Source organism: Vibrio sp. ECSMB14106 (assembly GCF_000972265.1).
Lineage (GTDB): Bacteria > Pseudomonadota > Gammaproteobacteria > Enterobacterales > Vibrionaceae > Vibrio > Vibrio kanaloae.
This window is the reverse complement of the sequence record NZ_LAUM01000024.1, coordinates 1-57,178: the sequence shown is the minus strand read 5'-3', so window position 1 is coordinate 57,178 and position 57,178 is coordinate 1. Positions and strand designations below refer to the sequence as shown.

Sequence of the window (57,178 nt, the reverse complement as noted above, 5' to 3'; positions counted from 1 at the left end):
TCTAGCTTCTAGCTTCTAGCTTCTAGCTTCTAGCTTCTAGCTTCTAGCTTAAGCGATAGTACCAAGCTCTAACAGTACCTCTTCAGCCCACACTATCCATGCTTCACGAAGAAGTAGGTTACGACGAAGAGTTAGACGTTCTAGGCGAGCTTGCTTGTCTAGCGTTGATGGTGTTGCGTAGTAAGCCGCTTCGATTTCTTTGTAATGAGAAACCAGTTTGCGAGACTCTTCTACCAACTCAGCAAGTTGTACACGGTATGCGTCACAAGGTTGTACAGCACAAGCCATTAGTTTAGCTGAGAACTCGTCACGAACGGTTGGGTGTGCAGTTGGTTGTTCAAACCATTCACCTAGGGCGCTACGTCCAGCGTCAGTGATAGAGTAAACCTTACGATCGGGTTTGCCTTCTTGAGGTTCAAGCACACAAGTGACCTGGTCGTTTTGAGCCATTTTATTTAGCTCGCGGTAAACTTGTTGGTGGCTAGCTTTCCAGAAGTAACCAATGCTTGCTGAGAATTCTTTTGTGATATCGTAACCAGTAGCATCGCGTGTACTTAAAACGGTTAGAATTACGTGTGGTAATGACATGTCTGAGATCCAAATGGTAAACAGTAAACAAAATACCTAAACATCAAGTGTGCTTCTTGTGGCACGTTATATTGGTTATGTTTAAGTAGCACCAACTTAGTCGTTGGTTATGTCACCTTATAAAGCCGTTTATCACCTAGGTCGACCAGTATATTGGCCAAGCTGCTACAGATTATTATGTTGGAGTATTTCTGCAGCGGAGCAGTAGTATATCTAAATAATAAGCATAAAGTAGAATACATGGACAAAATAACCCAAAAAAATTACAAAAAACTAAAATAATTGGATTTATTAAAATAAAAAGGCCACTTGTAGTGACCTTTTGTTCCTTTTTTGGTTTTAATGACTGGTTATCCAGTGTTCCGCATACCTGCCGCGATGCCTGCAATCGTCACCATGAGCGCTTCTTCTAGCTCTTCTGGTGGTGTTTCACTCTTACGAGTACGGTAAAGTAGTTCAGCTTGAAGCATGTTCAATGGCTCAACGTAGATGTTACGTAGACGTATAGATTCAAGTCCCCAAGGGTCGCTCTGCATCAAGTTTTCGTTGTTTTCTACATTCAGCACTGCTTTGATGTCTTTTTGCAGCTGTTCACGCAGTAATTCACCTAACGGTAATAGCTCTTCGTCAACAAGGCGTTGGTCGTAGTACTTAGCGATTTCCATGTTGCACTTCGAGTACACCATTTCCAACATACCCAAGCGGGTTGAGAAGAATGGCCATTCGCGACACATCTCTTCAAGTAGCGCTTGATGGCCTTGGTCTACTGAGTACTGAATCGCTTCACCAGCGCCTAACCATGCAGGAAGTACCAAACGGTTTTGGCTCCAAGAGAAAATCCATGGAATCGCACGTAGGCTTTCTACGCCGCCGTTCGGATTACGTTTCGCAGGGCGAGAGCCAAGTGGCAGTTTGCCTAGCTCTAGTTCAGGTGTCGCTTGACGGAAGTAAGGGACAAACTTCTCTTCGCCACGAACCACCTTACGGTAAGCCTCACAAGACACTTGAGACAGCACTTCCATTAGGTCGCGCCATTCTTGTTTAGGCTCTGGTGGCGGTAGAAGGTTCGCTTCTAGAATCGCACTTGCGTAAAGGTTGAAGCTGTTTACCGCAACATCTGGCAAGCCCAGCTTAAAGCGGATCATCTCGCCTTGCTCAGTTACACGTAAACCGCCTTTTAAGCTCTTGGGTGGCTGAGAAAGAAGCGCAGCATGTGCTGGCGCACCACCACGACCGACTGTACCGCCACGACCGTGAAAGAGGGTCAGTTCAATGCCTTCTTCATCACAAACCTTAACCAGTTTGTCCATCGCATCATACTGAGCCCAGCCTGCAGACATTACGCCAGCATCCTTGGCTGAGTCAGAGTATCCAATCATCACCATTTGGTGGTTCTGGATAAAGCCACGGTACAAATCGATGCTCATTAGCTGCTTCATTACGGCTTCTGAGTTGTTCAAGTCGTCTAGCGTTTCGAACAACGGACATACATCCATGCGATATGGGCAACCACATTCTTGTAGTAACAAGTGAACAGCCAGTACATCTGACGCAGTACGAGCCATAGAAATCACGTAAGCGCCGAAGGCTTCACGAGGTTGAGCGGCAATGACCTTACAGGTGTCTAAAACTTCTTTAACCTGTTCAGATGGCTCCCAATCGCGTGGTAGCAGTGGGCGTTTTGAGCTTAATTCATTGGTTAAGAAAGCAATCTTGTCTTGCTCACTCCACTGGTCATAATCACCAATGCCTAGGTAGCGAGTCAGTTCAGATAGTACATCCGAGTGACGAGTACTTTCTTGACGAACATCGAGACGAACCAAATGCACACCGAATGCTTTTAGGCGACGCAGGGTATCGAGTAGAGAACCGTCTGCGATTACGCCCATGCCACATTCGTGCAGTGATTGGTAACACGCATAAAGCGGCGTCCATAGTTGGTCGATGTTCTGTAGTGTTTCTTTCTTGGGGACTTCTACATCTTTGATTTCAGCATCTAAGACTTCTAGTGTGTTTCCAAGCAGGGTGCGTAGGCTTTTTAGGATCGCGCGGTAAGCTTCGTGTTCATCACCCGCTAGCTCACGCACCTGATCATTACACTTAGTCATCGACAGTTCAGTAATCAGCTCGTTTACGTCAGCTAGATAAAGGTCAGCGGCTTTCCAGCGAGAAAGTCGTAGTACTTCTTTAGTTATGGTGTGCGTGACGAATGGGTTACCATCGCGGTCACCACCCATCCAAGATGAGAAATGCACTGGGCGTGCATCAATTGGCAGGCCTTCACCCAGGTAGCCTTTTAGTCGACCGTCCATTTCACGTAGGAAGTCAGGTACTGCTTCCCATAGCGAGTTTTCAACAACTGCAAAGCCCCACTTAGCTTCATCAAGTGGTGTTGGGCGTTGCTGACGAATCACATCAGAGTGCCAACCTTGAGCGATAAGTTGCTCTAGGCGACGCTCGGTTTTCACGCGCTCTTTGTGTGATAGGTCGCTTAACTCTAATTTAGACAGACACTCGTTGATCTTAACCAGTTTGTTGATCATGGTGCGACGAGTGATTTCAGTTGGGTGCGCAGTCAGAACGAGTTCAATGTTCAGGTCGCGAACGGCTTGAGCCGCGTCTAGCTTACTGATGTTATTTTGGCTTAATTTGGAAAATAGAGATTGCAGCACGTCTGGCTCACAAACATGCTCCTCACAGTGACGAGAGATGGTGTGGTACTGCTCTGCCATGTTGGTGAGGTTGAGAAATTGGTTAAATGCACGAGCAACAGGAGTGAGTTGTTCGTTCGGCAGGTTTTTGATCTCTTCAACTAGGCTGTCACGGTCAGCTTTGTTGCCTGCGCGGGCGGATTTGGAAAGTTTACGGATAGTTTCCACTTTCTCTAAGATAACGTCACCATGTGCATCTTGGATTGTGTTACCTAGCAAGCGTCCCAGCATGCTTACGTTACTCTTGAGAGCGGCGTATTTCTCGTTCATTGTCATCCTGCCTCGTAAAAAAATTACATCCATTGTTCCTTGTTAAGTACACAATCTAGCGAAAACTGCTGTATCTAGTCAAATAAAGCATTCTAAGTTTGCAATTATTAGCTTTCGAAATGCGGGAGAAGTAAATTTTCTAATACTTCGGAATAAAGTGAAATTTAATTACAAGATTGAATCCAAATCAGGGGTAACAGAATAAAAGCCACGTTTTAAGGTGGCTTTTATTGGAAAATATCGAATGGGTAGTAATAGCTAGAAGCAATATTTACGGATCGATTTACTCAGAACATCAATCGTTGGATCGATAAAATCGAAGCTCAAGAACTCATCCGGTTGGTGAGCTTGGTCAATCGAACCTGGGCCCAATACCAAGGTTGGACACAGCTCTTGTAGGAAAGGCGCCTCGGTACAGTAGTTCACAGTTTGCGATTCAGTTTCGCAAACTGATTCCATACCGCCGATAAATGGATGGTCGTGTTGGCACTCGTAACCCGGAATTGGCTCATGCAGAGGCGTGATCTCAATTCTGCCCGGCCATTTTGCTTCCACTTCTTTGAGTGCGCTACGCAGCATGTTATCCAAACCATCTAAGCTGATTCCCGGTAAAGGACGAACATCGTAGTGCAGCTCACAACAACCACAGATACGGTTAGCACTGTCGCCACCGTGAATATGGCCAAGGTTTAGCGTGGGACTTGGAATCGCAAAACCTGGGTGGTGATACTCTTTGACTAATTTGTCACGCAACTGCATTAAAGCAAACAACACTTCATGCATGATCTCGATAGCATTGATGCCTAAGGCAGGATCAGAAGAGTGACCTGATTTACCCGTTACTCGCACAGCATTAGCAACATGGCCTTTATGACCACGAATCGGCACAAGGCTGGTTGGCTCACCAATAATGCAGTAATCCGGTTTAAACGGTGCATTTTCAGTGAAATGGCGCGCACCCAACATGGTGGTCTCTTCGTCACAGGTTGCCAATACATATAGCGGCTTGGTCTGTTTGCTCCAATCCATCTTCTTTGCCGCTTCATAAACGAAAGCGAAAAAGCCTTTCATATCGGCCGTGCCTAATCCATAGAAGCGATTGTTGTGTTCTGTTAGTGCGTGAGGGTCGAAGTTCCAACGTCCTTCATCGAATGGCACTGTGTCGCTGTGTCCTGCGAGTAGCAAGCCACCTTCGCCCGATCCCATCTTAGCGACCATATTATGCTTGCCGGGCTCGACTTCCACGACTTCAACTCTAAAGCCTAAGTCTTTAAACCATTGAGCCATTTTTTCGATTACTTTCTCGTTGCCATGATCCCAGCTTGGATCGGTTGAGCTAATGGAGTCGGTGGAAATTAGGCCTTTGTAGACCTCAAGAAAACTCGGTAATTGCATAATAACTTCACTTCTACTATTGACAGGAAAACCATAAGTCGGTAAAACACATATTAAATCATATTTAATGCATAAGAAATCAAATAAAGCTAAAAATTAAGTATGAATAGTCAAATTTGAAATGTAACTTACCTCTGGAATGGATGTGTTGAGATGTTGAAAACCACGATCATTGGCGCAAGCGGCTACACAGGAGCAGAACTGGCTCTAATGATAAACAGACACCCTGATCTCACGCTATCAGGTTTATATGTCTCCGCCAATAGTGTAGACGCTGGTAAACCTATTGCGGCACTACACGGTAAGTTAACTGGCTTGATTGATATGCCAGTACAGCCATTAACAAATCCGGAAGAAGTAGCTAAACAGTCGGATGTGATTTTCTTAGCGACCGCACACGAGGTCAGTCACGACCTAGCACCAATCTTTCTTGAGAACCATTGCCAAGTGTTTGACCTATCCGGTGCCTTTAGAGTTAAGGGCGAAAACTTTTACCAAGAGTTTTACGGTTTTGAACATCAACACGAACAATGGCTTGATAAAGCCGCTTATGGTTTAGCTGAGTGGAATGAGCAAGACATTAAAAAAGCTCAACTGGTCGCAGTTGCGGGTTGTTACCCAACCGCTTCTCAATTGGCGATTAAGCCTTTAGTTGAAAGTAAGTTATTAGATGAAACCCAATGGCCAGTGATCAACGCAACCAGTGGTGTGACTGGTGCCGGTCGCAAAGCAAGCATGGTTAACAGCTTCTGTGAAGTGAGTCTGCAGGCTTATGGCGTGTTCAGTCACCGCCACCAACCTGAAATGGTTGCTCATCTCGGACGTGACGTAATTTTTACACCGCACCTCGGCAATTTTAAGCGTGGCATTTTAGCGACCATCACCATGAAACTGGCTGAAGGTGTAACGGAGCAACAGATACAAGATGCCTTCAAGCAAGCTTATCAAGGTAAACCTGCGGTGAGGTTACTCGAAGAGACATTGCCAAGAATTCAAGATGTAGAACAGACACCTTTCTGCGATTTAGGTTGGAAGGTTCAGGGACAGCATATCATCGTTGTTTCAGCGATCGATAACTTATTAAAGGGTGCATCTAGCCAAGCGATGCAGTGTTTAAATTTACGTTATGGTTTTGCGCCATTGACTGCATTAGTGTAAAGGAATCTAGATATGAGCCTTAATAATCAACCATTAATCATAAAGTTAGGTGGCGCAGCGCTATCTTGTGGTGAAACACTTAGCAAGTTATTTGGTGCTATCTCTAACTACCAACAACAGGCACAGCGACCAATCGTGATTGTTCACGGCGGTGGTTACCTGGTTGATGACTTGATGAATAATCTGAATCTCGAAACTGTAAAGAAAGAGGGGCTACGTGTTACTTCTTATGATCAGATCCCTGTGATTGCTGGTGCACTAGCGGGTACGGCGAATAAATTACTTCAAGGACAGGCGATTAAAGACGGTATCAATGCCGTTGGTTTGAGTCTAGCAGATGGTGGTTTATGCAAAGTGAGCGAACTGAACCCTGAACTAGGTGCAGTAGGAAAAGCGGAACCGGGCGACTCAACCGTCCTGCAAGCTATTCTTAATGTTGGCGCACTGCCAATCATTAGCTCGATTGGTCTGACTGACCAAGGTCAACTAATGAACGTCAATGCCGACCAAGCTGCGGTTGCCGTTGCTGGCGCACTTGATGCTGAACTGGTGCTGCTTTCTGATGTAAGTGGTGTGTTGGATGGCAAAGGTCACCTCATTCCAAGCCTTAATCAACAACAAGCCGATGACCTTATTGCAGGAAAAGTGATTACTGACGGCATGATCGTTAAGGTTCAAGCCGCACTAGAAGCCGCTAACGAGCTCGGACGACCAATCGAAGTTGCGACTTGGCGATATCCAGAAAAGCTAACACAACTGTTTTCAGGTAAAAGCATAGGAACACAGTTTTTACCTCAGTAGGGCTCACGACGAGTGACTACTTAAAGAATTTAGACAAATTAAATAAACATATAATTATGAAGTTATTTCCAACGCTGACCGCCATGTGCAGTATGGAAACTAGGAGAAAGAAAATGAGCAAAGTTAACGTAAAGAAAGTTGTTGTAGCCTACTCTGGCGGTCTAGACACATCAGTAATCATCCCATGGTTAAAAGAGAACTATGACTGTGAAGTGGTTGCGTTTGTCGCGGATGTTGGTCAAGGCGACGAAGAGTTGATTGGTATCGAAGAGAAAGCGAAAGCTTCTGGTGCTTCTGAGTGTTATATCGCTGACCTTAAAGAAGAGATGGTGGCAGATTACATCTACCCAACGCTAAAAACAGGCGCTTACTACGAAGGCAAATACCTACTAGGAACTTCTATGGCTCGTCCAATCATTGCGAAAGCACAGGTTGAAGTAGCACGTAAAGTAGGGGCAGACGCACTGTGTCACGGCTGTACAGGTAAAGGAAATGACCAAGTTCGTTTTGAAGGCGCATTCGCAGCACTAGCACCAGACCTACACGTCATTGCACCATGGCGTGAGTGGGATCTAGTTAGCCGTGAAGAATGTCTAGATTACCTAGCTGAGCGTAACATCCCTTGTACGGCTTCTCTCACTAAGATTTACTCGCGTGATGCAAACGCATGGCACATCTCTACAGAAGGTGGCGTTCTTGAAGATACATGGAACGCACCAGATGAAGATTGCTGGGCTTGGACGGTAGATCCAGAGCAGGCGCCAAACGAATCTGAAACCGTCACGCTTAAAGTTGAAAAAGGTGAAGTGGTAGCGGTAGATGGCGAAGCAATGACACCATACAACGCGCTGGTTTACCTAAACAAGAAGGGGGCGAAGCACGGTGTTGGTCGTATCGATATCGTAGAAAACCGTCTTGTTGGTATGAAGTCTCGTGGTTGTTACGAAACCCCAGGTGGCACGATCATGATGGAAGCACTGCGTGCAGTAGAGCAACTGGTTCTTGATAAAGCAGCATTCGAATTCCGTGAAGAACTGGGCGTTAAAGCTTCTCATCTTGTATATGATGGTCGTTGGTTCACGCCGTTATGTAAGTCAATTCTTGCGGCGACAGAAGAACTAGCACAAGACGTGAATGGTGAAGTGGTGATCAAACTTTACAAAGGCCATGCAACAGTGACTCAGAAGCGTTCTGAGAACAGCTTATATTCAGAAGAGTTTGCAACCTTTGGTGAAGATGAAGTGTACGACCAAAGCCACGCTGAAGGCTTCATCCGCCTTTACTCGCTATCAAGCCGTATCCGTGCGCTGAATAGCCAAAAATAACCCTAATACTGAGTTAGCGAGCTAACCTTTGATGAAAGATTAAAGGTCAGTAAACAGGCATTATTATGCAAAGCCCATTCACTATTGATTAGTGAATGGGCTTTTTGCTTTCAATTCGCCTAATAATTCAGCTTCGGTTTTTACTATTGAATGGCATATAATTCTCTCTCCACGCGAAAATAATCAATGGCTTGAATTTTTTGTGAATAAATATGTTGAAATAATGAATTAATACTTTATTTTCATTTTAAATTGCCGTAAGTTTAAACCATCAGAAAAATACTGAATCTTAATCAGAATTATCATTTGCAAAAACAGTGAGCACTGTGCAATTAGGAGATACACAATGGCATTATGGGGCGGTAGATTTACCCAAGCAGCAGACACCCGGTTCAAAGGTTTTAACGATTCTCTTCGTTTTGATTACCGATTGGCTGAGCAAGACATTGTGGGCTCAATTGCCTGGTCTAAAGCTCTACTGTCGGTCAACGTATTAACCGAAGAAGAGCAACAGAAGCTTGAGTTAGCGCTGAATGAGCTAAAACTTGAGGTGATGGAAGATCCTGAACAGATTCTACGCTCTGATGCAGAAGATATTCACAGCTGGGTTGAGCAACAACTTATCAGCAAGGTTGGTGATTTGGGTAAAAAGCTTCACACGGGCCGCTCTCGTAATGACCAAGTGGCGACAGACCTGAAACTATGGTGTCGTCAGCAAGGCAACCAGTTGCTACTGGCACTGGATCGCCTGCAAAGCCAAATGGTCAACGTTGCTTCTCAGCATCAAGAAACCGTGCTTCCTGGCTACACTCACTTGCAACGTGCTCAGCCGGTAACTTTTGCTCACTGGTGCTTGGCTTACGTTGAAATGCTTGAGCGTGACTATTCTCGTTTGAATGATGCGATTAAGCGTCTAGATACATGTCCGCTGGGTTCTGGTGCCCTTGCAGGAACAGCTTACCCGATGGACCGTGAAGAGTTAGCTCACAACTTAGGTTTCCGTCGTGCAACGCGTAACTCTCTAGATTCAGTCTCTGACCGTGACCATGTGATGGAGCTGATGTCGATTGCTTCTATCTCTATGCTTCACCTTTCGCGTCTTGCAGAAGATATGATTTTCTACAACTCTGGTGAATCAAACTTCATCGAGTTAGCGGATACCGTGACGTCAGGTTCATCTCTGATGCCGCAAAAGAAAAACCCTGATGCGCTAGAGCTTATCCGTGGCAAAACGGGCCGTGTTTACGGTTCATTAGCAGCAATGATGATGACAGTGAAAGCACTGCCTTTGGCGTACAACAAAGATATGCAAGAAGATAAAGAAGGTCTGTTCGACGCTTTAGACACTTGGAATGATTGTATGGAAATGGCCGCACTCTGTTTTGACGGCATCAAAGTGAACGGCGAACGTACGCTTGAAGCGGCGAAACAAGGCTACGCTAACTCCACTGAACTGGCTGATTACCTAGTAGCGAAAGGCATTCCTTTCCGTGAAGCTCACCATATTGTCGGTGTGACGGTCGTGGCGGCGATTGCTAAAGGCTGCGCATTAGAAGACTTAACCATCGCAGAGATGAAAGAGTTCTCTGAGGTGATTGAAGAGGATGTGTATGACATACTGACCATTGAATCATGTCTTGAAAAACGTAGCGCGTTAGGCGGTGTATCACCACAGCAAGTGGCTTACGCGGTTGACCAAGCTGAGAAGCGTTTATCACAGCGTGACACTTCCATCGTCAAGGTTCGTCCTGCTCGTCTGACCGATATTGAAGCATTGGAAGGCATGGTGGCCTATTGGGCCAATATGGGGGAAAACCTGCCTCGTTCTCGTAATGAACTGGTGCGTGATATTGGCTCGTTTGCAGTCGCAGAGCATCATGGTGAAGTGACGGGCTGTGCATCACTCTATGTCTATGATTCAGGCTTAGCTGAAATTCGCTCACTCGGTGTTGAAGCGGGTTGGCAAGGTCAAGGGCAGGGTACGGCAATTGTGCAACATTTGGTTGATAAAGCACGACAAATGGCCATTAAGAAGGTGTTTGTACTGACTCGTACGCCTGAGTTCTTTATGAAGCACGCTTTCTTACCAACATCGAAATCTTTGCTACCTGAGAAGGTGCTAAAAGATTGCGATCAGTGTCCTCGCCAACATGCGTGCGATGAAGTGGCGTTGGAAGTGAACTTGGTAGAACAGATTATTGCCAAGGTAAATGTTGCATAAGGCATTGATTTTATAGGTCCTAAAAAAAGATCAAAAATCTGGTCTTCTTTGGGGAACAAACTAAGAAAAGCCCGGTCTATTAAAGTACCACTGCTTTTTCTTAGAATTTTCTAAGAAAGCCCTAGAGTCGATTGATTCTGGGGCTTTTTTCTATCTGCTGTTTGGGAAATGATGATGGGGCGCTAAATAGAAGCTCTACCGGGTCATTGAATCGATATTTGACCGTTATCACTTATCCCTCCAAAGACATTAGTTAACGCTTTTTTTCCTTAAAGGCAGCACCACAAACTTCATGAACCAATGCAGCGACAACAAACCGCTGAATGCGCAAGCAGCCATCATCAAGGCGATGGCATTGATGGTTTTCGGGTCTTCTCTGAAAAATACCCACCATGTTCCCCAGCTTATTATCGACAACACCATCAATTGATTCATACAACGTTGGCAGCGACCGAGTTTGTTGAAGATTTTTTCATTTTTATTGCAATGAACACATGTCATCTTAGGCTTAATTCGCGTTATGCTTGTTGCCTTGATAATACCACGTCACAAGATATTGGATCACGGTGACATAGAGAGAGAAGATCGATGATTGAGCGCCAAGAAACCAAGCAACGCATGAGCCGTATTGTTAAACACAATGGTACTATCTACCTATGTGGCCAAGTTTGCGCTGATGCAACCAAAGACATCACAGAACAAACACAAACGATGTTGGATAAAGTGGAAGCCCTACTTGAGCAAGCAGGCAGCGACAAAGAGCACATGCTGTCAGCAACGATTTACTTGAAAGACATGAAAGACTTCCAAGAAATGAACGCAGTTTGGGATGCATGGGTTCCAGAAGGTCACGCTCCAGCTCGCGCATGTGTGACTGGCGATATGGCTCGCGAAGCGCTACTTGTTGAAATCTCTGTGATTGCTGCTGAGAAGTAATAGCTAAGTATTTAGCGACAGGCAATGGCTTCAAGAGATTCCAGATACCTCGTCCCTCGGTTCTGGAATGACGAGTTTAGTTTTGGTTTAGTTACATAAATAAATCAACGTCATTCCCGGTAGCGACGAAGGAGCGTAATCGGGAATCTGTTATTTGCTCGTTGCCAAAAGACAAGAAGGAAAGCCAATGGCTTTCCTTTTTAGTATCTAATCTATGCGTTCTGTTTCAATCCACCGAGATTAACAACCAGGCCCACAATCTAGACAGTGCTTCACCATCTGAGGACCTAGGTGTAGTTTCGCATTGAGGTCACGTAGAGCGGTTCGTACACCCTCTTCGATAACGGGGTGGTAGAAAGGCATGTCTAGCATTTCCGAAACCGTCATCTTGTTTTGATGCGCCCAAGCTAATAGATGCGCCAAGTGTTCTGCGTTTGGCCCCATCATCTCAGCACCAAGGAAACGGCCTGTACCTTGCTCGCCGTAGACGTGCAGAATACCTTTGTTGCGTAGCATCACTCGTGAACGACCTTGGTTCTCGAAAGACACTTCTCCTGTTGCGAAACAACCACAAGTGCCTAAGCGTGTTGTGATCTCTTTGTATGTTTCACCAACCATTGCAATTTGTGGATCAGAGAATACCGCTGAGATTTTAGAACGACGTAGACCTGCACGAATCTCAGGGAAGCGACCTGCGTTGTCACCGGCAATACGTGCTTGGTCGGCTGCTTCATGCAGGAGAGGCAGTTGGTTACTTGCATCACCAGCGATAAATACCGATGGTAGTGATGTTTGTAGCGTGTAATGGTCTGCGATTGGCACACCACGTTCATCAAGCTCAAGAGAGGTGTTCTCTAGGCCAAGCTTGTCTGTATTAGGACGACGGCCTGTTGCTGCCAGTACATACTCGACGACGTTAGTTTCTAGTTCACCTTGTTTATTGATGAACTGGATTTCAACGCGATCTTCATCAGATTCAGTAGTAATACGCTTCATGCTTTCGATTTTTACGTCGGCATCCAGGTAGAACTCTTCATTGAAGGCTTTGTCTGCATAAGCCATGATCTCTGGGTCGGTTACTGGGCCAACTTGACCACCTAAACCGAACAGTTTTGTTTTTACACCCAAGCGGTGCAGTGACTGACCAAGCTCAAGACCAATAACACCAGGACCAAATACGGCTACTGATTTTGGTAAATCATCCCAGTTGAACACGTCATCATTAATGATTAGACGGTCGCCCAGGTCGTTCCAAGCTGCAGGGTATGCAGGGCGAGAACCCGTCGCGATGACAATACGCTTAGCCGTCACAACTGTGTGGTCATCAATTTGTAGCGTGTTGTCATCTAAGAATTTTGCGTAGCCAGAGATCTTGTCTTGCTCTGGGATTTCATCAACACCTTCTAAAACAAAACCAACAAAACGGTCACGCTCAAACTTCACTCGGTCCATGACTTCACGGCCGTTAACTACGATACCACCTTGTGGGTGAACGCCAAAAGCCGGCGCTTTCTCGATGTGGTGTACGCTTTCTGCAGCTGCAATAAGCAGTTTAGATGGCATACAACCAACACGGGCACAGGTTGTGCCGTAAGGGCCGCCTTCAATCATCACAACACTGTCAGTGTGTGCTTTTGCAGCGCGGTAAGAACCTAGACCTGCCGTACCGCCCCCGATAACTGCTACATCTACATTGACTTGTTTCATAATAATCTTCTCGCAATGGCTAAATTTAGTTTGAACGACCCCCTCCAACTCAAGTGATTTTTGAAGTGAGTCAGCGTAGTGGGTTAGTTTTGTGATTTTGTTTCTTAGGTTTAGCGTGACTCTTAAGTCAATGAGTCGAAGCTATATGCTTTGTCCAGCCTAACTTTCTAAATGCTTTTTTGAAACTTTAGAAGTGGAGCTTGTAAGTAGCTAACCTACAAAGGGTAGGTTAGCCAGTGCCTCCAATATTGCTAAGTTCTCGCTAGAAAAATTAAGCTAGGAAAGCTTCCAGCTCTTCGCTGCCACCGATGTGTTTGCCACCGATGAATACTTGAGGAACCGTAGTGCGACCAGAGATTGCACGTAGGCTTACGGTTGTTGCGTCTTTACCTAGCACGACTTCTTCGTAGTTTAGACCTTTGTCGATAAGGTTCTGCTTTGCTTTCATACAGAAAGGGCAGCCTGGTTTAGTGAATACTGTGATTGACTCTTGCTCTTTGTGCTCAGGAGCAATGTAGTTAAGCATAGTATCTGCATCAGAAACCTTGAACGGGTCGCCTGGTACGTCTTCTTCGATGAACATTTTTTCTACCACGCCGTTTTTAACCAGCATGCTGTAGCGCCATGAACGTTTGCCGAAGCCGATGTCGTTTTTCTCAACTAGCATGCCCATGCCGTCTGTGAAATCACCGTTACCATCTGGGATGAATGTGATGTTTTCCGCTTCTTGGTCTGCTTTCCAAGCATTCATTACGAATGTGTCGTTTACTGAAACACATAGAATGTCATCAACACCGTTCTCTTTGAATACAGAGTGTAGCTCGTTGTAACGAGGAAGGTGGCTTGAAGAGCACGTTGGCGTAAACGCACCTGGTAGGCTGAATACGATAACCGTCTTGTCTTTGAATAGCTCTTCAGTCGTTACGTTAACCCATGCATCACCTTGACGAGTTGGGAATGTTACTTGAGGGATTGATTGACCTTCTTTAGATGTAAACATATTGATTTCCTTAAATAGTATTTTTAATTTGTTCTATCAGAGCTTAACGTTTTTCTTTGCTCTGTTTCGTTTCGTTGAGCCCATTATTAGATAATTTCTTTGATAGCTCTAATCGTTTGATGTTATGGTTTTGATAGGTAAATTCTATCAAGAACATTTATTTTAAATATTTCTATTAAAACCTTTGTTCTTATTAAAACTTGAGGTGAGAGACTGCTCATGAACATTCGTGACTTTGAATACTTGGTAGCGCTTGCAGAGCATAAACACTTCCGAAAAGCGGCAGAAGCGTGCTTTGTAAGTCAGCCCACACTCAGCGGCCAAATACGTAAACTGGAAGATGAAATTGGCCTTCAGTTAACCGAGCGTAGCCCAAGAAAGGTGATATTTACAGAATCAGGCTTACAACTTGTTGAGCAAGCGAAGTCTATTCTCAATGAGGTGAAGACCTTTAAAGATATGGCGAGTGGACACGGTGAAGCAATGACGGGGCCAATGCATATTGGCTTTATTCCGACTGTGGGCCCGTACATTTTGCCCAAAATAATTCCTCATCTGAAAGAGAGCTTCCCCGACCTTGAGCTTTACCTGCACGAAGCGCAGACTCATCAATTGGTGAGCCAGTTGGAAGATGGCAAGCTCGATTGCTTGGTATTGGCTGCGGTTGATGAAACGGCGATGTTCAAAGAGATTGATGTTTATGATGAGCCGCTGAGTCTTGCTGTGCCTTGTGGCCATGAATGGGCTCAGCAAGACAGTGTGGATATGCTTCAACTTAATGGCAGAACCGTACTTGCGCTGGGCGATGGCCACTGTTTACGAGATCAAGCTTTGGGCTTCTGTTTTGCGGCGGGAGCAAAAGACGATGAACGTTTCAAAGCGACTAGCTTAGAAACGCTGCGTAACATGGTCGCAGCAGGGGCGGGTATTACTTTACTACCTCAGTTATCGGTACCAAAGGAAAAGCAGAAAGATGGTGTGTGCTATGTTCCTGCGGTGAATCCGACCCCTTCGCGCAGAATTGTCGTGGCGTACCGGCCAGGATCTCCGTTAAAGGGACGCTTTGAGCAACTGGCTGAAACTATCCGAACGCAACTTGAGAAACAGTAAGATTTAATGCCTCAAGAGGCGGTTTTCAGGCATAAAAAGGGCAGGTACGAATTATCGTATCTGCCCTTTTACTTGGTGTTTTTTTTATCAACTCTACTGCTAAAAGAGCGCTTCTACGGCTTCGCCAGACGACGTTGAGTAGATATCATCATTGAAACCTTCGGTGGTGTACTCGGTTGGCTCTGTGCCTTTTTCGAAGTACTCGAAGATTGATGAGCTATCGAACTTGTTAGTTAGTAAGCCTGTTTCACGGTCAATACGAACTCGGATTATGTTTTTCGGAAGTTCTTTGCGTTGTGCTGGTACGCCCGAGAGTGCCGTTCCCATAAATTTAACCCATGCTGGCTCTGCGGTTTTCGCTCCAGCTTCGGCACCTGTAATCGGGTTTTTTTCAAGGTTTGAGTTCGCTCTGGTACGACCTAGAGCACGGTTGTGGTTATCAAAACCGACCCATACGGTCGCAACCATGCCTGGTCCGTAGCCGCTATACCAGGCATCCTTCGAGTCATTGGTTGTACCTGTTTTACCGCCAATGTCACGACGTTTTAAAGGTTGAGCACGCCAACCAGTACCATTCCAACCTGTGCCTTGACTCCAGTCGCCGCCACCCCAAATATTGCTGTACATCATTTCACGTACTAGGAATGCGTTCTGCTCAGAGATAACTTGAGGTGCGTATTCTACTTCAGTGTCGACATCTTGCTCAGCAAACTCATCGGCCATAGTATTGCTCGTTATCTGTTGTTGACAATCTTCCTTACAAACCACTTTCGGTGTCGCTTCAAATTCAGTCTCACCAAATGGTGTCTCAATGCGGCTGATGTAGAAAGGTTCAACGTAATAGCCGCCATTAGCGAATACTGAGTAACCTTGTGCAACCTTCATTGGCGTTAAGCTGCCTGCACCCAAAGCGATGGTTTCAGAGCGAGGCACTTTATCAATATCAAAACCGAAGCGTGTTAGATAGTTACGCGTATCATCCAAGCCTACTTCACGCAGCACACGTACGGCCATCACGTTTTTAGATTGAGCTAGGCCAATGCGTAAACGGGTTGGGCCGACATAGGTAGGCGGTGAGTTTTTTGGTCGCCATGCGGTACCTTGGCTCTTATCCCATTGGTTGATAGGGGCATCGTTGATCAGTGATGCCAACGTTAAGCCTTTATTAATCGCTGCTGAATAGATAAATGGTTTGATACCAGACCCAACCTGACGAATAGATTGCGTTGCTCGGTTAAATTTGTTGTGCACGAAGTTAAAGCCACCCACCATCGACAAAACCGCGCCGTTGTTAGGGTTCATTGCAACAAAAGCAGTGTTCGCATTAGGTACTTGGCTTAGTCGCCATACTACAGGCGTTTCTGATTTCGCCTCTGCTGACTCTTCTCTAGGTTCTTCAGATACTTCATCACCTGTTATGGCTTCATGTCGAACCCAAATTTGTTCACCAACAGCAAGTATCTCTTTCGCTTGAGAAGGTGCTGGACCTTGGCGATTGTCTGTTAGGAACTTACGTGCCCAGTTCATACCTTGCCACTCGATCGATCCTTCCCCTTGGTTCTTAACCCAAACCTGTGCACTTTTCGCATCAACGCTCATCACTACCGCTGGGACTAAGTCACCATAGGTTGGTTGAGACTTAAGGTGTTGAACTATTTGTTCATGATCCCAAGCCGATTGCTCGGTTTGCCACAGCACCTTTTCAGCACCACGGTAACCGTGACGCTCATCGTAGTTGAGTAGGTTTTTAATCGCGGCTTGGTTGGCTGCCCTTTGCAGTTTTGAATCAACCGTCGTGTAAACTTTCATACCTGATGTATAAGCCTCTTCGCCGTAGCGTTCGACCATCCAAGCGCGCGCTACTTCCGCGACATACGGAGCGCTGACTTCTATTTCTGCACCATGATATTTAGAGAGAAGCTCTTCGTTGCTAGCTTCATCGTACTCTTCTTGAGTGATGTATTGCTCATCCAACATGCGGCGTAATACAACATTACGACGGTTGGTCGCACGTTCAACGGAGTAGATAGGGTTCATGGTTGATGGTGCCTTTGGCATACCAGCAAGTGTAGCCAGTTCACTCAAGGTGAGATCTGGAAGGTCTTTACCAAAGTAAACACGAGCGGCTGCACCAAAACCATATGAACGGTGACCAAGGAATATCTTGTTCACGTAAAGCTCCATGATTTCTTCTTTGCTAAGCAGTTGCTCAATGTGGATCGCAATGAATATCTCTTTGATCTTACGCATGATCTTCTTCTCATTAGATAAGAAAAAGTTACGCGCAAGCTGTTGAGTAATGGTACTCGCCCCTTGCTTTGCAGAGCCCGACATGGCGACCACGATGGCGGCACGGGTAATACCGATAGGGTCAATACCTGGGTGATCGTAGAAACGACTATCTTCGGTGGCAATCAGAGCCTCAACTAAGTGGCGAGGGATCTCGTCGTAAGTGACTGGATTCCGACGTTTTTCACCAAATTGAGATATCAACTTACCATCTTGACTGAAGACTTGCATTGGTGTTTGGAGTTCTACGTCGCGCAGAGTGGCAACATCAGGTAGCTCAGGTTTTACGTAATAATAAAACCCAAAAATTGTACTGACTCCAAGAATCATGCAAGTCAATGTAAATATGAATAATCTCTTTATGAACTTCACCGGATAATCCCTGATTAGTTAAGGCTGACAAGCAGCAAACCCTTGTACTCTAGGTTAAAAACTTAGCTTTCGTTTATTAACGCTTATTTAACTAATAATCACAACCCCTAGATAATCAACGAAATGCTCAGCACTTCAGGAGCTAGGTCAAATGGGTTCATCATTAATTACAGGTATAGATATAAATCATCACAGTATCAAAGCTGTGGTACTAAAACCCGTTGGGGAGTTGTATGCCATCGTGGGATACAAAGAGCTGCCGATTTCGGACGACATTTTTACAGCTAACCATACTTTGGAGTATCAGAAAACTGTTAAGAAACTCAAAGAACTTAAGAAAGGACTGCCTTTTGGAAGTCGTAACGTCGCTATTTCAGTACCAGATAACACGGTGATCAGCAAAGTACTGCAAATAGAGAGTGAGTTAGAAGATAGAGAGAAAGAGTTTTCTATCTATCAAACCTTTGCTCATCAATCTCCCTTTCCTATCGAAGAGCTGAGTTTAGATTTTGTAAAGCTCGAAGACAAACGGTTTGGTAAAGGATCGACAAGTAGTTATCAGGTGTACGCGACTCGCAAGGAAGTTGTGGATAGTCGAGCCAATGCATTAAGCAAAGCCGGGTTTAAACCTATCGTCGTTGATACCCAAGCACATGGACTTCTCAATATTTGGCAATTGGCTTCGTATTTGTCCCCAGAAAAGAAGAATTGGCTGCTGGTGGACGTTGGAATCGATCAAACCTCGTTAGGGGTTATCCCGCAGAATTCTGCGCCTTTTTATAAAGACATCGCCTTTGGTACTCAAGAGCTGTTAGGCACAGGCAGTCCAAGTGATATGGAAGGCGTGTTCGGCACCACTCAGGATACACATCGGTTTATTGTTAATCTTATTGAAAAGCTCAAGCGTCAACTGCAACTCTATTCGTCGGTAAATGCGCTTCAACCTATCTCAGGGATTTGGCTAATGGGCGAAGGAGCGAGCATACCAATGGTCGTTGAGGAATTAGAACGTCATTTTCAGATGAGTTGTGAGTCACTGAACCCTATGTCTTTGTTTGAGAATAAGGTGGCCCAGAAACGCCGATCGTCACTGAATTGTCAGCATTTTGGTATTGCGGCGGGGATGGCAATGCGTGGTCTCAAGTGGCAGGGAGAAAAGCATGTTGCATCAAATTAACTTGCTGCCTTGGCGCGATGAAATTCGATCTCAGTATAAGAAGCGTTTTATTCATCTAGTCATTCTTGGCGTCATCATTGCGCTTGGTGGGCAATGGGCGGTCGGTAACTACTTTCACGACCAACAAGCCAAGCAACAAGCGCGCCTCAACTATCTCAATCAATATATCGCTCAACTCGACCAGAAAATTCAGTCGTTAAAAGTGGCAGAACAGGAGCACAAAGCCATTCTTACTAGACTTGGCGTGGTCGAATCCTTACAGCTCGGTCGCAATAAGACAACTGATTTTATGAACCTGATGCCGGAGCTCATCCCTGAAGGCGTGTATGTCGATAAGATAAAAATGAATGGTCAGGAAATTGAAATGGAGGGGATCAGTGACAGTACTTCTCGTTTGGCAACGATGTTGGATAACTTAGAACGCTCCCGTTCCCTTAAAGGGGTTGAGATGCACTCTATCATTCATAATCGCAAACGCTTCAATAAGGACTTTCAGACCTTCAACGTCTCTTTTGTGTTTATCCCTGTGTCATTAGATAGTCCAGCCGAGAATGTAAAAGAGAAGGGGGCGAATCATGGTTAGTTTTCAAAATCGGGTGAGCTTGCAAGATCTCGATGTCGATGAGATCACCGAATGGCCTTTATTGCCTCAGCTATTGGTCATTTTTGCCTTGATGATACTTATCCAAGGTGTGGGTACTTGGTTGTATATTGCTCCTTTGGACGATGAACTTCAGCAGATGAAACAGCAAGAGCAGACGCTTAAAACAACTTTGCGGATTAAAGCCAATAAGGCGGCGGTTTTGCCTAAGCTCCAGAGTCAGTTGGATGATTTAACCAGTCGTTATGATTATCTATTAGAGCAGCTACCAGTACAAAAAGAGTTGGCAAGTATGTTGGCCTCAGTGAATGAGCTTGGGTTGGATAATAAGTTGACGTTTACGCGTATTGATTGGGGACAGAAGCAAAACAAGGGGTTTCTCTATCGTTTACCGCTCAATATAGAACTAACAGGGGACTATCACGCGATTGGAGACTTCTCTGCAGCCATCGCCAAACTCCCACGAATCATTAGTTTTAATGATGTGAGTTGGCAGCGCGTCAGCCAAGAAAGTAGCACGCTCCATTTCAGGGTGCGAGCGTATACCTACCAATTTAAGCCGGAGTTGAGTGATGAAACCCAATAGAGTGTTCTGTTCAACCTTACTACTGCTTTTGCTTGCGGGCTGTAAAGCGAATGAAGATTCGTTAGAAGATTTTGTGGTGCAAGTTGAAGCCAAAGCTAGGAAAGAGGTGGAACAGCTTGTTCCTGCCGCTGAGTTTACGGCTGCTACTTATCAACGTCGAGCTTTTCGTCCTCCGTTTGAACTTCCTAAGGAAGCCATTGTGCAGAATCAGCCTCTAATTAAGAAAAATTGTTGGCAACCTAGTGCTCGATCTCGGAATGGCAAGCTAGAGAAATACCCGCTGAGTAAGCTTCGTTTAAGAGGCGTGATGGGAAGTGGCTCAAGCGTGTTTGGATTAGTGCAAACACCCAAAGGGAATGTAGTAAACGTGAAAAAAGGCCAGTTTATCGGTTTAAATAACGGTCGTGTTACTAAAGTCACGAGCCAGCACGTTCTGATTAATGAAACTCTTCCAGATGGCTTAGGTTGTTGGCACAAGCGCAACGTTAAGCTGGCTCTGAAGTAAAACAATGTCACGTGATGTGGATATGAGATGTAAATATGATTAAAGGAATAAATGAGTCAATGAACAAAGGGTTACAAGGCTTGATTGTGTCTGTGATGTTGATCTTTAGTGTGCTCAGTCACGCAGAGGACTTACCTAATAAGTTAGAAAATATTGATTTTAGGGTGAACAAAAATAAAGACGCTGTCCTAATTATCGAGCTCGCAACCAGCACGGTTGTGGTGGATGTTCAACGTGCACAAGAGGGGCTAAGCATAGAGCTGATCAATACTCATGTTGATGACAACAAACTCCAGCTTCTTGATGTGAAAGATTTCGCTACCTTGGTTGAAGGCGTGGAAGTGTATAACGAGGCCCCAAGCACTCGGTTGTTAGCGACAATCAGCAAGGATTACCAATACGAATACAATCTCAAAGGCCGTTTTATTGAGGTGGTGATCAGTAAACCTGCTATAGAAGAAGCGGTAACAGAGAAAAGTATACTCGAGAAAGAGGGTAAGCTGATATCGATTAACTTCCAAGATATTCCAGTGCGAAATGTCTTGCAGCTTATCGCTGACTATAACGACTTTAACTTAGTCGTGTCTGATTCAGTAACCGGAAACCTAACTTTACGTTTAGATGGTGTGCCCTGGCAGCAAGTTCTGGATATCATATTACAGGTCAAAGGGTTAGATAAGCGGGTAGATGGCAATGTCATTTTGGTAGCGCCTAAAGATGAACTCGACCTTCGAGAGCAGCAAGCGTTAGAGAAGTCGCGTTTAGAAGAGGAATTGGGTGAGCTTAAGTCGGAAATTATTAAGATTCACTTTGCTAAAGCGACCGACATTGCCGACATGATTGGAGGCGAGGGGGCGGTGAGTATGTTGTCTGATCGGGGCTCGATTACTATTGATGAGCGCACTAATTCATTGCTTATTCGTGAACTGGAGGAAAACATTGCGGTGATACGAAGCATTATTGAATCTTTAGATGTCCCTGTGAAGCAAGTTCAGATAGAGGCGCGCATCGTGACTGTTACTGAGGGGAACCTTGATGAGCTAGGAGTGCGTTGGGGAGCTTCTTCAACAAACGGAAGCTTCACGGTTGGTGGTTCTATCGAAGGCAACTACCCGTCTATTGCACCTTACGATAGTAATGGAGGGAATAGCGTCATTGATGAGTACCTCAACGTTAATTTAGGTGCGACATCTTCAAATGCTTCGAGTATCGCATTTCAGGTTGCTAAACTGGGCTCTGATACTCTGCTCGACCTTGAGTTATCAGCGTTACAACAAGAGTCAAAAGCTGAAATTATTTCGAGTCCACGTTTGATTACTACCAATAAAAAGCCCGCTTATATTGAGCAAGGTACTGAAATTCCTTATTTAGAGTCATCTTCAAGTGGTGCAACGTCAGTCGCATTTAAGAAAGCGGTATTGAGCCTTAAGGTGACGCCGCAGATCACGCCAGACAATCGTTTGGTGTTGGATTTGAGCGTAACTCAAGATAGGCCCGGACAGGTGGTGAAAACCGGAACTGGAGAGGCTGTTGCAATTGATACCCAGCGTATTGGCACGCAAGTGCTTGTTAATAATGGTGAAACAGTTGTTCTTGGTGGGATATTTCAGCACAGTGTGAGTAGCACCGTCGATAAAGTTCCTCTATTGGGAGACCTGCCTGTATTAGGGGCTTTGTTCCGCAGAAGCTACGAAAATGTAGGGAAAAGTGAGTTGTTGATCTTTGTTACACCGAAAGTTGTGATTCAGTAATGAACAATTAGATTAAAAATAAAGTTGCATTAGTGGCACCTAACCTTGATAATTTCGGGTCTTATCACGAATTATCTGTGAGGAATCGGTGCCACGGGCCTTTTAATTTCAGTACTTGTACTGACCTACCTTGTGGCGATGTCATTGAATTAACGTTGTAAATTACTGCTAAAAACATGGCTGAGAAACGCAATATTTTTCTTGTTGGCCCAATGGGCGCCGGCAAAAGTACAATTGGTAGACACCTAGCTTCCCAACTTCATATGGAGTTTTTAGACTCCGACACTGTGATCGAAGAGCGCACTGGCGCAGACATCGCATGGGTTTTTGATGTTGAGGGCGAAGAAGGTTTCCGTAAACGCGAAGAATCTGTAATCAACGACCTGACAGAAGAGCAAGGAATTGTTCTTGCGACAGGCGGTGGTTCAGTGCTGAGCAAAGAAAACCGTAACCGTCTATCTGCACGAGGCATTGTTGTATACCTAGAGACAACAATTGAAAAGCAACTTGCTCGCACTAACCGCGACAAGAAGCGCCCTCTACTTCAAACAGACAACCCGCGAGATGTACTAGAAGATCTAGCCGTATCTCGCAACGCACTATACGAAGAAGTGGCGGACTACACAGTTCGTACTGACGACCAAAGTGCAAAAGTGGTAGCCAACCAGATCGTAAAAATGCTAGAAGAACGTTAAGTTCATTTTTTTGGAGAGCAAACCCATGGAACGGATTACGGTCAATCTAGCTGAGCGTAGCTACCCTATCTCTATTGGCGCCGGGTTATTTGAAGACCCGGCGTACCTTTCTTTTTTATCAGGCAAACAGAAAGTTGTTGTTATCAGTAATGTGACAGTAGCGCCTCTTTATGCCGATAAAATTTTATCGCTATTGGATCAAGTCGGCTGTCAAACTTCTCTTTTAGAGTTGCCAGATGGTGAACAGCACAAAACTCTTGAAACGTTCAATTCAGTGATGAGCTACATGCTTGAAGGAAATTACAGCCGTGATGTGGTGGTGATTGCTTTAGGTGGTGGAGTTATCGGTGATTTGGTCGGTTTTGCTGCTTCTTGTTACCAGCGCGGTATTGATTTCATTCAAATTCCAACGACACTTCTTTCTCAAGTGGACTCTTCTGTAGGTGGTAAAACCGCAGTAAACCATCCCCTTGGTAAGAATATGATCGGCGCTTTCTATCAACCAAAATCTGTCATCATCGATACTAACTGTTTATCTACGCTTCCAGAGCGTGAATTTGCTGCGGGTATTGCTGAGGTGATCAAATACGGCATCATTTACGATGAAGCCTTCTTTGATTGGTTGGAACAGAATTTAGAGAAACTTTGTCAACTTGATGAAGAGGCACTGATTACCGCAATTGCTCGTTGTTGTGCAATTAAGGCTGAAGTGGTGGCTATAGATGAAAAAGAGTCAGGAATCAGAGCGTTATTGAACCTAGGTCATACATTTGGTCATGCGATCGAAGCAGAACTAGGCTATGGTAATTGGCTACATGGTGAAGCTGTGTCGTCAGGGACTGTAATGGCAGCGAAAACTGCTCAATTACAGGGGCTGATCTCTCAGCAGCAACTTGAGCGAATTATTTCTATACTCAAGAATGCGAAACTGCCAATCCATACGCCAGAAAGCATGTCTTTTGAAGACTTTATGAAACACATGATGCGCGATAAAAAAGTACTGTCTGGTCAGTTACGTTTGGTATTGCCAACAAGTATTGGTGCTGCTGAAGTGGTCGCTGATGTGCCTCAAGACATCATCAAACAAGCGATCGATTTCTGCCGTACCCTTTAAATTTTGTTGTGAGGTTGCCTAGCGAAACTCTAGGCAACTGAAGCGTTTTACTGATCGATCTTATCAGTAGGGATCCCCAATGAGTTTGGCTCATGAATTAAGAGTATTAGAGTTAGAGTCTCAAGTTGAGCTGCTAGAGCGCTTACAGCTTTTGACTAACTTTGGCTCAAATCTTGTAACGGTCGCTGGCAAAGCTGGTTCTGGCCGCTCTTGGTTGGCTCAGCGTTATCTTGAAGCATGGTCGACAGAAAAAAATCAGTGTTTACTACTTTGTCATCCAAGCCAAGACGATCAACAACGCCGCGCACTTATTCTTAGCCAAATTGTTTCTGACCCCCTGTTTAATCAACATGATTCTTTATCTGATAGCCTAACAAGGCTACTGGATGGAGAGCCGTGTCATGTGGTTATCGTTGTTGATGATGCGCACCGTCTCTCTGAGCTATTGGTATCCGAATTATGGATGTTGGTACTGGAAGCTCAATCAAACCCTCAGTGGACGATCAATATCGTTCTCTTCTCGGAAACGGGTCATCTAGACACCCTATTAACACGTCTGAGTTACGGCCAACAACACAAGCCTATCGATCTCGAGATCGATGATCTTTCGCAACCAGAAGCTGAACATTTTTTTGAATCACTGGTGATTCGATATGTTGATGATGAGTCTGAAACTCGCGTGCGACGTGCGTTTAGTAAAACGCGACCTCTGCCCGGAGAGTTAATGGCTTTAGGAGAATTGAAAGTGGAAAAAAGGATTATTATTCGCTCAATCATTGGTTCACCGATCAATATCGCGATTGTGGTGGCCTTGTTGCTGTTGTTAATTGGTGGCGGTTATTGGTGGATGTTCAGTCAGCCAACACCAGACGATAAAGCGCAATCTCTAATTGCACCGATTGAACAGACGGCTATTCCAACCTTTGAAGTGGAAAGCGGCACTGAACAAACCGGCGTCAATGAAGCTGTTGACTCTGAAACAACAACCGACATGAGTTACCAAGGCGCAGATGATGACAGCTCTTCTCTGCCACCGAGTGTCGTTGAAGACACCGCCAGTGTTGGAGAGGCCGAGCAAGATCAGCAGCGCGTTGTGATCACCTCTGACGTGGTTGATGCTCTGCTTGATGATAAAGCTGAGAGTGCCGATACCAGTGCGCTTGATGCGGCCGTTGAAGAAAATACCGATGCTGCTGTGAGTTCGCAGTCTGATTCAGTAGAAGCCGAGTCACAGTCGACAGCCGATGAAGAATCAGAACGAACTGACTCAACACCGCCGGCTAAAAAGATCACCTTCTCTTTTGCTCGTGAAGAGTTACAAGCTATCTCGCCACGAGCATATACTCTGCAGTTGAGCGCGATGACCTCACTGGAAGATGTACAATCTTTCATTGAGGAGTATGACCTTGAGAACAAGGTTCGTATCTACCCAACACTTCGCAACGACACCAAGTGGTTTATCATCACTTATCAAGATTACCCAACAATTCAACTGGCACGAGACGCGGTAAGCCTGTTATCAAAACCACTTCAGCAGTTAGAACCTTGGGCAAAATCGATGAATCAAGTGCATCGAGAAATAGAACGTGCGAAATAACCCTGAGCTTGGCCTCAAAATATGTTACATTCCGCAGCCTTATTTTTGAGTTGATAGATAGAGCAGTAAATGAAAAAGCAGCGTGCCTTTCTAAAATGGGCTGGTGGTAAATATGGCCTAGTTGAAGACATCCAACGTCACCTGCCACCTGCTCGTAAATTGGTAGAACCGTTTGTCGGTGCTGGCTCAGTGTTTTTGAATACTGACTTTGAACAGTACCTATTGGCAGATATCAATCCCGATCTTATCAATCTATATAACCTTCTTAAAACGGATCCTGAAACCTACATCACTGAAGCGAAGCGTTGGTTCTGCCCTGAGAACAACCGTAAAGAAGCCTTCCTAGATATTCGAGCTGAGTTCAATGGTACAGATAACGTCATGTATCGCTCGTTGGCTTTCTTGTATATGAACCGATTTGGCTTTAATGGCCTATGTCGTTACAACAAGAAGGGCGGTTTTAACGTTCCGTTTGGTTCTTACAAAAAACCTTACTTCCCAGAAGCTGAGTTGGAGTTTTTTGCCGAGAAAGCGAAAAAAGCCACCTTCGTCTGTGAGGGATACCATGAAACCTTTAGCCGCGCCCGTAAAGGCTGTGTGGTTTACTGTGATCCTCCATACGCACCGCTGTCGAATACGGCTAACTTTACCTCTTACGCAGGTAATGGCTTTAGCTTAGATGATCAAGCTGCGCTGGCGGATGTTGCTGAAAAAGCAGCGATGGAACGCGGTATTCCTGTTTTGATTTCAAATCACGATACGACATTAACGCGTCGCTTATATCATGGTGCGGAATTGAATGTGGTGAAGGTGAAGCGCACTATCAGCCGTAACGGCGCTGGACGTAATAAAGTGGATGAGTTACTGGCGCTTTTCCATAAAGAGAAAAACAAGCAACACGCATCAGCGGAATCGTACTCGTCAGAATAACCTCCAAACTCATTAAATTGAGTGACCAACGGATACTTTCTTAAACTAATCTTTCGAACTGCTAGGATCTGCTTAGGGGCTTAGGTAGAATTGCACACCAAATAGTCTTGGGCTGAGTCTTGTATTTGTGTATGAGATATCACCAAGGCGGTGACATTCGCAATTTACTCACTCTTAAGAGGTTTGGTATGAAAGATTTTCTAATCGCTCCATCGATTTTGTCTGCAGATTTTGCTCGTCTTGGTGAAGACGTAGAAAAAGTACTCGCAGCGGGTGCTGATGTTGTGCACTTCGATGTGATGGACAACCATTACGTACCTAACCTGACTTTTGGCGCGCCTATCTGTAAAGCGCTGCGCGACTACGGTATTACCGCTCCGATCGATGTTCACCTAATGGTTAAGCCAGTGGACAGTATCGTGCCTGAGTTTGCGAAAGCTGGCGCATCAATGATTACTTTTCACGTTGAAGCATCAGAGCACGTCGATCGTACTCTACAGCTAATCAAAGAACACGGCTGTAAAGCAGGTGTGGTTCTTAACCCAGCAACACCACTGTCTTGCCTAGATTACATCATGGACAAAGTAGACATGATTCTACTAATGTCTGTGAACCCTGGCTTCGGCGGTCAATCTTTCATTCCTCATACTCTTGATAAGCTGCGTGCTGTACGTAAGCTGATTGATGACTCAGGCCGTGATATTCGCCTTGAGATTGATGGCGGCGTGAAGGTTGATAACATCCGTGAAATTGCAGAAGCGGGCGCAGATATGTTCGTTGCTGGTTCGGCTATCTTCAATCAACCGGATTACAAAGAAGTGATTGATGAGATGCGTGCAGAGCTTGCAAAAGTTAACGCATAAAAGTAGAACTAGGGTCAGTTGACCTAAACTAGAAAAATTTAGATTAAGGGGCTCATTGGCCCCTTTTTTACGTCTTATCGCTCAACACATAAGACGAATATAATTAATAGGAAAGTAAGATGTCATTAAGTTCAATAAAACTGATCGCCTTTGATTTGGATGGAACCTTGTTAGACAGCGTGCCTGATTTGGCGGTTGCGGCTGACCAAGCTTGTCAGGAACTGGGTTTCTCTTCAGTGAGCGAAGAACAAGTTCGCGATTATGTAGGCAATGGTGCTGACGTGCTTATCGGACGCTCACTCAGCCGCAACCTGACGGTTGACCCAAGTCTAGCGCCTGATCTGCTAAAGAAAGCGCGCACCTTGTTTGATGATTTCTACGAGCAGGGCGGCCATAAGCTCAGCCACCTTTACCCTTCAGTAAAAGATACGTTAGCTGAATTACATAAAGCGGGCTTCACCATGGCACTTGTGACCAACAAGCCGTCGAAATTTGTACCCGACGTTCTGGCGCAACACGGTATTGATAAGTACTTTGTTGATGTGTTGGGCGGCGACTCTTTCCCAGAGAAAAAGCCGAACCCAGTGGCGCTGAACTGGTTGCTAGAAAAGCACAATGTGAAGGCAGAAGAGATGCTGATGGTTGGCGATTCAAGTAACGACATCAAAGCCGCTAAGAATGCAGGCTGTCACTCGTTTGGTCTGACTTACGGTTACAACCACGGTGAGCCAATTTCAGCATCAAACCCTGACTATGTCGCAGACAACATTGCGCAATTACTAGATGTCGTTCTAGTTTCAGCATAAAGCGGACAAAAGTTAGCGAACCTACTAGCAAAATACTTGTCAATGAGTACACTGGATGAGCCGTACAGAAGAGCTGTGCGGCTTTTCTATATTTAAGTTAAGAAGCTAGGCGAATAAGCGAAGTTAACAAACTAAGTTAACAAGCGCAGTGAAAAACCAAGCGAATAAGCAAAGGAATTAAAACCATGAGCAAGCCCATCGTATTGAGTGGTGTTCAACCATCTGGTGAACTAAGTATCGGTAACTACTTGGGTGCTCTACGTCAATGGCAACAGATGCAAGATGATTACGATTGCCAATACTGTGTTGTAGACCTTCACGCAATTACGGTTCGCCAAGACCCGAAAGCACTGCATGAAGCGACTCTAGACGCACTAGCAATCTGTCTTGCTGTCGGTGTTGATCCAAAGAAGAGCACGCTATTTGTTCAGTCACACGTACCAGAGCATGCTCAACTTGGTTGGCTTCTTAACTGTTACACACAAATGGGTGAACTGAGCCGTATGACTCAGTTTAAAGATAAGTCTGCGCGTCACTCGAACGACGTAAACGTAGGCCTATACGACTACCCAGTGTTGATGGCTGCAGACATCCTGCTTTACGGTGCTCACCAAGTACCTGTAGGTAGCGACCAGAAACAACACTTAGAGCTAGCGCGTGATATCGCAACTCGTTTTAACAACATCTACGGTCCTGAAACGCCAATCTTCCAAGTACCAGAACCTTACATTCCAACAGTGAATGCACGTGTAATGAGCTTGCAAGATGCGACAAAGAAGATGTCTAAGTCAGACGACAACCGTAAGAACGTCATTACTCTGCTAGAAGAGCCTAAGTCGATCATCAAGAAGATCAACAAAGCGCAAACCGATGCAGAAACACCACCACGTATTGCTCACGATTGGGAAAACAAAGCGGGTATTTCTAACCTAATGGGCTTGTACTCTGCAGCGACGGGTAAAACGTTCGCAGAGATCGAAGCGCAATACCAAGGCGTTGAAATGTACGGTCCATTTAAGAAAGATGTAGGTGCAGCATTGGTTGAGATGCTTGAGCCGATTCAATCTGAATACCACCGTATCCGTGCTGATCGTGCGTACATGGACGCAGTAATGAAAGCGGGGGCTGAAAAAGCGTCTGAGCGTGCTTCTGTGACACTGAAAAAAGCGTACGCAGCAGTTGGCTTTGTTACTCGCCCATAGGGTGAACTAAAACAACTTGCTTGAGAGTTTGAGCCCAAAGTAGCTTTTGTTTACTTTGGGCTTTTTAATGCCCATTCTATTTACCTTCCCCGAAAACCTCTTGTTTGAACTGATAATTTACGCAGTGTTTTGCTAGCATACCCGTGGCTTTAATGCTGTGCAGATGATCTTATTCAGCACTCTCAATTTTTATAAAATGAGGCTTGTTTCTATTTGTGTTGGAAATATATAACGTGCCAAACAATTGATGATTCCAAAGTGATAAGTTCCTCATTTTCTTGCCAACTGACTTATTCCTTTCATAAATAAACCTGATAGTTACCACAAAATACATGACTGCCCATAGACGGCAGTGACGATAACTCAATGAACTCAGGTGAAACGGATGGCTCTTTTACACAAACCTTCATTGCTAGCAGTGGCAATTGGTAGCTTGTTAACCACAAGCGCACACGCTGATTTGTTTATTTCACAATATGTGGAAGGCGGCAGTTACAACAAAGCGGTTGAGATTGCTAATAACGGCGATAGCCGTATTAACTTAGATGGTTATTCACTGGCTAAATCAGCGAATGGTAACGGATCATGGGGGGCCACTTTATCTTTAGATGGCCACGTTTTAGCGCCCGGTGAGGTGCTTGTTGTCGCTCATACCAATGCCAGTGATGAGATTAAGGCCGTCGCTGACATTCTAAATGCTTCGCTGGCTAACCATAATGGAGACGATCCACTGGCTATCTTGAATTCAGACTCAAGTGTGCTGGATATGATTGGTGTGATGGGCGATGTGGACTGGGGCAAAGATGTCACTTTGGTTCGTGCGACACAAACACCATCGGCGACGTTTGACGCTTCACAGTGGGTATCGCTACCAAAAGACAGCATTGAAGGGCTAGGTTCACTAGACAGTGTTGAACTGCCAGAAGCGTTCACTTGTACACAAGATGGCTCAGATCCGGTATTCACCACTATTCAAGAGATCCAAGGTGAAGGTGCAACCTCGCCGTTCATCGATGGCTATCCGTATATCACTGATGATGAATACTTCGTCAAAGGTGTGGTAAGTGCAGTGACTACAGGCCTAACCAAAGGCTTCTATCTGAAAGCTCTTGAGGATGACTTCAACTCAAGCACCTCTGAAGGCTTATTCATTCATACTAACCAGTCAAGCTCAGAGCTAGCCGCGGGCGATGTGGTGTGTATCAAAGGCAAGGTTCAAGAATACTACAGCCACACTCAACTTAAAGTTGAAAACAATCAATGGCTAAAGCAGTGGACACAACAAGCACCTGAAGCAACGGCGATTGAAGCGCTAGACAGTGACGAGAACTTCGCGGCAACGCTTGAACGCTACGAAGGCATGTTGGTGAAAACAACCGAAGCACTTGATATGCGTGTAACGCGTACCTTCGGTTATGACTACGCAGGTCGTCGTAACAACATGGTGTTGGCACATGAGCGTATCAACATGCAGCCTAACCAGCTTTTCGCCGCAGGTTCTGATGACGCGAAACAACAAACAGAAGACAACGCAGACCGTCGCCTGTTCGTTGAAACCGATCAAAAAGCGGGTGACGGACAAGTTCCTTTCTATCCATACTTTGGCCGTACCGACATTGACCAAGATGGTTCAACAGAAGATTACATCCGCATTGATGACACCATTGTTGGTCTAGAAGGTGTTCTGACCTACAGCTACGGTGAATACCGTTTAATTGCGACTAACCAGATTTCTGCTGAAAACTTCGTTCGTAACGATCCGCGTACCGACAAGCCAGATATGGATGAAGGTGACCTACGTATCGCGACCTTCAATGTACTGAACTACTTTAATTCTCCATTTGGCGGTGATGCGAATCAGCACGGTAATAACCGTGGTGCGAACACCATCACTGAGTTTGAGATGCAGCAAGAGAAGATTGTCAACGCGATTCTTCGCTTAGATGCAGACATCATTGGCTTGATGGAAATTGAGAACAACGGCTTTGGTGAAGGCTCTGCCATTGGGCAGCTTGTTAATCAACTGAATAACCGTATTGAACGTAAGAAAGACCGTTATACGTATGTCGCTGTCGATTCTAATGAAGATGGCGTAACCGACGAGATGGACTTGATTGGTACCGACGTAATCACAACGGGTGTTATCTACCGTAAGAAGGTAGTGAAGCTTAAAGACAGCCGTGTTATCGCGATGCCAAGCCAGCAAGCTCCAGAGGTGTTAGACGATTCAGGTAAGGTGATTGAAGACGGTAAGAACTACCAGCGTGATTCATTAGCACCAACCTTTAAAGTTAAAGGCACCAAAGAGAAACTCACCGTAGCGATTAACCACTTTAAATCGAAAGGTTCTAAGTGTTGGGAAGATGCTGCGCCAGTTGAAGAGGGTGGTCAAGGTGGTGTTGATGCCGATAAGCAAGGTTCATGTGAGAACTTCCGTGTGGCAGCTGCGGTCGCATTAGGTGAAGCGCTTGATGGCATCAAAGGCCATAAAGTGATTCTGGGTGATATGAACTCGTACGGCATGGAAGATCCAATGCTGGTGCTGACGGATTACTCTGAAGAGAAATACGGTAAGCAAATCAAAGCGGCGCGTAACACTTACATTGACGGCGTCGAACAGTTTGGTGATAGCGGTGCGGTGATTACTAAGAACTACGGCTACATTAATGCTGTGGCTCAAAAGCACCCAGACAGCTGGAGCTATTCATACAATGACGAAGTGGGCGCGCTGGATCACCTGTTGATCAGCGAGAGCTTGAAGGGCATGGTGGTTGATGCGACCGACTGGCACATCAATGGTGGTGAATCGACGTTGTTTGACTACAACGAAGAGTACAAAGGCGATCTACCTAAGTACCAAGATCACTTCCGTTCATCAGATCATGATCCTGCTGTTCTTGAGCTAAGAGTAGGCGGTTCATTTGGCTTCGGTGCTCTGATGTCACTATTTGGCTTAGCAATGTGGCGTCGTCGTAAGTAGCTCAATCACAAATAGATTGGCTTGCTATACAAGCAAGCCAATTCAGATAACTTTAGGCTATCTGTAAACAATTAGGGTCAACTTAGGTTGGCCTTAATTATTGGCGAAATGCAGTTTCCACTTGCCTTTCGCCATGGGTATTGCACAATACCGCCCCTATATCTCCCAACCCTTTAGTATTTAGCAAACGATTTCGACCCATGTTACTTATCATCGATAACTACGACTCCTTTACCTATAACTTGTATCAGTATTTCTGTGAGTTAGGGGTAACTGTAAAAGTTGTACGCAACGATGAGATTGATATCGCAGGCATCGAATCACTGAATCCTAGCCACCTTGTTATCTCACCAGGTCCTTGTACACCGGATGATGCGGGGATCTCCCTGCAAGTCATTGAACACTTTGTTGGTAAGCTGCCGATCTTAGGTGTGTGTCTTGGTCATCAAGCCATTGCTCAAGCCTTTGGTGGTGAAGTGGTGAGAGCCAGACAAGTGATGCACGGTAAAACCTCTCCAATCCGTCACAACGGTAAGAGTGTTTTTCAAGGGCTTAATAACCCTCTGACTGTGACACGTTACCATTCCCTAGTGGTGAAAAATGGCACGCTACCCGACTGCTTTGAACTTACTTCTTGGACGGAATTTGAAGATGGCAGCATGGATGAGATCATGGGTTATCAACACAAAACCTTGCCGATTGATGCAGTACAGTTCCACCCTGAATCGATTAAAACAGATCAGGGACACCAACTTCTGGCTAATTTCCTAAGACGCTAGGTGTTTGAATCCGTGTTTTAAGCGCTCCTCCCTCCCTGACACTGATCACCTTTTATAACATTTCTCCCTCGTTAGGCTAAGTTTTTAGTCTATGCAATATTATTCGCCTTATTTCGTCTCGAACCCAATATACCGCAATGCCAGCAAGGCTTTGCTGTTGTTAGAGATACGCTTGAGTAGAAAAAGCTTCATAAAATAGATTAATTGATGCATAAATAGTCATAGGTAGTGACATTTAGCTGGCTGTCATGGATGGCTAAAGAATAATCTACTATTGAAAACGTTAATTAAATGTAAATATAATGCTGCGGCGGGATTATGACGGGACAAAATATTTTGTCTCACTTATAAACCAATACGCTTATTTGCGAAGCTTGCGGTATCGAGAAGGAATGTACGATGACAGTGGAAAATAAAGTAGAACGTAGTCTGTTTAATGAGGTGATGGTGCCTTGTTATAACCCAATGGAAATGATCCCAGTGAAAGGGGAAGGCGCACGCGTTTGGGACCAACAAGGCCGAGAGTATATCGACTTTGCTGGTGGTATCGCTGTGAGCTGTTTGGGTCACTGTCACCCAGCAATGGTTAACGCCGTTACTGAGCAAGCAAACAAGATTTGGCACCTAAGTAACGTGATGACCAACGAACCTGCACTGCGTCTAGCGAAAAAGCTAACCGATGTGTGTTTTGCAGAAAAAGTATTCTTTGCGAACTCTGGCGCAGAAGCAAACGAAGCAGCTCTTAAGCTAGCTCGTCGTTGGGCGGCGGATGTTCATGGCCCTGAGAAATCTGAAATCATTGCATTCAAACAAGGTTTCCATGGTCGTACTTTCTTTACTGTAACGGTTGGTGGTCAAGAAGCTTATTCTGACGGCTTCGGTCCTAAACCGGGCGATGTGACTCACCTGCCTTACAATGATATTGCCGCGCTAGAAGCGCACATCTCAGATCGCACATGTGCAATCATGATGGAACCTCTGCAAGGTGAGGGCGGTATCATTTCTCCAACGTCTGAATTCGTGAACACAGTTCGTGAACTGTGTGACAAACACAATGCACTGCTTATCTTTGATGAAGTGCAAACGGGTAATGGTCGTACTGGTAATTTTTACGCTTACCAAGGCCTAGGTGTGACACCTGATATTCTAAGCACTGCGAAATCACTCGGTGGTGGTTTCCCTATCGGTGCAATGTTAACGACCACAGAGCTAGCAGAGCACCTGAAAGTAGGTACTCACGGTTCTACTTACGGTGGTAACCCACTGGCGTGTGCTGTTGCAGAAGCGGTTGTTGATGTGGTTAGCCAACCTGAAGTATTAGCAGGCGTGAAAGAGCGTGAAGCATTGTTCCGTGATGGTCTTGCTAAGATTAACGACAAGTACCAAATCTTCAGTGAAGTTCGTGGTAAAGGTCTATTGCTAGGTGCTGCGCTTAATGAAGAGTGGCAAGGCCGTGCACGCGACGTATTAGTAGCAGCAGGTGAACAAGGCTTGATGGTACTGGTTGCGGGTGCAAACGTGGTTCGTTTCACGCCATCACTGGTTATTACTACACAAGAAATTGAAGAAGGCTTATCAAAACTAGACAAAGCAATCGCTACGCTAGTATAGCCTGAGCGGCGTCATAGGAATCATCGTCATTAGAGCGATCCTATGACGTTTCGCTGAAGGCCCAAGCTTCTGGTTTTGGGCCTGTTTTGCATCTGGAGGGAATATTGATGCTAGTTGTTCGCCCAATTAAATTATCTGACTACGATTCGCTGCATACCTGCGCCGTTGAGTCAGGACATGGATTTACGTCTCTTCCGGTTAATGAAGAACTGTTAACCAACCGAATTACTCACTCTGAATACAGCTTTGCCAAACAAGATGTGACTGAGCCCGGTGACGAAGGCTACCTAATGGTTGGCTTTGATACCGAAACTGGAGAAGTCGCAGGTACTACAGGGATCGAAGCTTCGATTGGCTGGGATGTACCGTTTTATTCTTACCACATCAGTAAAGTGGTTCACTCATCACAAAAGCTTGGCGTTAACAATGTCGTGAAGCTGCTGACTTTCGGTAATAACTACACCGGATGCAGTGAGATCTGCACACTATTCTTGCGACCTGATTTCCGTGGTGGATTGAATGGCCGTTTGATGTCTAAGTGTCGTTTCTTGATCATGGCTGAACACCCGGAGCGTTTCTCGAAAACGATTTTTGCTGAAATGCGTGGTGTATCGGATGCTGAAGGCAATTCACCTTTCTGGCAGTGGCTGCAAGAGCACTTCTTCTCTATTGATTTTACACTTGCAGATTACCTAACCGGTATTGGTAAGAAAGGCTTCATTGCTGACCTAATGCCAAAGTTACCAATCTACGTAAACTTATTGAGTAAAGAGGCCCAGTCTGTGATTGGCCAAGTGCACGATAATACTCGTCCGGCACTTAAGCTACTTGAACGTGAAGGTTTTACTAACCGTGGCTATGTTGACATCTTTGATGCAGGTCCAACGGTTGAATGTGATTTAAAAAATATCGAATCAGTGCGTCATGCGATTCGTGCTCAAGTAAAAATTGCCGATCACTCTAGCTCGAAAGATTTTCTAATTGGTAATACCTCGTTTGAAAACTTCCGCGCGGTCGCTGCGAAAGGCGCGTATGACCAAGAAAGAGACACAGTGATTTTATCATCTGAAGTAGCAAACGCTCTTGAAGTAAAAGAAGGCGAATTCGTTCGCATGTTGGCTCAATAAGAGCGGTGATTATCTGTCGAAGATTTTTAAGGATAGAAGTATGACTCAGTGGATAGCAGGACAATGGGTGGTTGGTCAAGGTGATGCCATGACATCAGTAAGCCCATACAACAATGAAGTAGTGTGGCAGGGTGATAGTGCAACACCGGCACAGGTTGAATCCGCAGTAGCGGCGGCTCGTGAAGCCTTCTTGGTTTGGAAAAAGCTGAGCTTTTCTGAGCGTGAAGCGATCGTGTTGAACTTTGCTGAGAAAGTGAAAGAGAACAGCGAAGAAATCGCACAAATTATCGCAAAAGAGACGGGTAAACCGATTTGGGAAACTCGCACGGAAGCGGGCGCGATGGCAGGCAAAATTGCGATCTCTATCCGTGCATACCACGAACGTACCGGTGAAGCTTCACGTGAAGCAGCAGGCAACCAAATCGTTCTGCGTCATCGTCCACTGGGCGTGATGGCGGTATTTGGTCCTTATAACTTCCCAGGACACCTACCTAACGGTCATATTGTTCCTGCACTGCTATCGGGAAATACCGTCGTGTTCAAACCTTCAGAGCAGACACCTTGGACAGGTGAGTTCGCAATGAAGCTATGGCAAGAAGCGGGTCTCCCTGCTGGCGTAATTAACCTAGTGCAAGGCGCTAAAGAGACTGGCATCGCACTGGCGGATGCTAAAGGTCTTGATGGCGTGCTATTCACAGGTAGCGCGAATACTGGTCATATCCTGCATCGTCAATTTGCAGGTCAACCGGGCAAGATGCTGGCGCTAGAAATGGGCGGCAATAACCCTATGGTGATCAGTGACCAATTTGGTGATGTTGATGCGACGGTTTATACCATTATCCAATCGGCGTTCATCAGTGCAGGTCAACGTTGTACGTGTGCTCGTCGTCTATATGTTCCTGTTGGCGAGAAGGGCGATCAACTGCTGGATAAGCTCGTTGCTGCGACCTTGAAGATTCGTGTCGATCAGCCATTCGCTGAACCAGCACCATTCATGGGCCCACAGATCTCTGAAGCAGCAGCTAAGTTTATTTTAGACGCGCAAGCTAATCTGCAATCGCTAGGTGGTGTCAGCCTAGTAGAAGCAAAAGCGGGTCAAGCGGCGTTTGTTTCTCCGGGTATTATCGATGCTACCCACATTGCTGAACTGCCGGATGAAGAGTACTTCGGTCCATTGCTACAAGTAATTCGCTACCAGTCACTAGAGCAAGCGGTTGAGTTAGCTAACGACACACGCTTTGGTTTATCTGCTGGTTTAGTATCAACAGATGATTCTGAATGGGAATACTTCGTTGACCATATTCGAGCGGGTATTGTGAACCGTAACCGTCAGCTAACAGGCGCCAGTGGTGATGCACCATTTGGTGGTCCGGGTGCTTCAGGTAACTTACGCCCTAGTGCTTACTATGCGGCTGACTACTGTGCTTATCCTATGGCTTCAATGGAAGGTGACGAAACTCAATTGCCCGCGACATTTAGCCCGGGTCTTGAGCTGTAATTTAGGCTAATGAGTACTAAGCTCATTCGTTAAACTGGAAATAGGGAAGTGGTGTTATCGCTTCCTTTTCCATCACGCCTGACACCTAGATTGGGCGGTAGATAATAATAGAACAAGTATGTCACAGGCTGATGGCTGCTGACTTTGTGTCTCAGCCTCTCCCTTTCTAATCCAAATTACTAGCTTGCTAGAATCTCTGACAAGGAGTCACCATGACGCCCGATCTACTATTTAAATCACTATGGGATGATTACATTCACAGGCTGTGCCCATCGGCTGAGAAAGTACACCAGTTGCTAAAAGAAGACGAAGCGCTGATTAATGATCATATTGCACTGCGTACTTTCAATGTAGCTCCGCTGGGAATTGAAACGCTGGCTAAGCCTTTCCTTGAGTTAGGTTATAAAGCGTGTGGCGATTACCTGTTTGAGAGCAAGAAGCTAGTTGCTAAGCATTACGAGCATCCAGATCCAAAACAGCCGAAAGTGTTCATTAGTGAATTGAAGGTAGAAGAGTGCTCAAGTGAGTTGCAACAGATCGTTGCTAAGTTGGTTGAGCAAGTTGATGCAAATCAGCTTCAAGGTCATGAATTCTTGTTTGGTGGTCGTCTTTGGGGTTTGAGCTTCGCAGATTTCCAAGTGCTAGCAAAAGAGAGTGAATACGCGTCTTGGTTAGCGGCTCATGGTTACGGTGCAAATCACTTTACGGTGAGTGTGAACCAACTTAATAACTTCGATGAAGTGCAGGCCGTGAATGACTATCTGAATGAGTCGGGATTCACTATCAATGCGTCTGGAGGTGAGGTTAAAGGCTCTCCAGAGGTCTTATTAGAACAATCATCAACAATGGCAGATAAAGTCCCAGTTTCATTTGTTGAAGGCAATGAGATGATTCCTGGTGGCTTCTATGAGTTTGCTAAGCGCTATGCGATGGCTAATGGTGAGCTTTATACCGGGTTTGTCGCAGCATCGGCTGACAAGATTTTTGAAAGCACCAACGGTTAACGGACGAAGCTCTATTTCGTAATGCTCTCGCATCTTCAAAAAACAAAAAAGCCACCAAATTTGCATTTGGTGGCTTTCAAATTTTTGGCTCAGCTAATCGAGATTAACGAGTGCCGTATACCACGATAGTTTTACCGTGTGCAGAAATTAGGTTCTGCTCTTCTAGCATCTTCAAGATACGACCTACTGTCTCACGAGAACAACCAACGATCTGGCCAATTTCTTGACGAGTGATCTTGATTTGCATGCCGTCAGGGTGAGTCATTGCATCGGGTTGTTTCGCTAGGTTTAGTAGCGTTTGAGCGATACGACCGGTTACGTCAAGGAACGCTAAGTCACCAACTTTTTGGCTAGTTACTTGTAGGCGGTTTGCCATTTGCGCTGAAAGACGCATCAGGATGTCTGGGTTCACTTGGATAAGTTGGCGGAATTTCTTGAAAGAAATCTCAGCAACTTCACAAGGAGATTTTGCTCGAACCCACGCAGTACGCTCTTGGTCTTCTTCGAATAAGCCAAGCTCACCGATGAAGTCGCCTTGGTTTAGGTAAGAAAGAATCATTTCCTTACCTTCTTCGTCTTTGATAAGAACTGCCACAGAACCTTTCACAATGTAGTACAAGGTTTCTGCCTTTTCACCAGCATGAATCAAAGTACTTTTTGAAGGGTACTTATGAATATGACAGTGTGAAAGGAACCACTCTAATGTTGGATCGGTTTGGGGTTTACCTAGAACCATAATATCTTACTTCCTCTGCAGGGTATGCTTGCTGCTTTCCGTATTTTAGCTAAGCCTGGATTGACTCGTTAGGATAAGAGCACTAGTTGAGTGCTGCAAGCTATCTTGTGTTTCGTTTAAGAATAGTATCCTTTTTCAGGTACTATTTCTTGATTTTAATCGTGACCAAGCTACGATTTTTTACGCAAAATTGTGCACATGATCACGGTATGAAAAGTAATCAATAAGAATGCTGTACCGTTAACCTATTTTTCCGGTTTCGATGAGCTGTTGCAGGATTGGTCTTACAATGAGCTCCATAGCAAAACTCATTTTTCCTCCTGGCACGACAAGCGTGTTGTGGCGAGACATAAATGAGCCATCAATCATTGCCAAAAGGTATGGGAAATCGACGTTTTTGATGCCACGCAAACGTATAACTACGAAGCTCTCGTCTAAACTAGGGATCCCTTTGGCGTTGAGTGGGTTGGATGTATCTACGGTTGGAACTCGTTGAAAATTGATATGAGTACGTGAAAATTGAGGAGTAATGTAGTTAAGATAATCATCCATTGAACGAACAATTGAGTCCATTACTGCTTCACGCGAGTGCCCGCGATCGCGTGTGTCACGAACGAATTTTTGTATCCATTCAAGGTTCACGATTGGCACCATACCGATTAGCAGGTCGACATGTTTAGAGACGTTGATGTCTCCGTCTACTACACCGCCGTGTAGGCCTTCGTAGAACATCACATTTGAATTTTCAGGGATCTCTTGCCATGGCGTAAAGGTACCTGGCATTTGATTGTAAGGCACGGCTTCATCGAAGGTGTGCAGATAACTCCGTACTTTACCGGTGCCTTCATTACCATACTGATGGAAGAATTCTTCTAATGCGCCAAAATCGTTAGCCTGTGGACCAAAGTAGCTGATGTGCTTACCTTGCGCGCGTGCCTTGCGGATTTCGACATCCATTTCTGGTCGAGTAAAGCGATGGAAACTATCCCCTTCAACCCAAGCGGCCTTCACGTCCATCATATTGAACATTTTGCGGAAGGCTTCTGAGGTAGTGGTGGTGCCGGCTCCAGATGAACCCGTCACCGCAATAATTGGATGTTTAGCGGACATGACAATCCTTGTCGTTTGAGTAACATACTTGTTAGCAATCGACTTTTACTATAACACGGCTCCTTTCTAAGCGCAGCCTAGAAGCGTTTTATGACTTGGATATCAACGGTTTCATGTAGCTCAGAAAACACGATGCTGACCTCTCCCGAGGCTAATTGATGTTTCACTTGGTCAATCTTGTTCTGTAATGAAACCTCTACGTCGCCGTAGTCTGTACCTTCACGCAGTACGAACTCTTTGATGAGGTTTTCCAGTGTCTCTGGCGCGATGTCTTGCCATGGGATGATCATAAATACTTCTCTCTTTTATGTTCATGAGTATGTTCATTGGTACGTTGATGAGTGTGTCTAGTGACATTACCACTCCCCCCTTTTTACCAAGGCTAAGCTTATTTTTATAACGTCCGGGCATTATGCCGAATCTTGGAGACTTTCATAGTAGGCGGGTAATGCTTCTTCCAACCAAAATCTAGGTTTGAGCGTACTGCCAGTAATAAAGCCCACATGGCCGCCTTTTTGAAATAGGCGATAGTCGATGTTGTCAGGCAACACGAACTTTGGAATCACGTCGTCTGTCATAAACGGATCGTCTTTGGCATGGATGATCTGAGTCGGTAGTTTTATCTGATTGAGCTTAGGAAGAGCGGAGCACTGTGCATAATAGTCTTGAGCGTTTTTGAATCCGTGTAAGGGCGCAGTAATCCGTTCATCAAACTCGTATAGTTTATTAATTTTCTTGATCGCTTTAGCGGTGATCCCGAGTTGATCTTGTAGCAGATTACCCTTTTTCAACGCATTGGATTTGAGTGAATTGAGCAGGTACTTCTTATAGATCTTGGAGAAACCTCGTTCAATGCGGCTTGAACAACAGGCAAGATCAAAAGGTGCAGAAACTATCGTTGCCGCCGACAGCAATGGGTCATCTGCGTATTCAACCAAATAGTTCGCTAGCATGTTTCCGCCTAAGGAAATCCCAACCGCAACCTTTGGGTTATTTGGAAACTGTCTATCAAGGTGTTTAAGGAAGAAGCGAGCGTCTTCGACTTCACCTGAGTGATATGCGCGAGCCAAGCGATTTGGTTTTCCGCTACAACCTCTAAAGTGCATCATCACTGATAGCCAACCATCTTTAGCAAAGGCATTCATCAGTCCGTTGGCATAAGGGCTTTCAAAGCTTCCCTCTAAGCCATGGAATAGAACGAATATCGGCTTGTTACTTCGAGCCTCATTACTTGGGGTGTCACCCTCTGGCGATTCGCTCCAAGCAAGATCGAGAAAGTCACCGTCGGGTGTTTCTAAGGTTTGCCATTGAGGGGCAAACAATGCCTGCTTTCTAATAAATCGTGGCACTAAGGTTTGTAAGTGCGGATTAGATAAACCAGCGGCTGCGGTAAATATTGTCATAAAAACAGTCCATGCTTCTTTTATAGGCTTTGATAAAGTGTTGAGCCTTTAGCGAAACGCCCACGTTTTTATTTGAGCTTGGTTGATTCTCGGTATAAGCGCAAGAGTTTCACTGATACGGGCTACAAAAACTGGGTGTAGGTAACTAGTTGAATATTTTCGAGATTGAGCTTCAAACATATTGCCAGTCATGCGGGCCACTCCCGTGTGAAAACGAAGAGCGATACTACCAAGGTAAGCTTGGATCTTGATTGAAGATAAGAGAAAGGAAACGCGTTAGGGTTGAGGTGCTGGTTCAGAAAAAGCGTCGTAGAGGTTTTCTGCCCCTAATAAACGACAGTATTGAAAGGTAAGTGACGATTGTTGGCTGGCAAAAAGTTTAAGGGAGTTAATGCAGTCAACGAGGTCGGATTGCTGCTGTTTTTCTAGCTGTAGCTCAAATTGGAGAGCTTCGCGGTAGAGAGAGTCGACAACCTGAGGTTTGAGGTGCTTACGTAGCTCACGATAGTTGTGAAGAAGAGTTTCAGAGCGGCTTAAACACTGTTGTACTTTATGCCACTCTTCTTCGGCAAAAGATAATTGCTGCTCATCAAGCCATTTGAGAAGCAGCAGAAGATTGACGTTGCCGTGGAACTGGTTTTGCAAAGCTAAGCACGCATCCTTTACACCGCGCACACTGTAATACTGAAGGCTAAATTGCCATAGTCGTTCCAGTGTTAGTGATGTCGTGGCGTGCTCTGGGCTCATAAGCTATCCATTTCCTGTTCCATTTGCTCAAGTTCTTCTTGAGTGGACATCCAATCCATTTCAACTTCTTCTAGCTGTGATTTACTGCTCGCTTGCAGTGCGAGTACTTTATTCAGTTTAGCCTTATTTTCAGCTTCATAAAGTGAAGTATCAGATAATTGCTGTTCAGCTTCTGCAAGATCAAGCGTCAACTTATCCATTTTCTTTTCAAATTGAGTCAATTGTTTGCGAATAGGCGCGGTCAGTTTTCTGAACTCTGCTTCTTTACGTTTTTGTTCTTTCTTTGATGCTGCGCTGTTCGCGCTGTCTTTAGCCGGAGCTAACGCTTGCGCTTCTTTACGTTCAATTTTTTGCTGTTCAGTCAGCCATTTATAGTAATCGTCAAGATCACCGTCAAACGGCGCAACCTGACGGTCATGTACTAGGTACAAGTCATCGGTGGTTGCACGCAGTAAGTAACGGTCGTGCGATACGATAACCATCGCGCCTTCAAACGTTTGTAGCGCGAAGGTCAGCGCTTGACGCATATCGAGGTCAAGGTGGTTGGTTGGCTCATCGAGTAACAAGAGATTTGGCTTTTGCCATACCAGTAGAGCCAATACCAATCGTGCTTTTTCACCACCAGAAAATGGAGCCACTTTATCGAGCGCTTTTTCACCTTGGAAGCCAAAGCTGCCTAGGTAATCTCGCAATTGTTGCTCGGTGTGCTTAGGCGCAATCTGCATCATGTGCTGCAGTGGTGTCTCTTCTGGATGCAGCGTTTCCAATTGATGTTGAGCGAAGTAACCCAACTTAACGCCTTGCGAATAGTTCAGTTCACCACCTTGCTGTTTTAGTTCGCCTGAAAGCAGTTTGATCAGTGTCGATTTACCCGCACCATTTCGACCCAGCAGGCCGATACGGCTACCTGGAACGAGGTTAAGGCGAATCTTTTCTAGAATTAGGTTGTCGTCGTAGCCCGCCGATACCTCATCCATCATCATGATTGGGTTAGGCAGCGCGTCCGGCTCTCTAAATTCAAAGCTGAATGGGTTATCAAATTGAGCGGGTAGCACTTGTTCCATTTTCTCAAGTGCTTTAATGCGGCTTTGTGCTTGACGAGCTTTTGAGGCTTTGTAACGGAAACGATCAATGTAGCTCTGCATGTGAGACATTTGCTTCTGCTGCTTCTGGAACATTGCTTGTTGCAGGATCAGTTTCTGAGCACGTTGAGTCTCAAACGACGAGTAGTTTCCTGTGTATTCGTTAAGCTGCTGGTTTTCAACATGCACGATGCGGTTGACGATAGGATCTAAGAAGTCTCTATCGTGCGAGATAAGAACCAGTGTACCAGGGTAGCTTTGTAGCCAGCGTTCTAACCACATCACAGCGTCTAAGTCTAAGTGGTTGGTAGGCTCATCGAGTAGCAGTAAGTCACTACGACATAGAAGAGCTTGCGCTAAGTTCAAGCGCATACGCCAACCACCCGAAAATTGGGTCAGATTCCATGTCATTTGTTCTTGGCGAAAACCAAGGCCATCAAGTAATTCAGCGGCTCGTGAATTGATGGTGTAACCACCAATGGTTTCAATTTTTCCGTGTATTTCTGCTACTAGTGTACCGTTGTCGGCCTGTTCTGCTTTGGCTAATTGCTCTTCAAGGCCACGATATTCTCTGTCACCATCAATCACATACTCAATAGCTTTTCTTTCTAATGCTGGGGTTTCTTGTGCAACCCAAGCCATTTCCCAGTGAGCGGGTTTACTGAATGAACCTGCATCAATAGATAATTCATCCTTAATTAAGGCGAAAAGCGTGGATTTACCACAGCCGTTTTTACCAACCAAACCGATCTTGTCGCCAGGGTGAAGAGTCGCAGATGCTTGGTCGAGTAGTGGCTTACCGCCGCGTAGCAATTGAATATCAGAGAAAGTAATCATAGAAGTAGCATAGAAATTAGAGGTGAACAGACGCCTGCATAGTAGGCTGAAACCAGATAAAAGTCGATCACAATGCAATTTGCGTTATTATGCCAATAACATATTAATAACTTTTGTTTTAAATTCTTGTGGCCTCGCCACTGTTTAGCCCTCAAAGGAATGTTTCAAAGGAATGAGTAATACTCCCTCGACAGACCACCCCGTGCCAAAGGTGTTAATAATTTACGCACACCCGGAGCCGCACACCTCTATTGCTAATCAAATGATGATTAAAAAGGTAGAGTCGCTAGGGCATGTTAAAGTTCATGATCTCTATGCCATCTATCCAGACTTTTTTATCGATGTCCCTTATGAGCGTAAATTGCTCCTTGAGTACGACGTGATTGTGTTTCAACACCCTTTATTTATGTATTCATGCCCTTCGCTCTTGAAGGAGTGGTTTGATCGCGTGTTAGGGAAAGGTTTTGCGTTTGGTGAGCAGTGTGCGCTTAAAGGTAGGTACTGGAGAAGTGTTATCACAACTGGCGGTAAAGAAGAGGCATTTGGCGCTGCAGGCTATAATAAATATCCATTGCAAGAGATTTTACAACCGTTTGAGTTAACCGCTGCTTTGTGTCAGATGAACTGGATGTCACCTTTCGTTTTACATTGGGCACGAAATGTTTCGGATATGGCGCGTTATCAACACGCTGAAGCCTATCGAAACTGGTTGCAAGATCCGCTACAAGATACAGGAGCGAATGATGGCCCTGACTAATGATTTTCTGCAAAGTAGCGTTATCTTTTTAGCGGCGGCTGTCGTTGCGGTTCCTATTGCACAGCGAGCTGGTTTGGGTTCGGTGTTGGGGTATTTGTTAGCCGGTGTGGCGATTGGGCCATGGGGGCTCGGGCTGATCAGTGACGTCGAGGCAATTCTGCATTTCTCCGAACTTGGGGTCGTATTATTGCTCTTTCTGATTGGTTTAGAGCTAAACCCCAAAAAATTGTGGCAAATGAGAGCGCCTATTCTTGGGTTGGGTGGCGCGCAAGTGTTGATCACCACTTTGATCATTACCGCTATCGTGCGTTTGTTTGGTTTAAGTTGGCAAACGAGTCTCGTGATAGGTATGGGCTTGGCACTATCTTCAACTGCGATAGCTTTGCGTGTTATTGAGGAGCGAGAGCTCGGTGGCAAAGAGGCCGGGCAGTCAGGCTTTGCGGTGTTACTTTTTCAAGATATCGCGGTCATTCCAATGTTGGCGATGTTACCCCTGCTTGCTGGTAATGTCGGTGGCAGTTGGGCTGATATGTTGTGGATGCTGGGTGGTGTGATCGGTTTGTTTGTTGGTGGTCACTTCTTACTGAGACCACTGTTTCGGTACATCGTCATGAGTGGTGTGCGTGAGGTGTTTACGATTGCGGCGTTATTACTCGTGATTGGTATCGCGGTCATAATGCAGCAAATTGGCTTGTCGATGGCATTAGGTACTTTCCTCGCGGGCGTACTTTTGGCTGAAAGTGAATATCGACACGAGCTTGAGATTGCGATTGACCCCTTCAAAGGGCTGCTGCTTGGTCTGTTCTTTATCTCTGTTGGGATGGCGGTAAACTTAGGTTTGTTAGCGGAAAGCCCATTCGTCATACTTAGTGCTGTGTCTGCTTTGGTCGTCTTAAAGGGCGTGGTGTTGTATGTGCTGGCTCGTATCTTTGGTACTCAAGCTAAAGCGCGTAGCCGAATGGCAATGATTCTTAGCCAAGGTGGTGAGTTTGCCTTTGTCATTTTTACTGCGGCGAGCGCACAAGGCCTCTTAAGTAACGAACAAGTGTCGTTCTTATTGGTTGTTGTCAGCTTGTCTATGGTGACAACTCCATTGATGTTAAAGCTGCAAGATAAATTTTTCGCTCGTCAACTTAATCAAATCAGTGAAAGTACGATGCCTTCAGATGTGGTGGATCGCAGCCCTCGCGTGATCATTGCTGGCTTTGGTCGTTTTGGTCAAATCATTGGCCGCTTAATGTATGCCAACAAGATTCGTATCACAGTCCTTGAGAGTGATGCCAGCCAAATACATATCCTTAGAAAGTTCGGCTACAAAGTATTTTACGGCGATTCAACACACTTAGAGTTGTTAAGAGCTGCGGGGGCAGACAAAGCCGAAGCTATTGTGTTGTGTACTGACTCTCCAGACGAAATCATGAAAACCGTCGACTTGTGTAAGCAGCACTTCCCACGCTTAAAAATCTTAGCGCGTGCTCGAAGCCGTGTTGAGGCCTATCAATTGCTTAACCACGGTGTGAGTAACTACTCGCGAGAAACCTTCCTTGGAGCCCTCGATTTAGGTCGTCAAACGTTGACCGAACTCGGCATGCATCCTTATAAAGCGAAGCGAGCAGAAGCACACTTTAGGAAATTGGATAATGGTATGCTGAAGGAGTTACTTTCTCAGCATAGTGAAGATGCAGAGCTAGCTCAAAGAGCCAAAGAGGCTCGTAAAGAGCTCGAAGAGATTTTTGGACACGAGATGGAAAATGATCACCAGTCTCGAAACTATTGGCAATAATCCAGAGCTGAGAGTCAATGATTTTGTAATAAGAAAAATACAGCCTAATAATAAACGCGGTCTCTATTAGTTTTACATCGTGGAGCATAGAAGAACAGCGAATCCAAAGTAGTAAAGGACATGAACGTGAAACAGAAAAAACGCTTTATCGCAGGGGCGAGCTGCCCAAGCTGCAACACTCAAGACACACTGCGTTGGTGGGTCGAGAATAATATCGAGCTGGTGGAATGTGTCGACTGCGACTTCACTGAACAGCGTAAACCGAAAACTGTAGAGAAATCTGAACACGCGAATCAAGAAATGATCGGCATTTTTAAACCAGAATGATTGAGTTTCATTAATTCATCCCCATAATATCCGGAGTACAAAATTTATTCCTAGGTTCACTGTTCGAGCCTAGTCCAAACCTCCTTGGAGCTCTCATGAAAATTGAAAAGAACGTAGTAGTTAGTGTTGCATATCAAGTGAAACTTGAAGATGGCGTAGTAGTTGATCAATCAACTGCAGAGGCTCCACTAGATTACCTTCACGGTCACAACAACCTAATTACAGGTCTTGAAAAAGAGCTTGAAGGCAAAGTTGCTGGCGACAAATTCTCTGTAACTGTTACTCCAGAAGAGGCTTACGGTGAGCACAACGACGCATTAGTTCAACGAGTGCCTTCTGATGTGTTTCAAGGTGTTGAAGAAATCGAAGTAGGTATGCGTTTCCTAGCAGATACAGACCAAGGTCCGATCCCAGTAGAAATTACTGAAGTAGATGGCGACGAAGTTGTTGTTGACGGTAACCATATGCTAGCAGGTCAAACACTAACGTTTGATGTTGAAGTTGTAGCGGTTCGTGAAGCGACTGAAGAAGAAGTTCAACACGGTCATGTGCACCAAGAAGGTGGCTGTGGTCACGACCACGATCATGACCACGAAGGCGGTTGCTGCGGTGGCGAAGACCACGACCACGGTGAAGAGAAAAAAGACGGCTGCTGCGGCGGCGGTAGCTGTGGTTCTCACTAATACCGAATTAACGGTGTAGATTAAGAATCTTGAAAGCCTCCCTTGTGGAGGCTTTTTTCGTATTGGCGCCGAGTTTTTTGACCTGGCTTTTAATCTACCGAACTAAGTATCCGTAAATCTAAGCATCCGCAAAAAGTTTGGTTTTCTCTATCAGACATAGAATCATGAATGTGGTATTGATAGCACAACATAAGAATACGTCAGTGGAGAATTTGCATGTCACAGCCTTTTTCAATTGCCATTCATGGTGGTGCAGGTACCATCTTGCGAGAGCAAATGAGCGATGAATTAAAAACAGGTATTATCGAAGCCTTGGAGAAGTCTGTTTTGGCTGGTTATCAAGTTCTGCAATCGGGAGGTGATGCTCTCGATGCAGTGGTTGTATCGGTTAAAGTGATGGAAGACAGCCCACACTTTAATGCTGGTAAAGGTTCGGTTCTGACTCATGATGAATTTGTTGAGATGGATGCCTCAGTGATGCATGGGCGTGAAATGGGTGCCGGTGCGATAGCTGGGGTGCGTCATATCAAAAACCCAGTTGAGCTCGCGCGTGATGTGATGCTTAAAAGCGACCACGTACTACTGATTGGCGAAGGTGCTGAGAAGTTTGCCTTTGAACACGAGTATATGTTTACCGAGCAAGACTACTTTTTTACTGAACGTCGCTACGATCAGCTGCAATCGATGAAAGAGAAAGGTATTTTTGCTCTCTCTGAAGCTCAGTATGAAGAACAACAAGACCAGTATCCAGACGATAAAAAGCATGGAACTGTAGGGGCTGTAGCGTTAGACCAAGCGGGTAACTTAGCGGCAGCGACAAGTACTGGCGGCGTGACTAATAAGAAATACGGTCGTGTGGGGGACTCTCCAATTATAGGCGCAGGCACTATTGCTGAAAATGGCAACGTGGCCGTTTCAACAACAGGTATGGGCGAGTTCTTTCTACGTAAAATGGTCGCCAGTGATGTGGCAGCACGAATGCGTTATCTGAAAGAAGATGTGCACACCGCTTGCGAAACGATCATTCAAGGTGAATTGAAAACCATGGGCGGAGAAGGCGGCTTGATCGCTATCGATGGTCAAGGTGATATTCATTTTGGTATGAACAGCTCAGGAATGTATCGCGCAAGCGTTGATACTCAAGGTCGTGTTGAAGTGAAGATTTATGCCGATGATTAAGTTTCTATCGGCTTAATTGGCTTAAGTTTATTCAGTCAGATGAAATATACAAAAGGGCGACAGATAAGCATCTGTCGCCCTTTTAGTTTTCTATGTCCCGTCCTGAAATGTGTTTACACATTGAGGGCGAGAAACTAACGATATGCGTCGCTAGAATCAATTGGTTATTTTGAACCGCACTTAATAGTGTGGAGGTGGCGTCTCTTCTGATGCGTCTGCTAAGTTTGAGCCATCCATGTTTTTCACTTTGCCAACCACGAACTTCATTTGGTCTTGCATTCTTGTGATCAACATCTGTTGTTGGCTAAGCGCTTCATTGAGTTCTTCAATGGTCTGTTCTTGAAAAGCTAGCTGACACTCTAGGTCATTCACGCGGCTTTCCAGTTTTTCAACTCGCTTTTCTGTCATCGTTCTTAATCCACATTCCAAGCTTGGGCGATGCCCGCTGAGGTGCCCGATATCACACGGTTTTTATCATCAAAGGTCGCATCATACACTACCGCACGGGGAGGGCGAGCATCTTTTAATGGCTCAGCATCGTGACGAGAAATTCTTTTGCCATCCAGAGTGTTCCACACGCTCACCTGGCTTGATGGTGTACCTGTTACCAACATGCGGCCGTCATCAGAGAAACGTGCACTTGAAAATATCAATTGTCGAGACCAACTCTGTAGTTGCGCTTGATACTCACCAGTTTCAAGATCCCAAATCATAGCCTGATTACCTCCGTCAGAAGTAAAAGCCAGTTCACCATCGCGCTGTAGCGCAACTCGTACTACTCTTTGTTCATGCTCAAAGGTACGCAATACCAAGCCAGACTCGGTATCCCAAAGGTAAGCCTTGTAGTCATTCCCGCCAGTAAGTGCGTAGCGACCATTGGCCGAAAGGGACACCGAATTCACTTTTTCTCGGTGAGCGAGGAACTCCAGACGGCGTCCGGTGACTAAATCCACATAGATCGCTTTACCATTAGACAGGCCAAGCAATACTTTTTCACCGTTGCTAGATATATCGACATCGCGAATCAAGCCATCGGAAATAGACCAAAGCCCTTGAGCTTGAGTCCAAGATAAGTCCCATACGGCGAAATTCATTTGGCTTGCGGTAATGGCAAAGCGACCATTGTCCGAGATTCGGATACGGGATACTTGGTTTTCTGATTGGTCTTGCGGACCGAGTTGAGCAAGCTCTTTGTTTTGCTCTAAGTCCCAGAGCAGTAAGTGTTTTTTCTGAGAGTAGAGCAGGGCGAAGCGTCCATCTCTGCTGAGAGCAAAGCTGGTGGCACCATTGGGTTCAATTTCCCAACGTTGATCATCATCTTGGAAGAAAAAACAGCCATTTAACAAGGTGATGACAATTGTACATAGCAATGAATGAAAAAATATTCGCATCACGTCTAATAATCCGGTTTTTGTCGAAAGACATATGACTAGTATATTGTTATAACTAACGTATTCACACCAATCTAATCATTAGATTTGTGCACAATAACCAATGGCTTGGCCATTAATTGGAGAATTCAATGAAATCAGTTTTAAAAGTATCACTGCTTGCCGCAACGGTTATGCTAGCAGTTGGTTGTCAGAAAGAAGAACCAAAGGCAGAAGCTCCTCAAGTAGAAGAAGTTAAAGTAGAAGCAGTAAACTTTAAAACAGAAGACGACAAAGCGGCATACGCAATCGGTGTATCTTTCGCTAACTACCTAAGCACAAGCATTGATAAGCCAAGCGAGCTAGGCATTAACCTAGACAAAGACATGGTTCTTCAAGGTATCGAAGACGTATTCGCAGAGAAAACGGCACTGAACGAAGAAGAGACTCGTGCGGCTCTTGAAGCTCTAGACAAGCGTGTTGCTGAAACTATGCAAGCACAAGCGGCAGAAAAATCGGCAGAAACTAAGAAAGTGGGTGATGACTTCCGCGCTGAGTTCGCAAAGACAGAAGGCGTAGAGCAAACTGAATCAGGCTTACTTTACCAAGTAATGACGGCCGGTGAAGGTGCTTCTCCAAAAGACACGGACACAGTTCAAGTTCACTACAAAGGTACGTTAACAGATGGTACTCAGTTCGATAGCTCTTACGAGCGTGGTGAACCAGCAACATTCCCACTTAACCGTGTAATTCCTGGTTGGACTGAAGGCGTGCAACTGATGAAAGTTGGCTCTAAGTACAAGTTCGTTATCCCGCCAGAGCTAGCATACGGTGAGCAAGATACACCGACTATCCCTGCTAACTCAACGCTAGTGTTCGAAGTCGAATTACTAAAAATTGATGATACTGAAGCGGCTGCTGCTCAGTAATATCAAAGCGAAACTTCGTTCTAAAATACGTTGGTAGAATAAAAAGCCTAACTTAAAGTTAGGCTTTTTTTTTGATTTTAAATTGAGTATTTTATTTTTAAACTTGTTCTAAATCACTAGTTGCAATGTTAGCTAGGTGTGCAATTAAAATTTTCTGATAAACTTACATAAATTTGTTGATTTTTCACACGAAGGTAAGGAATAAGTGACTACTACAGAAACAATCAATGCAGATGTGTTACTTGAAATGGAATCAGTCCACGTTATGCCATTCAGTGAACACGATAAAATTATTTTAAGATCTTATGAGGCCGTTGTTGATGGTATTGCGAGCCTTATTGGTCCGTTTTGTGAAATCGTTTTGCACTCACTAGAGGACCTCAATACTTCTGCAATTAAAATTGCCAACGGTGAGAATACTGGTCGTCAGGTTGGCTCTCCGATCACCGATCTTGCATTAAAGATGCTGAAAGATATTGAAGGTTCTAAGCGTAACTTTTCACGCTCATACTTCACTCGCGCTAAAGGTGGAGTATTAATGAAGTCGATCACGGTTGCTATCCGTAATGGTGAAGACCGAGTGATAGGGTTATTGTGTATCAACGTCAATTTAGATGCGCCATTCTCACAAGTGCTGCAATCTTTCATGCCAACGCAAGACGCTGACGAAGCAGCGTCATCAGTTAACTTCGCAAGTGATGTTGAAGAACTCGTTGACCAAACGGTTGAGCGAACGATTGAAGAAATCAATGCAGACAAGTCAGTATCGAACAATACTAAGAATCGTCAGATTGTGATGGAGCTTTACGACAAAGGTATTTTCGATATCAAAGATGCGATTAACCGTGTTGCTGAACGCTTGAATATCTCGAAGCACACCGTATATTTGTATATCCGTCAACGTAAAACAGAGGATGAAGAGGGTTGTTAAGCTACACACTCCTAGTTAATGGGCCCGTTTACGGCTCACAATCCGCAAGAAGTGCTTATCAGTTTGCCGTGGCTCTGATTAAGCAGGGGCACAAACTTCACAGTGTGTTTTTCTATCAAGATGGCGTCAGTAACGGCTCAGCTCTTACCGTACCGGCTAACGATGAATTTGACTTAGCTTCAGCTTGGCAAAAGCTGGCTGATGAGCACGATGTTAGCCTAGAGACCTGTGTGGCTGCTGCGTTAAGGCGCGGAGTGATTAGCCCAGAAGAAGCAACGCAACATCAACTTGGTGTTTCTAATCTAGCGCCTGGATTCACTCAGGCCGGATTAGGGAGTTTATCGGAAGCGCTGCTCACGCAAGATAGGGTCGTACAGTTTTGAGAAAGTTAGCCTTTGTATTTAATAGTTTTCCTCATAGTACTGCTGCCGGTAGAGAAGGGTTAGACGCATTACTTGCCGCTTCCGCTTACAGTGAAGACATCTCCGTGTTCTTTGTTGGCGATGGCGTGACACAACTCCTTAGAACTCAGCAACCCGACGAAGTCCTATCACGCGACTACATCTCAGCATTTAAGCTTATGGACCTGTACGACATCGAACAGGTGTATGTGTGTCAGCGTAGCCTGTGTCAGTTTGGTCTTTCGACAGATAACCTGTTGATTGATGTAACCGCGGTTGAAGCGGATGAGTTAACGCAGAAGCTAACTCAATGCCAGCAGATACTGACTTTCTAGGGAACGCTATGCTTCATATCGTAAAATCAGTCGACAAACTTAAACTCGCATTGACCTACTCTCAACCACAGGATAACTTCCTTTTAGTGGAAGATGCGGTGTATGTTTGCCTTCCCAATCATGAGTTATTCACTCAAATCTGCGCAGTTGATCAGGTGTCGGTGTTAAAACCGGATCTCGATAGCCGAGGTTTACAGCCCCTTGTCTCTGGTGCACTTGATCAAGTGGACTTTGACGGGTTCGTTAAACTGACGGTTTTGAACGACAAATCAGTCACTTGGTAGCCGTGTTTTATCAGTTTGGTTAAAATTAAACCATCCTGAGCTCTGGACGGCTAAAAAAGATCTGTATATTTCTTGACACACCTCCCACTGCTGAATAGAATTTTGCGTCCCTAATTACGACTTGTGATTAGGGATAGATTTTTCACAAAGCTTACTTTCAAGTAAATTTCAGGAGCTAGTTAATGGCAACTATTAACCAGTTGGTTCGCAAACCTCGTGTAAAGCAAGTTGTTAAAAGCAACGTGCCTGCACTAGAAGCGTGCCCACAAAAACGTGGTGTATGTACTCGTGTTTACACTACTACACCTAAAAAACCTAACTCGGCACTACGTAAAGTATGTCGTGTACGTCTAACCAACGGTTTCGAAGTAACTTCGTACATCGGTGGTGAAGGTCACAACCTTCAAGAGCACAGTGTTGTACTAATCCGTGGCGGTCGTGTAAAAGACCTTCCGGGTGTTCGTTACCACACTGTTCGCGGCGCGCTTGACTGTGCTGGCGTTAACGACCGTAAACAAGGTCGTTCTAAGTACGGTGTGAAACGTCCTAAGTCTTAATGCATTTTCTTTTTTAAAAGAAAGCGTTAAGTAAGGCCAAACACTATTTTATTTATTATTCTGAAAAGTTTTGGAAAAAACCTGAAGAAGACAACGGAGAATATCCATGCCACGTCGTCGCGTAATAGGTCAGCGTAAGATCCTTCCAGATCCTAAGTTCAAATCTGAATTGCTGGCAAAATTCGTTAACATCCTTATGGTTGACGGAAAGAAATCTACTGCAGAGAAAATCGTTTACACTGCACTAGATTCAATGGCTGAGAAGTCTGGTAAAGACCACTTAGCTGTATTTGAAGAAGCTCTTGAAAATGTTCGCCCAGCGGTAGAGGTTAAATCTCGCCGTGTAGGTGGTTCAACTTACCAAGTACCTGTAGAAGTTCGTCCGGTTCGCCGTAACGCTCTTGCTATGCGTTGGGTAGTTGAAGCTGCGCGTAAGCGTGGTGAAAAATCTATGGCTCAACGCCTAGCTGCTGAAATGCTAGACGCGTCTGAGAACAAAGGTACTGCGGTTAAGAAACGTGAAGACGTTCACCGCATGGCTGACGCAAACAAAGCGTTCGCACATTACCGCTGGTAATACCTTTTTTGTGCTGCAAGGTTCCTTGCAGCACTTCTTTAGTTCCTATGCATATGCTAGGAACTATTGCTATTTCTAGGGCTGGTACTTTTTAGCTTCCTGGGTATAGCAATAGTCCCTAAGTCTCTAAGTTAAGAGGATTCAACCGTGGCTCGTAAAACTCCTATTGAGCGATACCGTAATATTGGTATTGTTGCTCACGTAGATGCAGGTAAAACAACCACAAGTGAACGTATTCTGTTCTATACCGGTCTTTCTCACAAAATCGGCGAAGTTCACGATGGTGCAGCAACCATGGACTGGATGGAGCAAGAGCAAGAGCGCGGTATAACGATCACTTCAGCAGCGACCACTACGTTTTGGCGTGGTATGGAAGCTCAGTTCTCAGATCACCGTATCAACATCATCGACACCCCTGGACACGTTGACTTTACTATTGAAGTAGAACGTTCTTTGCGTGTACTTGATGGTGCTGTCGTTGTGTTCTGTGGCTCATCTGGCGTTGAACCTCAGTCAGAGACAGTATGGCGTCAAGCCGATAAGTACCAAGTTCCACGTCTGGTTTTCGTTAACAAAATGGACCGTACAGGCGCAGATTTCTTGCGTGTCGTTGAACAGATCAAGGACCGCTTAGGCGCAACTCCTGTTCCTATCCAATTGAACATTGGCACTGAAGAAAACTTCCAAGGTGTTGTTGACCTTATCAAGATGAAGGCAATCAATTGGAACGATGCTGATCAAGGCATGACCTTCACTTACGAAGATATTCCAGCAGACATGCAAGAAATGGCTGAAGAATATCGTACAGAACTTGTTGAAGCCGCTGCAGAAGCAAGTGAAGAGTTGATGGATCAGTACCTTGAAGAAGGTGAACTAACAGAAGCTGAAATCAAACAAGGTCTTCGCACTCGTACCCTTAATAATGAAATAGTACTAGCAACTTGTGGTAGTGCATTCAAAAACAAAGGTGTACAAGCTGTTCTAGATGCCGTTGTTGATTTTCTCCCTTCACCAATTGATGTACCTGCGATTCAAGGTATTGATGAAGACGAGAATGAAGTAGAGCGTCACGCGGACGATAAAGAACCGTTCTCTGCGCTAGCCTTTAAAATCGCAACCGACCCATTCGTTGGTACTCTAACTTTCATCCGTGTTTACTCTGGTATTGTAGAAAGCGGCAAAACTGCTTACAACTCTGTGAAAAAGCAACGTGAACGTTTAGGTCGCATTGTTCAAATGCATTCAAATAAACGTGAAGAAGTAAAAGAAGTACGAGCAGGTGACATTGCAGCCATTATTGGTTTAAAAGATGTAACCACCGGTGAAACTCTGTGTGACCAGAATCATAAGATTATTCTTGAACGCATGGAGTTTCCAGACCCAGTTATTCAGATCGTTGTAGAGCCAAGCTCGCAAGCTGATCAAGATAAAATGACCATTGCTCTAGGTAAACTAGCAGCAGAAGACCCATCGTTCCGTGTTGATATGGATGCGGAAACAGGCCAGACACTGATTTCTGGTATGGGTGAACTACACTTAGATATCATCGTTGACCGTATGAAGCGTGAATTTAACGTGAACTGCAACGTTGGTAATCCACAAGTAGCTTATCGTGAAACAATTCGCGGTACAGCGAAAGCAGAAGGTAAATTTATCCGTGAGCATGGTGGTAAGGGTCAGTACGGTCACGTATGGCTGAAACTGGAGCCATCAGAAACTGGCGAAGGCTTTGTCTTCGTAGATGAAATTGCCAACGGTATTGTACCTAAAGAGTTTATCGCTTCAGTTGCTAGAGGCGTTGAAGAGCAGATGAACAATGGTGTGCTTGCTGGCTATCCAGTTTTGGATATCAAAGCTACACTGTATGATGGTTCTTACCATGAAGTTGATTCAAGTGAGATGGCGTTTACAATCGCTGCCTCTATGGCTTTCAGGACGGGTGCACTTGAAGCGCAACCAGTTCTGCTTGAGCCTATGATGAAAGTTGAAGTAACTACTCCAGAAGACTGGATGGGTGACGTTGTTGGCGATATTAACCGTCGTCGCGGCATCATCGAAGGTATGGACGAGGGGACAGCTGGCCTGAAGATAATTCGTGCACAAGTTCCGTTGTCTGTCATGTTCGGTTACGCAACTGATTTACGTTCTGCGACACAAGGGCGTGCTTCTTACTCTATGAAGTTTAGTGAGTACGCTGAAGTGCCTAACAATGTTGCAAAAGCAATCATTGCAGAACGTGGTTAAACAAAAGGAAGGCATTTTTCTTTATTTTTTAAAAGAACAATGCGTCCAAATATTGCGCTAACGAGAGTTGGCGCATAAAATAGCAATTTCTGGCGCGTCTCGGTCAATAATGAACGTGGCGAATCATAACTAGGAAGGAACACGATTGTGTCTAAAGAAAAATTTGAACGTACGAAACCGCACGTAAACGTTGGTAC

53 protein-coding genes are annotated in these 57,178 nt (G+C 45.1%); 37 read left to right on the top strand and 16 right to left on the bottom strand.

Going from position 1 to position 57,178, the window contains the following annotated elements; translation table 11 throughout:
• Positions 1-48 precede the first annotated feature (48 nt).
• The 3 genes from WR49_RS15885 to argE form a co-directional block, all read right to left on the bottom strand.
• On the bottom strand, positions 49-588 hold the full coding sequence (locus WR49_RS15885) for a PadR family transcriptional regulator (RefSeq protein ID WP_017055849.1): 540 nt from the start codon (positions 586-588) through the stop codon (positions 49-51).
• Positions 589-938: 350 nt separating this feature from the next.
• A complete protein-coding gene (gene ppc, locus WR49_RS15880) occupies positions 939-3,575 on the bottom strand; it encodes a phosphoenolpyruvate carboxylase (protein ID WP_170960278.1) in 2,637 nt (878 codons plus the stop codon).
• 252 nt (positions 3,576-3,827) lie between these two features.
• Entirely contained in the window at positions 3,828-4,964 is a 1,137-nt protein-coding gene (argE, locus tag WR49_RS15875) for an acetylornithine deacetylase (protein WP_046224661.1), read from the bottom strand.
• Positions 4,965-5,117: 153 nt separating this feature from the next.
• Between argE and argC the strand changes: the two genes are divergently transcribed.
• From argC to argH, 4 genes are all read left to right on the top strand, one after another.
• Positions 5,118-6,122, top strand: a complete 1,005-nt coding sequence (gene argC / locus WR49_RS15870; protein WP_046224660.1) for an N-acetyl-gamma-glutamyl-phosphate reductase — start codon at positions 5,118-5,120, stop codon at positions 6,120-6,122.
• 12 nt (positions 6,123-6,134) lie between these two features.
• Positions 6,135-6,923: an acetylglutamate kinase gene (argB, locus tag WR49_RS15865; RefSeq protein ID WP_046224659.1), complete on the top strand. Its 789-nt coding sequence runs from the start codon at positions 6,135-6,137 to the stop codon at positions 6,921-6,923.
• A 113-nt stretch (positions 6,924-7,036) separates the two neighbouring features.
• Positions 7,037-8,248: an argininosuccinate synthase gene (locus tag WR49_RS15860; protein WP_017055844.1), complete on the top strand. Its 1,212-nt coding sequence runs from the start codon at positions 7,037-7,039 to the stop codon at positions 8,246-8,248.
• Between the two features lie 346 nt (positions 8,249-8,594).
• Complete coding sequence (gene argH / locus WR49_RS15855) at positions 8,595-10,469, top strand: argininosuccinate lyase (RefSeq protein ID WP_046224658.1); 1,875 nt, start codon at positions 8,595-8,597, stop codon at positions 10,467-10,469.
• Between the two features lie 249 nt (positions 10,470-10,718).
• Here argH and WR49_RS15850 read toward each other — a convergent pair whose 3' ends face one another.
• Positions 10,719-10,970, bottom strand: coding sequence for a DUF3624 domain-containing protein (locus tag WR49_RS15850; protein WP_046224657.1), 252 nt, complete (start codon positions 10,968-10,970; stop codon positions 10,719-10,721).
• Between the two features lie 87 nt (positions 10,971-11,057).
• On the opposite strand from WR49_RS15850, the gene WR49_RS15845 reads away from it, so the two are divergent.
• Entirely contained in the window at positions 11,058-11,405 is a 348-nt protein-coding gene (locus WR49_RS15845; RefSeq protein ID WP_004729674.1) for a RidA family protein, read from the top strand.
• A gap of 240 nt (positions 11,406-11,645) precedes the next feature.
• On the opposite strand, the gene WR49_RS15840 is transcribed toward WR49_RS15845, so the two are convergent.
• Positions 11,646-13,112, bottom strand: a complete 1,467-nt coding sequence (locus tag WR49_RS15840) for a dihydrolipoyl dehydrogenase (RefSeq protein WP_046224656.1) — start codon at positions 13,110-13,112, stop codon at positions 11,646-11,648.
• Positions 13,113-13,383: 271 nt separating this feature from the next.
• Positions 13,384-14,112, bottom strand: a complete 729-nt coding sequence (locus WR49_RS15835) for a glutathione peroxidase (RefSeq protein WP_017055839.1) — start codon at positions 14,110-14,112, stop codon at positions 13,384-13,386.
• Between the two features lie 219 nt (positions 14,113-14,331).
• On the opposite strand from WR49_RS15835, the gene oxyR reads away from it, so the two are divergent.
• Positions 14,332-15,222: a DNA-binding transcriptional regulator OxyR gene (gene oxyR, locus WR49_RS15830; RefSeq protein WP_046224655.1), complete on the top strand. Its 891-nt coding sequence runs from the start codon at positions 14,332-14,334 to the stop codon at positions 15,220-15,222.
• Positions 15,223-15,321: 99 nt separating this feature from the next.
• Here the strand turns inward: oxyR and WR49_RS15825 are convergent, their stop codons facing one another.
• Entirely contained in the window at positions 15,322-17,883 is a 2,562-nt protein-coding gene (locus WR49_RS15825) for a penicillin-binding protein 1A (protein WP_046224654.1), read from the bottom strand.
• A gap of 151 nt (positions 17,884-18,034) precedes the next feature.
• Here WR49_RS15825 and pilM point away from each other — a divergent pair, with 151 nt between their 5' ends.
• From pilM to WR49_RS15735, 18 genes are all read left to right on the top strand, one after another.
• Positions 18,035-19,060, top strand: coding sequence for a type IV pilus assembly protein PilM (gene pilM, locus WR49_RS15820; protein WP_017055836.1), 1,026 nt, complete (start codon positions 18,035-18,037; stop codon positions 19,058-19,060).
• Positions 19,044-19,643 (top strand): PilN domain-containing protein, encoded by a 600-nt coding sequence (locus tag WR49_RS15815; RefSeq protein ID WP_017055835.1) that lies wholly within the window; start codon positions 19,044-19,046, stop codon positions 19,641-19,643. The genes pilM and WR49_RS15815 overlap by 17 nt, the downstream gene beginning before the upstream one ends.
• Positions 19,636-20,247, top strand: coding sequence for a type 4a pilus biogenesis protein PilO (locus tag WR49_RS15810; protein WP_046224653.1), 612 nt, complete (start codon positions 19,636-19,638; stop codon positions 20,245-20,247). Before WR49_RS15815 ends, WR49_RS15810 begins: the two co-directional genes overlap by 8 nt.
• Positions 20,234-20,752, top strand: coding sequence for a pilus assembly protein PilP (locus WR49_RS15805; protein ID WP_017055833.1), 519 nt, complete (start codon positions 20,234-20,236; stop codon positions 20,750-20,752). The genes WR49_RS15810 and WR49_RS15805 overlap by 14 nt, the downstream gene beginning before the upstream one ends.
• A 59-nt stretch (positions 20,753-20,811) precedes the next feature.
• Positions 20,812-22,503 (top strand): type IV pilus secretin PilQ, encoded by a 1,692-nt coding sequence (locus WR49_RS15800; RefSeq protein ID WP_046224652.1) that lies wholly within the window; start codon positions 20,812-20,814, stop codon positions 22,501-22,503.
• A gap of 176 nt (positions 22,504-22,679) precedes the next feature.
• Complete coding sequence (gene aroK, locus WR49_RS15795) at positions 22,680-23,198, top strand: shikimate kinase AroK (RefSeq protein ID WP_017061125.1); 519 nt, start codon at positions 22,680-22,682, stop codon at positions 23,196-23,198.
• A 25-nt stretch (positions 23,199-23,223) separates the two neighbouring features.
• The gene (gene aroB, locus WR49_RS15790; RefSeq protein WP_046224651.1) at positions 23,224-24,312 is read left to right on the top strand and encodes a 3-dehydroquinate synthase; all 1,089 of its coding nucleotides are present in this window, start codon (positions 23,224-23,226) and stop codon (positions 24,310-24,312) included.
• 79 nt (positions 24,313-24,391) lie between these two features.
• Positions 24,392-25,909, top strand: coding sequence for an SPOR domain-containing protein (locus WR49_RS15785; RefSeq protein ID WP_046224650.1), 1,518 nt, complete (start codon positions 24,392-24,394; stop codon positions 25,907-25,909).
• A 69-nt stretch (positions 25,910-25,978) separates the two neighbouring features.
• The gene (locus tag WR49_RS15780; RefSeq protein WP_046224649.1) at positions 25,979-26,839 is read left to right on the top strand and encodes a Dam family site-specific DNA-(adenine-N6)-methyltransferase; all 861 of its coding nucleotides are present in this window, start codon (positions 25,979-25,981) and stop codon (positions 26,837-26,839) included.
• A gap of 188 nt (positions 26,840-27,027) precedes the next feature.
• A complete protein-coding gene (gene rpe, locus WR49_RS15775; RefSeq protein ID WP_046224648.1) occupies positions 27,028-27,702 on the top strand; it encodes a ribulose-phosphate 3-epimerase in 675 nt (224 codons plus the stop codon).
• A 119-nt stretch (positions 27,703-27,821) separates the two neighbouring features.
• A complete protein-coding gene (locus WR49_RS15770; RefSeq protein ID WP_046224647.1) occupies positions 27,822-28,508 on the top strand; it encodes a phosphoglycolate phosphatase in 687 nt (228 codons plus the stop codon).
• A 185-nt stretch (positions 28,509-28,693) separates the two neighbouring features.
• Positions 28,694-29,710: a tryptophan--tRNA ligase gene (gene trpS, locus WR49_RS15765; RefSeq protein ID WP_046224646.1), complete on the top strand. Its 1,017-nt coding sequence runs from the start codon at positions 28,694-28,696 to the stop codon at positions 29,708-29,710.
• A gap of 385 nt (positions 29,711-30,095) precedes the next feature.
• Entirely contained in the window at positions 30,096-32,690 is a 2,595-nt protein-coding gene (locus WR49_RS15760) for an ExeM/NucH family extracellular endonuclease (RefSeq protein WP_046224645.1), read from the top strand.
• A 200-nt stretch (positions 32,691-32,890) separates the two neighbouring features.
• Complete coding sequence (locus WR49_RS15755; protein ID WP_017055823.1) at positions 32,891-33,469, top strand: aminodeoxychorismate/anthranilate synthase component II; 579 nt, start codon at positions 32,891-32,893, stop codon at positions 33,467-33,469.
• Positions 33,470-33,868: 399 nt separating this feature from the next.
• Positions 33,869-35,080: an aspartate aminotransferase family protein gene (locus tag WR49_RS15750; protein ID WP_017055822.1), complete on the top strand. Its 1,212-nt coding sequence runs from the start codon at positions 33,869-33,871 to the stop codon at positions 35,078-35,080.
• A gap of 107 nt (positions 35,081-35,187) precedes the next feature.
• A complete protein-coding gene (gene astA, locus WR49_RS15745; RefSeq protein ID WP_046224644.1) occupies positions 35,188-36,207 on the top strand; it encodes an arginine N-succinyltransferase in 1,020 nt (339 codons plus the stop codon).
• Positions 36,208-36,247: 40 nt separating this feature from the next.
• Positions 36,248-37,705: a succinylglutamate-semialdehyde dehydrogenase gene (gene astD / locus WR49_RS15740; protein WP_046224643.1), complete on the top strand. Its 1,458-nt coding sequence runs from the start codon at positions 36,248-36,250 to the stop codon at positions 37,703-37,705.
• A 212-nt stretch (positions 37,706-37,917) separates the two neighbouring features.
• The gene (locus WR49_RS15735) at positions 37,918-38,709 is read left to right on the top strand and encodes a DUF1338 domain-containing protein (protein WP_017055819.1); all 792 of its coding nucleotides are present in this window, start codon (positions 37,918-37,920) and stop codon (positions 38,707-38,709) included.
• Between the two features lie 103 nt (positions 38,710-38,812).
• Here WR49_RS15735 and crp read toward each other — a convergent pair whose 3' ends face one another.
• The 6 genes from crp to WR49_RS15705 form a co-directional block, all read right to left on the bottom strand.
• The gene (gene crp, locus WR49_RS15730; protein WP_004729651.1) at positions 38,813-39,445 is read right to left on the bottom strand and encodes a cAMP-activated global transcriptional regulator CRP; all 633 of its coding nucleotides are present in this window, start codon (positions 39,443-39,445) and stop codon (positions 38,813-38,815) included.
• A 240-nt stretch (positions 39,446-39,685) separates the two neighbouring features.
• On the bottom strand, positions 39,686-40,555 hold the full coding sequence (locus tag WR49_RS15725) for a phosphoribulokinase (RefSeq protein ID WP_017055817.1): 870 nt from the start codon (positions 40,553-40,555) through the stop codon (positions 39,686-39,688).
• A gap of 77 nt (positions 40,556-40,632) precedes the next feature.
• Positions 40,633-40,845 carry a YheU family protein gene (locus tag WR49_RS15720; protein ID WP_017055816.1) on the bottom strand — a complete coding sequence of 71 codons (213 nt, stop codon included), beginning with the start codon at positions 40,843-40,845 and terminating at the stop codon, positions 40,633-40,635.
• Between the two features lie 120 nt (positions 40,846-40,965).
• Positions 40,966-41,958: a hydrolase gene (locus tag WR49_RS15715; RefSeq protein ID WP_046224642.1), complete on the bottom strand. Its 993-nt coding sequence runs from the start codon at positions 41,956-41,958 to the stop codon at positions 40,966-40,968.
• 276 nt (positions 41,959-42,234) lie between these two features.
• Entirely contained in the window at positions 42,235-42,705 is a 471-nt protein-coding gene (locus tag WR49_RS15710; protein ID WP_017055814.1) for a TIGR02444 family protein, read from the bottom strand.
• The gene (locus tag WR49_RS15705) at positions 42,702-44,624 is read right to left on the bottom strand and encodes an ABC transporter ATP-binding protein (RefSeq protein WP_046224641.1); all 1,923 of its coding nucleotides are present in this window, start codon (positions 44,622-44,624) and stop codon (positions 42,702-42,704) included. The genes WR49_RS15710 and WR49_RS15705 overlap by 4 nt, the downstream gene beginning before the upstream one ends.
• A gap of 172 nt (positions 44,625-44,796) precedes the next feature.
• On the opposite strand from WR49_RS15705, the gene kefG reads away from it, so the two are divergent.
• The 5 genes from kefG (at position 44,797) to WR49_RS15680 (ending at position 49,353) form a co-directional block, all read left to right on the top strand.
• A complete protein-coding gene (kefG, locus tag WR49_RS15700; RefSeq protein ID WP_029626910.1) occupies positions 44,797-45,381 on the top strand; it encodes a glutathione-regulated potassium-efflux system ancillary protein KefG in 585 nt (194 codons plus the stop codon).
• Positions 45,368-47,164, top strand: a complete 1,797-nt coding sequence (gene kefB / locus WR49_RS15695; protein WP_017055811.1) for a glutathione-regulated potassium-efflux system protein KefB — start codon at positions 45,368-45,370, stop codon at positions 47,162-47,164. Before kefG ends, kefB begins: the two co-directional genes overlap by 14 nt.
• 126 nt (positions 47,165-47,290) lie before the next feature.
• Positions 47,291-47,491: a YheV family putative zinc ribbon protein gene (locus WR49_RS15690; protein ID WP_017632113.1), complete on the top strand. Its 201-nt coding sequence runs from the start codon at positions 47,291-47,293 to the stop codon at positions 47,489-47,491.
• Positions 47,492-47,586: 95 nt separating this feature from the next.
• A complete protein-coding gene (gene slyD / locus WR49_RS15685; protein WP_046224640.1) occupies positions 47,587-48,174 on the top strand; it encodes a peptidylprolyl isomerase in 588 nt (195 codons plus the stop codon).
• 216 nt (positions 48,175-48,390) lie between these two features.
• Positions 48,391-49,353 (top strand): isoaspartyl peptidase/L-asparaginase family protein, encoded by a 963-nt coding sequence (locus WR49_RS15680; protein ID WP_046224639.1) that lies wholly within the window; start codon positions 48,391-48,393, stop codon positions 49,351-49,353.
• A gap of 180 nt (positions 49,354-49,533) precedes the next feature.
• Here the strand turns inward: WR49_RS15680 and WR49_RS15675 are convergent, their stop codons facing one another.
• Entirely contained in the window at positions 49,534-49,761 is a 228-nt protein-coding gene (locus WR49_RS15675) for a SlyX family protein (RefSeq protein WP_017055807.1), read from the bottom strand.
• A 5-nt stretch (positions 49,762-49,766) separates the two neighbouring features.
• The gene (locus WR49_RS15670; protein WP_046224638.1) at positions 49,767-50,744 is read right to left on the bottom strand and encodes a WD40 repeat domain-containing protein; all 978 of its coding nucleotides are present in this window, start codon (positions 50,742-50,744) and stop codon (positions 49,767-49,769) included.
• Between the two features lie 131 nt (positions 50,745-50,875).
• Between WR49_RS15670 and fkpA the strand changes: the two genes are divergently transcribed.
• From fkpA to fusA, 8 genes are all read left to right on the top strand, one after another.
• Positions 50,876-51,652 carry an FKBP-type peptidyl-prolyl cis-trans isomerase gene (gene fkpA, locus WR49_RS15665; RefSeq protein WP_046224637.1) on the top strand — a complete coding sequence of 259 codons (777 nt, stop codon included), beginning with the start codon at positions 50,876-50,878 and terminating at the stop codon, positions 51,650-51,652.
• A 205-nt stretch (positions 51,653-51,857) separates the two neighbouring features.
• Positions 51,858-52,583 (top strand): helix-turn-helix transcriptional regulator, encoded by a 726-nt coding sequence (locus WR49_RS15660; protein ID WP_017055804.1) that lies wholly within the window; start codon positions 51,858-51,860, stop codon positions 52,581-52,583.
• The gene (gene tusD / locus WR49_RS15655; protein WP_046224636.1) at positions 52,577-52,966 is read left to right on the top strand and encodes a sulfurtransferase complex subunit TusD; all 390 of its coding nucleotides are present in this window, start codon (positions 52,577-52,579) and stop codon (positions 52,964-52,966) included. Before WR49_RS15660 ends, tusD begins: the two co-directional genes overlap by 7 nt.
• Positions 52,963-53,319 (top strand): sulfurtransferase complex subunit TusC, encoded by a 357-nt coding sequence (tusC, locus tag WR49_RS15650; protein WP_046224635.1) that lies wholly within the window; start codon positions 52,963-52,965, stop codon positions 53,317-53,319. The genes tusD and tusC overlap by 4 nt, the downstream gene beginning before the upstream one ends.
• An 8-nt stretch (positions 53,320-53,327) precedes the next feature.
• A complete protein-coding gene (tusB, locus tag WR49_RS15645) occupies positions 53,328-53,603 on the top strand; it encodes a sulfurtransferase complex subunit TusB (protein ID WP_046224634.1) in 276 nt (91 codons plus the stop codon).
• Positions 53,604-53,785: 182 nt separating this feature from the next.
• Positions 53,786-54,160, top strand: a complete 375-nt coding sequence (gene rpsL, locus WR49_RS15640) for a 30S ribosomal protein S12 (RefSeq protein ID WP_004737194.1) — start codon at positions 53,786-53,788, stop codon at positions 54,158-54,160.
• Positions 54,161-54,266: 106 nt separating this feature from the next.
• Positions 54,267-54,737, top strand: a complete 471-nt coding sequence (gene rpsG / locus WR49_RS15635) for a 30S ribosomal protein S7 (protein WP_010435163.1) — start codon at positions 54,267-54,269, stop codon at positions 54,735-54,737.
• Between the two features lie 147 nt (positions 54,738-54,884).
• Positions 54,885-56,981 (top strand): elongation factor G, encoded by a 2,097-nt coding sequence (fusA, locus tag WR49_RS15630; RefSeq protein WP_046224633.1) that lies wholly within the window; start codon positions 54,885-54,887, stop codon positions 56,979-56,981.
• Here the strand turns inward: fusA and WR49_RS21640 are convergent.
• Positions 56,978-57,178 (bottom strand): hypothetical protein (locus tag WR49_RS21640; RefSeq protein WP_231574717.1); only part of this gene is annotated, 201 nt, incomplete at its 5' end. The two genes, fusA and WR49_RS21640, sit on opposite strands and share 4 nt — an antisense overlap.

What these genes read in the sequence shown, in the direction of transcription:
- WR49_RS15885 (WP_017055849.1), bottom strand. Translation starts at nt 588, where the DNA reads ATGTCATTACCACACGTAATTCTAACCGTTTTAAGTACACGCGATGCT.
- ppc (WP_170960278.1), bottom strand. Translation starts at nt 3,575, where the DNA reads ATGACAATGAACGAGAAATACGCCGCTCTCAAGAGTAACGTAAGCATG.
- argE (WP_046224661.1), bottom strand. Translation starts at nt 4,964, where the DNA reads ATGCAATTACCGAGTTTTCTTGAGGTCTACAAAGGCCTAATTTCCACC.
- argC (WP_046224660.1), top strand. Translation starts at nt 5,118, where the DNA reads ATGTTGAAAACCACGATCATTGGCGCAAGCGGCTACACAGGAGCAGAA.
- argB (WP_046224659.1), top strand. Translation starts at nt 6,135, where the DNA reads ATGAGCCTTAATAATCAACCATTAATCATAAAGTTAGGTGGCGCAGCG.
- WR49_RS15860 (WP_017055844.1), top strand. Translation starts at nt 7,037, where the DNA reads ATGAGCAAAGTTAACGTAAAGAAAGTTGTTGTAGCCTACTCTGGCGGT.
- argH (WP_046224658.1), top strand. Translation starts at nt 8,595, where the DNA reads ATGGCATTATGGGGCGGTAGATTTACCCAAGCAGCAGACACCCGGTTC.
- WR49_RS15850 (WP_046224657.1), bottom strand. Translation starts at nt 10,970, where the DNA reads ATGACATGTGTTCATTGCAATAAAAATGAAAAAATCTTCAACAAACTC.
- WR49_RS15845 (WP_004729674.1), top strand. Translation starts at nt 11,058, where the DNA reads ATGATTGAGCGCCAAGAAACCAAGCAACGCATGAGCCGTATTGTTAAA.
- WR49_RS15840 (WP_046224656.1), bottom strand. Translation starts at nt 13,112, where the DNA reads ATGAAACAAGTCAATGTAGATGTAGCAGTTATCGGGGGCGGTACGGCA.
- WR49_RS15835 (WP_017055839.1), bottom strand. Translation starts at nt 14,112, where the DNA reads ATGTTTACATCTAAAGAAGGTCAATCAATCCCTCAAGTAACATTCCCA.
- oxyR (WP_046224655.1), top strand. Translation starts at nt 14,332, where the DNA reads ATGAACATTCGTGACTTTGAATACTTGGTAGCGCTTGCAGAGCATAAA.
- pilM (WP_017055836.1), top strand. Translation starts at nt 18,035, where the DNA reads ATGGGTTCATCATTAATTACAGGTATAGATATAAATCATCACAGTATC.
- WR49_RS15815 (WP_017055835.1), top strand. Translation starts at nt 19,044, where the DNA reads ATGTTGCATCAAATTAACTTGCTGCCTTGGCGCGATGAAATTCGATCT.
- WR49_RS15810 (WP_046224653.1), top strand. Translation starts at nt 19,636, where the DNA reads ATGGTTAGTTTTCAAAATCGGGTGAGCTTGCAAGATCTCGATGTCGAT.
- WR49_RS15805 (WP_017055833.1), top strand. Translation starts at nt 20,234, where the DNA reads ATGAAACCCAATAGAGTGTTCTGTTCAACCTTACTACTGCTTTTGCTT.
- WR49_RS15800 (WP_046224652.1), top strand. Translation starts at nt 20,812, where the DNA reads ATGAACAAAGGGTTACAAGGCTTGATTGTGTCTGTGATGTTGATCTTT.
- aroK (WP_017061125.1), top strand. Translation starts at nt 22,680, where the DNA reads ATGGCTGAGAAACGCAATATTTTTCTTGTTGGCCCAATGGGCGCCGGC.
- aroB (WP_046224651.1), top strand. Translation starts at nt 23,224, where the DNA reads ATGGAACGGATTACGGTCAATCTAGCTGAGCGTAGCTACCCTATCTCT.
- WR49_RS15785 (WP_046224650.1), top strand. Translation starts at nt 24,392, where the DNA reads ATGAGTTTGGCTCATGAATTAAGAGTATTAGAGTTAGAGTCTCAAGTT.
- WR49_RS15780 (WP_046224649.1), top strand. Translation starts at nt 25,979, where the DNA reads ATGAAAAAGCAGCGTGCCTTTCTAAAATGGGCTGGTGGTAAATATGGC.
- rpe (WP_046224648.1), top strand. Translation starts at nt 27,028, where the DNA reads ATGAAAGATTTTCTAATCGCTCCATCGATTTTGTCTGCAGATTTTGCT.
- WR49_RS15770 (WP_046224647.1), top strand. Translation starts at nt 27,822, where the DNA reads ATGTCATTAAGTTCAATAAAACTGATCGCCTTTGATTTGGATGGAACC.
- trpS (WP_046224646.1), top strand. Translation starts at nt 28,694, where the DNA reads ATGAGCAAGCCCATCGTATTGAGTGGTGTTCAACCATCTGGTGAACTA.
- WR49_RS15760 (WP_046224645.1), top strand. Translation starts at nt 30,096, where the DNA reads ATGGCTCTTTTACACAAACCTTCATTGCTAGCAGTGGCAATTGGTAGC.
- WR49_RS15755 (WP_017055823.1), top strand. Translation starts at nt 32,891, where the DNA reads ATGTTACTTATCATCGATAACTACGACTCCTTTACCTATAACTTGTAT.
- WR49_RS15750 (WP_017055822.1), top strand. Translation starts at nt 33,869, where the DNA reads ATGACAGTGGAAAATAAAGTAGAACGTAGTCTGTTTAATGAGGTGATG.
- astA (WP_046224644.1), top strand. Translation starts at nt 35,188, where the DNA reads ATGCTAGTTGTTCGCCCAATTAAATTATCTGACTACGATTCGCTGCAT.
- astD (WP_046224643.1), top strand. Translation starts at nt 36,248, where the DNA reads ATGACTCAGTGGATAGCAGGACAATGGGTGGTTGGTCAAGGTGATGCC.
- WR49_RS15735 (WP_017055819.1), top strand. Translation starts at nt 37,918, where the DNA reads ATGACGCCCGATCTACTATTTAAATCACTATGGGATGATTACATTCAC.
- crp (WP_004729651.1), bottom strand. Translation starts at nt 39,445, where the DNA reads ATGGTTCTAGGTAAACCCCAAACCGATCCAACATTAGAGTGGTTCCTT.
- WR49_RS15725 (WP_017055817.1), bottom strand. Translation starts at nt 40,555, where the DNA reads ATGTCCGCTAAACATCCAATTATTGCGGTGACGGGTTCATCTGGAGCC.
- WR49_RS15720 (WP_017055816.1), bottom strand. Translation starts at nt 40,845, where the DNA reads ATGATCATCCCATGGCAAGACATCGCGCCAGAGACACTGGAAAACCTC.
- WR49_RS15715 (WP_046224642.1), bottom strand. Translation starts at nt 41,958, where the DNA reads ATGACAATATTTACCGCAGCCGCTGGTTTATCTAATCCGCACTTACAA.
- WR49_RS15710 (WP_017055814.1), bottom strand. Translation starts at nt 42,705, where the DNA reads ATGAGCCCAGAGCACGCCACGACATCACTAACACTGGAACGACTATGG.
- WR49_RS15705 (WP_046224641.1), bottom strand. Translation starts at nt 44,624, where the DNA reads ATGATTACTTTCTCTGATATTCAATTGCTACGCGGCGGTAAGCCACTA.
- kefG (WP_029626910.1), top strand. Translation starts at nt 44,797, where the DNA reads ATGAGTAATACTCCCTCGACAGACCACCCCGTGCCAAAGGTGTTAATA.
- kefB (WP_017055811.1), top strand. Translation starts at nt 45,368, where the DNA reads ATGGCCCTGACTAATGATTTTCTGCAAAGTAGCGTTATCTTTTTAGCG.
- slyD (WP_046224640.1), top strand. Translation starts at nt 47,587, where the DNA reads ATGAAAATTGAAAAGAACGTAGTAGTTAGTGTTGCATATCAAGTGAAA.
- WR49_RS15680 (WP_046224639.1), top strand. Translation starts at nt 48,391, where the DNA reads ATGTCACAGCCTTTTTCAATTGCCATTCATGGTGGTGCAGGTACCATC.
- WR49_RS15675 (WP_017055807.1), bottom strand. Translation starts at nt 49,761, where the DNA reads ATGACAGAAAAGCGAGTTGAAAAACTGGAAAGCCGCGTGAATGACCTA.
- WR49_RS15670 (WP_046224638.1), bottom strand. Translation starts at nt 50,744, where the DNA reads ATGCGAATATTTTTTCATTCATTGCTATGTACAATTGTCATCACCTTG.
- fkpA (WP_046224637.1), top strand. Translation starts at nt 50,876, where the DNA reads ATGAAATCAGTTTTAAAAGTATCACTGCTTGCCGCAACGGTTATGCTA.
- tusB (WP_046224634.1), top strand. Translation starts at nt 53,328, where the DNA reads ATGCTTCATATCGTAAAATCAGTCGACAAACTTAAACTCGCATTGACC.
- rpsL (WP_004737194.1), top strand. Translation starts at nt 53,786, where the DNA reads ATGGCAACTATTAACCAGTTGGTTCGCAAACCTCGTGTAAAGCAAGTT.
- rpsG (WP_010435163.1), top strand. Translation starts at nt 54,267, where the DNA reads ATGCCACGTCGTCGCGTAATAGGTCAGCGTAAGATCCTTCCAGATCCT.